This window comes from Megasphaera paucivorans (genome assembly GCF_900103535.1).
Classification (GTDB): domain Bacteria; phylum Bacillota; class Negativicutes; order Veillonellales; family Megasphaeraceae; genus Megasphaera_A; species Megasphaera_A paucivorans.
In genome coordinates, this window is the sequence record NZ_FNHQ01000001.1 from 173,015 (window position 1) to 230,172 (window position 57,158).

67 protein-coding genes and 1 tRNA gene (2 of these 68 running past the window's edge) are annotated in these 57,158 nt (G+C 37.5%); 13 read left to right on the top strand and 55 right to left on the bottom strand.

Annotation, left to right across the window (positions count from 1 at the left end):
- The 6 genes in view from BLR11_RS00815 to BLR11_RS00840 are tightly spaced (at most 11 nt apart) and all read right to left on the bottom strand, a layout consistent with a single transcriptional unit that may run on beyond the window.
- Window positions 1-3,885, bottom strand: partial view of an LPD5 domain-containing protein gene (locus tag BLR11_RS00815; protein ID WP_091647331.1) — the start only. Its footprint begins 8,274 nt before the window's first position; 3,885 of the gene's 12,159 nt are visible here — the first part of the coding sequence; the start codon lies at window positions 3,883-3,885; its stop codon lies off the left edge, out of view.
- Window positions 3,886-3,894: 9 nt separating this feature from the next.
- A complete protein-coding gene (locus BLR11_RS00820) occupies window positions 3,895-5,931 on the bottom strand; it encodes a hypothetical protein (protein ID WP_091647333.1) in 2,037 nt (678 codons plus the stop codon).
- Window positions 5,924-7,048: a Hint domain-containing protein gene (locus BLR11_RS00825; protein WP_091647335.1), complete on the bottom strand. Its 1,125-nt coding sequence runs from the start codon at window positions 7,046-7,048 to the stop codon at window positions 5,924-5,926. Before BLR11_RS00825 ends, BLR11_RS00820 begins: the two co-directional genes overlap by 8 nt.
- Before the next feature lie 11 nt (window positions 7,049-7,059).
- A complete protein-coding gene (locus BLR11_RS00830) occupies window positions 7,060-7,515 on the bottom strand; it encodes a hypothetical protein (protein WP_091647337.1) in 456 nt (151 codons plus the stop codon).
- Entirely contained in the window at window positions 7,512-8,978 is a 1,467-nt protein-coding gene (locus tag BLR11_RS00835; protein ID WP_176762813.1) for a hypothetical protein, read from the bottom strand. The genes BLR11_RS00830 and BLR11_RS00835 overlap by 4 nt, the downstream gene beginning before the upstream one ends.
- A complete protein-coding gene (locus BLR11_RS00840) occupies window positions 8,869-9,468 on the bottom strand; it encodes a hypothetical protein (protein WP_091647340.1) in 600 nt (199 codons plus the stop codon). Before BLR11_RS00840 ends, BLR11_RS00835 begins: the two co-directional genes overlap by 110 nt.
- A 98-nt stretch (window positions 9,469-9,566) precedes the next feature.
- On the opposite strand from BLR11_RS00840, the gene BLR11_RS00845 reads away from it, so the two are divergent.
- Together BLR11_RS00845 and BLR11_RS00850 are read left to right on the top strand one after the other, a co-directional pair.
- Entirely contained in the window at window positions 9,567-9,923 is a 357-nt protein-coding gene (locus BLR11_RS00845) for a type II toxin-antitoxin system RelE/ParE family toxin (RefSeq protein ID WP_091647341.1), read from the top strand.
- Window positions 9,923-10,207: a helix-turn-helix domain-containing protein gene (locus tag BLR11_RS00850; RefSeq protein ID WP_218118679.1), complete on the top strand. Its 285-nt coding sequence runs from the start codon at window positions 9,923-9,925 to the stop codon at window positions 10,205-10,207. The genes BLR11_RS00845 and BLR11_RS00850 overlap by 1 nt, the downstream gene beginning before the upstream one ends.
- Before the next feature lie 65 nt (window positions 10,208-10,272).
- Here BLR11_RS00850 and BLR11_RS00855 read toward each other — a convergent pair whose 3' ends face one another.
- From BLR11_RS00855 to BLR11_RS00950, 23 genes are all read right to left on the bottom strand, one after another.
- Window positions 10,273-10,614 (bottom strand): hypothetical protein, encoded by a 342-nt coding sequence (locus BLR11_RS00855; protein ID WP_091647344.1) that lies wholly within the window; start codon window positions 10,612-10,614, stop codon window positions 10,273-10,275.
- Window positions 10,615-10,650: 36 nt separating this feature from the next.
- Entirely contained in the window at window positions 10,651-11,241 is a 591-nt protein-coding gene (locus tag BLR11_RS00860) for a GH25 family lysozyme (protein ID WP_176762814.1), read from the bottom strand.
- Window positions 11,242-11,259: 18 nt separating this feature from the next.
- On the bottom strand, window positions 11,260-11,541 hold the full coding sequence (locus tag BLR11_RS00865; RefSeq protein WP_091647347.1) for a hypothetical protein: 282 nt from the start codon (window positions 11,539-11,541) through the stop codon (window positions 11,260-11,262).
- A complete protein-coding gene (locus BLR11_RS00870; RefSeq protein WP_091647349.1) occupies window positions 11,531-11,863 on the bottom strand; it encodes a hypothetical protein in 333 nt (110 codons plus the stop codon). Before BLR11_RS00870 ends, BLR11_RS00865 begins: the two co-directional genes overlap by 11 nt.
- Before the next feature lie 71 nt (window positions 11,864-11,934).
- Window positions 11,935-13,182, bottom strand: a complete 1,248-nt coding sequence (locus BLR11_RS00875; RefSeq protein WP_091647351.1) for a glycine-rich domain-containing protein — start codon at window positions 13,180-13,182, stop codon at window positions 11,935-11,937.
- A 4-nt stretch (window positions 13,183-13,186) separates the two neighbouring features.
- Window positions 13,187-14,875 carry a hypothetical protein gene (locus BLR11_RS00880; RefSeq protein WP_091647353.1) on the bottom strand — a complete coding sequence of 563 codons (1,689 nt, stop codon included), beginning with the start codon at window positions 14,873-14,875 and terminating at the stop codon, window positions 13,187-13,189.
- Window positions 14,876-14,877: 2 nt separating this feature from the next.
- Window positions 14,878-15,321: a hypothetical protein gene (locus BLR11_RS00885; RefSeq protein WP_091647355.1), complete on the bottom strand. Its 444-nt coding sequence runs from the start codon at window positions 15,319-15,321 to the stop codon at window positions 14,878-14,880.
- Between the two features lie 5 nt (window positions 15,322-15,326).
- Window positions 15,327-17,114, bottom strand: coding sequence for a hypothetical protein (locus BLR11_RS00890; RefSeq protein WP_143006378.1), 1,788 nt, complete (start codon window positions 17,112-17,114; stop codon window positions 15,327-15,329).
- Window positions 17,095-17,577, bottom strand: coding sequence for a hypothetical protein (locus BLR11_RS00895; RefSeq protein ID WP_091647358.1), 483 nt, complete (start codon window positions 17,575-17,577; stop codon window positions 17,095-17,097). The genes BLR11_RS00890 and BLR11_RS00895 overlap by 20 nt, the downstream gene beginning before the upstream one ends.
- A 12-nt stretch (window positions 17,578-17,589) precedes the next feature.
- Complete coding sequence (locus BLR11_RS00900) at window positions 17,590-18,219, bottom strand: hypothetical protein (protein WP_091647360.1); 630 nt, start codon at window positions 18,217-18,219, stop codon at window positions 17,590-17,592.
- Window positions 18,216-18,554: a hypothetical protein gene (locus BLR11_RS00905; RefSeq protein ID WP_091647361.1), complete on the bottom strand. Its 339-nt coding sequence runs from the start codon at window positions 18,552-18,554 to the stop codon at window positions 18,216-18,218. Before BLR11_RS00905 ends, BLR11_RS00900 begins: the two co-directional genes overlap by 4 nt.
- 69 nt (window positions 18,555-18,623) lie before the next feature.
- Entirely contained in the window at window positions 18,624-19,823 is a 1,200-nt protein-coding gene (locus BLR11_RS00910; RefSeq protein ID WP_091647363.1) for an SU10 major capsid protein, read from the bottom strand.
- Between the two features lie 27 nt (window positions 19,824-19,850).
- Window positions 19,851-21,128, bottom strand: coding sequence for a prolipoprotein diacylglyceryl transferase (locus BLR11_RS00915; protein ID WP_091647365.1), 1,278 nt, complete (start codon window positions 21,126-21,128; stop codon window positions 19,851-19,853).
- A gap of 27 nt (window positions 21,129-21,155) precedes the next feature.
- Window positions 21,156-21,308 carry a hypothetical protein gene (locus BLR11_RS14040; RefSeq protein ID WP_176762815.1) on the bottom strand — a complete coding sequence of 51 codons (153 nt, stop codon included), beginning with the start codon at window positions 21,306-21,308 and terminating at the stop codon, window positions 21,156-21,158.
- A gap of 19 nt (window positions 21,309-21,327) precedes the next feature.
- Window positions 21,328-23,667 (bottom strand): portal protein, encoded by a 2,340-nt coding sequence (locus BLR11_RS00920; protein ID WP_143006379.1) that lies wholly within the window; start codon window positions 23,665-23,667, stop codon window positions 21,328-21,330.
- Between the two features lie 35 nt (window positions 23,668-23,702).
- Window positions 23,703-23,790 (bottom strand) — tRNA-Ser (locus BLR11_RS00925).
- Between the two features lie 143 nt (window positions 23,791-23,933).
- Window positions 23,934-24,383, bottom strand: a complete 450-nt coding sequence (locus tag BLR11_RS00930) for a DUF2829 domain-containing protein (RefSeq protein ID WP_091647369.1) — start codon at window positions 24,381-24,383, stop codon at window positions 23,934-23,936.
- Window positions 24,384-24,809: a hypothetical protein gene (locus BLR11_RS00935; RefSeq protein WP_091647371.1), complete on the bottom strand. Its 426-nt coding sequence runs from the start codon at window positions 24,807-24,809 to the stop codon at window positions 24,384-24,386. It lies immediately after the preceding gene.
- A gap of 3 nt (window positions 24,810-24,812) precedes the next feature.
- The gene (locus BLR11_RS14045) at window positions 24,813-24,983 is read right to left on the bottom strand and encodes a hypothetical protein (protein WP_176762816.1); all 171 of its coding nucleotides are present in this window, start codon (window positions 24,981-24,983) and stop codon (window positions 24,813-24,815) included.
- 13 nt (window positions 24,984-24,996) lie between these two features.
- Window positions 24,997-25,146 carry a hypothetical protein gene (locus tag BLR11_RS14050; RefSeq protein WP_176762817.1) on the bottom strand — a complete coding sequence of 50 codons (150 nt, stop codon included), beginning with the start codon at window positions 25,144-25,146 and terminating at the stop codon, window positions 24,997-24,999.
- 24 nt (window positions 25,147-25,170) lie between these two features.
- Window positions 25,171-26,682, bottom strand: a complete 1,512-nt coding sequence (locus BLR11_RS00940; RefSeq protein WP_091647373.1) for a terminase large subunit — start codon at window positions 26,680-26,682, stop codon at window positions 25,171-25,173.
- A 107-nt stretch (window positions 26,683-26,789) separates the two neighbouring features.
- Complete coding sequence (locus tag BLR11_RS00945) at window positions 26,790-27,287, bottom strand: hypothetical protein (protein WP_091647374.1); 498 nt, start codon at window positions 27,285-27,287, stop codon at window positions 26,790-26,792.
- Window positions 27,288-27,346: 59 nt separating this feature from the next.
- Window positions 27,347-28,411: an FRG domain-containing protein gene (locus tag BLR11_RS00950; protein ID WP_091647375.1), complete on the bottom strand. Its 1,065-nt coding sequence runs from the start codon at window positions 28,409-28,411 to the stop codon at window positions 27,347-27,349.
- Window positions 28,412-28,854: 443 nt separating this feature from the next.
- Between BLR11_RS00950 and BLR11_RS00955 the strand changes: the two genes are divergently transcribed.
- The 4 genes from BLR11_RS00955 to BLR11_RS00970 all read left to right on the top strand — a co-directional run bounded on the left by BLR11_RS00955 (window position 28,855) and on the right by BLR11_RS00970 (window position 34,075).
- The gene (locus BLR11_RS00955) at window positions 28,855-29,994 is read left to right on the top strand and encodes an acyl-CoA dehydrogenase (RefSeq protein ID WP_091647377.1); all 1,140 of its coding nucleotides are present in this window, start codon (window positions 28,855-28,857) and stop codon (window positions 29,992-29,994) included.
- A gap of 125 nt (window positions 29,995-30,119) precedes the next feature.
- Window positions 30,120-31,304 (top strand): CaiB/BaiF CoA transferase family protein, encoded by a 1,185-nt coding sequence (locus BLR11_RS00960; RefSeq protein WP_091647378.1) that lies wholly within the window; start codon window positions 30,120-30,122, stop codon window positions 31,302-31,304.
- A gap of 10 nt (window positions 31,305-31,314) precedes the next feature.
- On the top strand, window positions 31,315-32,493 hold the full coding sequence (locus BLR11_RS00965; protein WP_176762818.1) for a CaiB/BaiF CoA transferase family protein: 1,179 nt from the start codon (window positions 31,315-31,317) through the stop codon (window positions 32,491-32,493).
- 13 nt (window positions 32,494-32,506) lie between these two features.
- Window positions 32,507-34,075, top strand: a complete 1,569-nt coding sequence (locus BLR11_RS00970) for a BCCT family transporter (protein ID WP_091647382.1) — start codon at window positions 32,507-32,509, stop codon at window positions 34,073-34,075.
- A 65-nt stretch (window positions 34,076-34,140) separates the two neighbouring features.
- Here BLR11_RS00970 and BLR11_RS00975 read toward each other — a convergent pair whose 3' ends face one another.
- From BLR11_RS00975 to BLR11_RS01055, 18 genes are all read right to left on the bottom strand, one after another.
- On the bottom strand, window positions 34,141-35,496 hold the full coding sequence (locus BLR11_RS00975) for a sigma-54 interaction domain-containing protein (RefSeq protein WP_091647384.1): 1,356 nt from the start codon (window positions 35,494-35,496) through the stop codon (window positions 34,141-34,143).
- A 481-nt stretch (window positions 35,497-35,977) separates the two neighbouring features.
- A complete protein-coding gene (locus tag BLR11_RS00980; protein ID WP_091647386.1) occupies window positions 35,978-36,436 on the bottom strand; it encodes a hypothetical protein in 459 nt (152 codons plus the stop codon).
- Between the two features lie 198 nt (window positions 36,437-36,634).
- Window positions 36,635-37,516 carry an AAA family ATPase gene (locus BLR11_RS00985; RefSeq protein ID WP_091647388.1) on the bottom strand — a complete coding sequence of 294 codons (882 nt, stop codon included), beginning with the start codon at window positions 37,514-37,516 and terminating at the stop codon, window positions 36,635-36,637.
- Window positions 37,517-37,531: 15 nt separating this feature from the next.
- A complete protein-coding gene (locus BLR11_RS00990) occupies window positions 37,532-37,939 on the bottom strand; it encodes a hypothetical protein (RefSeq protein WP_091647390.1) in 408 nt (135 codons plus the stop codon).
- A gap of 33 nt (window positions 37,940-37,972) precedes the next feature.
- Window positions 37,973-38,401 (bottom strand): RusA family crossover junction endodeoxyribonuclease, encoded by a 429-nt coding sequence (locus BLR11_RS00995; RefSeq protein WP_245675046.1) that lies wholly within the window; start codon window positions 38,399-38,401, stop codon window positions 37,973-37,975.
- A 247-nt stretch (window positions 38,402-38,648) separates the two neighbouring features.
- Window positions 38,649-38,891 carry a hypothetical protein gene (locus BLR11_RS01000; RefSeq protein WP_091647391.1) on the bottom strand — a complete coding sequence of 81 codons (243 nt, stop codon included), beginning with the start codon at window positions 38,889-38,891 and terminating at the stop codon, window positions 38,649-38,651.
- Between the two features lie 214 nt (window positions 38,892-39,105).
- Window positions 39,106-39,504, bottom strand: coding sequence for a single-stranded DNA-binding protein (locus BLR11_RS01005; RefSeq protein ID WP_091647393.1), 399 nt, complete (start codon window positions 39,502-39,504; stop codon window positions 39,106-39,108).
- 44 nt (window positions 39,505-39,548) lie between these two features.
- Window positions 39,549-39,863 carry a hypothetical protein gene (locus BLR11_RS01010; RefSeq protein WP_091647395.1) on the bottom strand — a complete coding sequence of 105 codons (315 nt, stop codon included), beginning with the start codon at window positions 39,861-39,863 and terminating at the stop codon, window positions 39,549-39,551.
- Window positions 39,856-40,410, bottom strand: coding sequence for a replicative helicase loader/inhibitor (locus BLR11_RS01015; RefSeq protein ID WP_091647396.1), 555 nt, complete (start codon window positions 40,408-40,410; stop codon window positions 39,856-39,858). Before BLR11_RS01015 ends, BLR11_RS01010 begins: the two co-directional genes overlap by 8 nt.
- Window positions 40,400-41,263 carry a conserved phage C-terminal domain-containing protein gene (locus BLR11_RS01020; RefSeq protein WP_091647398.1) on the bottom strand — a complete coding sequence of 288 codons (864 nt, stop codon included), beginning with the start codon at window positions 41,261-41,263 and terminating at the stop codon, window positions 40,400-40,402. Before BLR11_RS01020 ends, BLR11_RS01015 begins: the two co-directional genes overlap by 11 nt.
- Window positions 41,264-41,266: 3 nt before the next feature.
- Window positions 41,267-41,542: a hypothetical protein gene (locus BLR11_RS13900; protein WP_143006381.1), complete on the bottom strand. Its 276-nt coding sequence runs from the start codon at window positions 41,540-41,542 to the stop codon at window positions 41,267-41,269.
- The gene (locus BLR11_RS01025; RefSeq protein ID WP_091647400.1) at window positions 41,499-42,077 is read right to left on the bottom strand and encodes a hypothetical protein; all 579 of its coding nucleotides are present in this window, start codon (window positions 42,075-42,077) and stop codon (window positions 41,499-41,501) included. The genes BLR11_RS13900 and BLR11_RS01025 overlap by 44 nt, the downstream gene beginning before the upstream one ends.
- Window positions 42,077-42,940, bottom strand: a complete 864-nt coding sequence (locus BLR11_RS01030) for a hypothetical protein (RefSeq protein ID WP_091647401.1) — start codon at window positions 42,938-42,940, stop codon at window positions 42,077-42,079. The genes BLR11_RS01025 and BLR11_RS01030 overlap by 1 nt, the downstream gene beginning before the upstream one ends.
- Before the next feature lie 12 nt (window positions 42,941-42,952).
- Window positions 42,953-43,957 (bottom strand): DUF1351 domain-containing protein, encoded by a 1,005-nt coding sequence (locus tag BLR11_RS01035; RefSeq protein WP_176762819.1) that lies wholly within the window; start codon window positions 43,955-43,957, stop codon window positions 42,953-42,955.
- Window positions 43,958-43,972: 15 nt separating this feature from the next.
- Entirely contained in the window at window positions 43,973-44,254 is a 282-nt protein-coding gene (locus BLR11_RS01040) for a hypothetical protein (protein ID WP_091647404.1), read from the bottom strand.
- A gap of 89 nt (window positions 44,255-44,343) precedes the next feature.
- The gene (locus tag BLR11_RS01045; RefSeq protein ID WP_091647406.1) at window positions 44,344-44,580 is read right to left on the bottom strand and encodes a hypothetical protein; all 237 of its coding nucleotides are present in this window, start codon (window positions 44,578-44,580) and stop codon (window positions 44,344-44,346) included.
- Window positions 44,534-44,779: a helix-turn-helix transcriptional regulator gene (locus BLR11_RS01050; protein ID WP_091647407.1), complete on the bottom strand. Its 246-nt coding sequence runs from the start codon at window positions 44,777-44,779 to the stop codon at window positions 44,534-44,536. The genes BLR11_RS01045 and BLR11_RS01050 overlap by 47 nt, the downstream gene beginning before the upstream one ends.
- A 68-nt stretch (window positions 44,780-44,847) precedes the next feature.
- On the bottom strand, window positions 44,848-45,063 hold the full coding sequence (locus tag BLR11_RS01055) for a helix-turn-helix transcriptional regulator (protein WP_091647409.1): 216 nt from the start codon (window positions 45,061-45,063) through the stop codon (window positions 44,848-44,850).
- A 145-nt stretch (window positions 45,064-45,208) separates the two neighbouring features.
- On the opposite strand from BLR11_RS01055, the gene BLR11_RS01060 reads away from it, so the two are divergent.
- The 6 genes from BLR11_RS01060 to BLR11_RS01085 all read left to right on the top strand — a co-directional run bounded on the left by BLR11_RS01060 (window position 45,209) and on the right by BLR11_RS01085 (window position 49,815).
- A complete protein-coding gene (locus BLR11_RS01060) occupies window positions 45,209-45,601 on the top strand; it encodes a helix-turn-helix transcriptional regulator (RefSeq protein WP_091647410.1) in 393 nt (130 codons plus the stop codon).
- A 10-nt stretch (window positions 45,602-45,611) separates the two neighbouring features.
- The gene (locus BLR11_RS01065) at window positions 45,612-46,055 is read left to right on the top strand and encodes an ImmA/IrrE family metallo-endopeptidase (RefSeq protein ID WP_091647412.1); all 444 of its coding nucleotides are present in this window, start codon (window positions 45,612-45,614) and stop codon (window positions 46,053-46,055) included.
- A 118-nt stretch (window positions 46,056-46,173) separates the two neighbouring features.
- Entirely contained in the window at window positions 46,174-46,803 is a 630-nt protein-coding gene (locus BLR11_RS01070; RefSeq protein WP_091647414.1) for a hypothetical protein, read from the top strand.
- A gap of 27 nt (window positions 46,804-46,830) precedes the next feature.
- Window positions 46,831-47,448, top strand: coding sequence for a polysaccharide deacetylase family protein (locus BLR11_RS01075; RefSeq protein WP_091647417.1), 618 nt, complete (start codon window positions 46,831-46,833; stop codon window positions 47,446-47,448).
- Between the two features lie 42 nt (window positions 47,449-47,490).
- On the top strand, window positions 47,491-48,447 hold the full coding sequence (locus BLR11_RS01080) for a hypothetical protein (RefSeq protein WP_091647418.1): 957 nt from the start codon (window positions 47,491-47,493) through the stop codon (window positions 48,445-48,447).
- Window positions 48,448-48,579: 132 nt separating this feature from the next.
- On the top strand, window positions 48,580-49,815 hold the full coding sequence (locus tag BLR11_RS01085; protein ID WP_091647420.1) for a tyrosine-type recombinase/integrase: 1,236 nt from the start codon (window positions 48,580-48,582) through the stop codon (window positions 49,813-49,815).
- A 290-nt stretch (window positions 49,816-50,105) separates the two neighbouring features.
- Here the strand turns inward: BLR11_RS01085 and BLR11_RS01090 are convergent, their stop codons facing one another.
- The 8 genes from BLR11_RS01090 to BLR11_RS01125 all read right to left on the bottom strand — a co-directional run bounded on the left by BLR11_RS01090 (window position 50,106) and on the right by BLR11_RS01125 (window position 56,798).
- On the bottom strand, window positions 50,106-50,789 hold the full coding sequence (locus tag BLR11_RS01090) for a DNA-methyltransferase (RefSeq protein ID WP_218118680.1): 684 nt from the start codon (window positions 50,787-50,789) through the stop codon (window positions 50,106-50,108).
- Window positions 50,790-50,953: 164 nt separating this feature from the next.
- The gene (locus BLR11_RS01095; RefSeq protein WP_091647423.1) at window positions 50,954-53,971 is read right to left on the bottom strand and encodes an STAND family AAA ATPase; all 3,018 of its coding nucleotides are present in this window, start codon (window positions 53,969-53,971) and stop codon (window positions 50,954-50,956) included.
- Window positions 53,972-54,295: 324 nt separating this feature from the next.
- A complete protein-coding gene (locus BLR11_RS01100; protein ID WP_091647425.1) occupies window positions 54,296-54,781 on the bottom strand; it encodes a hypothetical protein in 486 nt (161 codons plus the stop codon).
- Window positions 54,782-54,815: 34 nt separating this feature from the next.
- Entirely contained in the window at window positions 54,816-55,064 is a 249-nt protein-coding gene (locus BLR11_RS01105; RefSeq protein ID WP_091647427.1) for a DUF6275 family protein, read from the bottom strand.
- A 13-nt stretch (window positions 55,065-55,077) separates the two neighbouring features.
- Window positions 55,078-55,425: a hypothetical protein gene (locus BLR11_RS01110; RefSeq protein WP_091647428.1), complete on the bottom strand. Its 348-nt coding sequence runs from the start codon at window positions 55,423-55,425 to the stop codon at window positions 55,078-55,080.
- A 31-nt stretch (window positions 55,426-55,456) separates the two neighbouring features.
- Window positions 55,457-56,047, bottom strand: a complete 591-nt coding sequence (locus BLR11_RS01115) for a GH25 family lysozyme (protein ID WP_176762820.1) — start codon at window positions 56,045-56,047, stop codon at window positions 55,457-55,459.
- Between the two features lie 18 nt (window positions 56,048-56,065).
- A complete protein-coding gene (locus BLR11_RS01120) occupies window positions 56,066-56,347 on the bottom strand; it encodes a hypothetical protein (protein WP_091647347.1) in 282 nt (93 codons plus the stop codon).
- A gap of 247 nt (window positions 56,348-56,594) precedes the next feature.
- Window positions 56,595-56,798 (bottom strand): helix-turn-helix transcriptional regulator, encoded by a 204-nt coding sequence (locus tag BLR11_RS01125; RefSeq protein ID WP_091647432.1) that lies wholly within the window; start codon window positions 56,796-56,798, stop codon window positions 56,595-56,597.
- A 139-nt stretch (window positions 56,799-56,937) separates the two neighbouring features.
- On the opposite strand from BLR11_RS01125, the gene BLR11_RS01130 reads away from it, so the two are divergent.
- A protein-coding gene (locus tag BLR11_RS01130; protein WP_091647434.1) for a helix-turn-helix domain-containing protein crosses the window boundary here: on the top strand, window positions 56,938-57,158 show its 5' portion. It continues 202 nt past the right edge of the window; only the first 221 of its 423 coding nucleotides appear in the window; its start codon is at window positions 56,938-56,940; its stop codon lies beyond the right edge, outside the window.

The window sequence follows — 57,158 nt, forward strand, 5'->3', positions numbered from 1 at the left end:
AACGAGTATTGGATTATCAATAGCTTGCACTTGTCCTGATGTAAAGCCAAATTTATTAGCGTTATCTTTTAAATATTGTTTATATCCAGCCGCACTTATTTTATGCTGTCTATCTTGTCCCTCATATGCCCGTTGAATAGCAATAGTCCGGCCATTACCATTTAAAACAATACCATTTTTATTAACAACCGGGGCCCCTTGATTAACAAATTGACTGTCCGACAGCAATTCAGGTTTAATAGTCCGTGCCATCTTTTCAACTTGATTGCGCATTTCACCACGCTGCCGATCTCTCGGTTGCAGTTCAATTGGATATTTAGGATTAATAGAATAATCCGTCAGATTGCTAGTTATCAGGTCACCTGACGGTACCAGTTTATATGTTGCATTAAATCCTTTATCTAATGTATTTGCATGAACACTTGTGACATTGCCTGTTGGTACATGCTGCATTAATTGTTCCTTTTTGTTTAGATAATTATCTTGTACAAAAGGTTCATTTGTCGATTCTTCCAATGGCTTTGGCGTTATTGATTTTTGCAGCAGAGAAGACGGTGTATCTTCCTGCTGCTGTTTTAATGCATTCTGTATTTGACTATCCGGCACATGACTTTTCTTTAATTTATCTTGCAAAGTCTGTACTGCTAAAGGCTTGCTTTCAAGTACCGCTTGACGTAATTTATTATTGACAGGCACTTGATTATTATCAGCTAAATCTAACGGCGTGGGAACATTTTGAATAGGAATCGTATTCATATCAGCATTCTTTAAGTCAATCTGTGGATTATTCTGCAAAATATTCCTAATTGCTTCCAAATCTCCGTTTATACCCGCCATCTTAATACTGTCACGCAGTGCCTCATCCGAGTTATCAGGCAACGAATTTAGGACTAAATCTGCCGTCCGTTGTGCCGTCATAGCATCAATTTGAGGACCATACATATTTTTCAGCGTATCAATGTTTTCCTGTGTATCGATGAATGGGCTATTATTTTGATCTCCTTTGAACATTGCATCCAAAGTACTTTTTTCATCCGGATTACTATTTTCCTGACGCTGAATATCAGCTTCTTCTTTTGCCATTTCATTACTGATCTGATCTATTGTATCATCATTAACAATATCATTCATTGCTTTTTGATCTGCTTGTTCATCCTGTCGAGATGCTTTATCAAATTGATTAATGATATTATCCTGTGTAGAATCAGAATTTATTGAATCGGTTGATGTTCCAGAAGTATCAGACGTTTTAATAATTTTAGTGGGTTCCAGACCACCCATTTTATTATAATCATCGCCATGAATAATCTTACCTTGACTTGTAGAATTACCAATATAACCACCGTCACCATCGTATAAAACAACATGGTCATCATCGCCATATACAATAACGTCGCCTTTTTGTAAATTATCTTCGCTGAATGGAACAACTCTATCACCAGCATCTTTTACAAGGGTATCTACATTATCTACCCCTTTCTTTGATTCTTCTGCTAAAAATGGATCATAAAAAGAACCTATTTTGCCAACAGCTTCAACACACCCATTTGCACCATTTTCCATTGATTGCCCAATCCACGCTTCTGTACCGGCAGATAAGCCATCATTTGACTCTGTATCAAATTCACCAGTGCCGCCTAAATTATCATATGCATTTTGTACTTTACTCAGATATTCGTCATCGCCACCACCATTGTAATCTTGTACACCTTTCCACAAATCACCATCGTCATTAGCTATTTTGTCTTTCAAAACTGCCATGCCTGCTTCTGCATTCTGTTTCGGATCAGTCTGATAGTCTGGATATAAATCTGCAATTTTTGCCCGGCCACCATTGCCATCATTAATATCTGTATCTGGTTCAATCTGAAACATGCCCCCACCATCAGACATTTTTATAGCATTGACATCTCCACCGCCTGTTTCAACTGCTGCAACTGCAAGTGCTACTTTTGGATCAATGCCTGCATTATTTGCAGCATGTTCAATAATTCCGACATTACTATTATCAGAACTTACAGGAATATCGTCAGAATTATTTTCTTTATCGGATACAGATTCCATGGGTATATCTTCTTCATTTTCAGATGTTTCTTCTGGCATTGATGACATCATATCATAGGCAGTATTGACACGTTTCGAGTCCCCACTGCGCAGAGCATCAAACATTGTATTATAATTATCTTCACCTATTGACTCTGGATCTATATTATCCAGATAATCTGAAAGTTCATTTTCTTTAGATAATGTATCAACATCAACAGATGAATCAGGCCTCGTTGCTTGGTCATTATTCATTTGTCCATTATCAGTATTTGCCATGGAAGACATTGGCTCTGTTGCTGATTGACTGTTTTCTGTTTCATTGGTATTTGGATTTACCGTTGTTTGTGTATCCTGCATTGTCTGATTCCCGGATACAGTATCCGTTTTAGGCACCATTCTACTTAAAACACCGCCAGGAATACCCATGGCTGCGCCACCATAGGCACCTCCGAAGAAAGAAGCTACTTGATCAGGTGTCCATGTATCCGGATTCCATAGATCGCCCGACGGTTGCCCCATTGCATTATTCTGAATTCCTTGCTGTTCTACTTGCTGTAAACCACCAATTGCCGCGTTTGCAGCAAGTCCCGGTACAGCACGAGGTACAGCAAGTGCTGCACGTTGTGCGATACTTTCACTTGCTGTAGGTGTAAGATTCCCAAATGTTGCACCTTTCATACCCGCATATTCAACAGGAATAGTTGCCATATCTACACCTAATGCTTTCACAAATACAGGAAAAGCTTTAAGACGCGCATTAGTTTGTGATTCACCATTTTTTACCATATCATTAATAGTACTTCCGTAACGGGACGCTGCATCAAGGAATGAAGCCGGAGAAGTCTTAATAAAATTAGTAATAATTTCTTGCCCTACTTTACTGGTTGCTGCCCGTTGTAATCCAATTCGGGATAATCCTCTAGTAATTGCACCTGTCCCCGTTCCAACGACAGCTTCAGGAAATAGAGCAGCTGTACCGGCAATAGCGGCTGCCGAACCAAGCCCTGCACCTATATCAAAAGCGAGTCCCATTGGATTAGTGAAATATTCCATAGATGTATAACTTTTAAATTCTGGTCGTTGCATAGATGCATTTACTCTATCCATTCCTTCTAAAGGCGCGCTCCATCCAAAATCATTGGCTGCGCCCGCAAGCATGTTGCCAACTCCCGATACAGCACCTTTTAAAACCCCCGTTGCATAAGGATGGTCACTATAAAATTGCTGAGATTGTGCAGTTCTTTCTTCTTCCGGCATTGCGGTACCTTGTTCACCATTCATTTCTGGTAAATTAGGCATAGATGGGTCTATATCACTATCAAGAGGACGTTGATAGCCATTTCCTATCGGTTCCGGTGTAAGATATTGTTTTGCCGCTTGTGCAATACTATTTAAGGTTTCATTTATTCCAGATTGTTGTGATTGAGCTGCTCGTTTCTCTTCTGGCATTGCAGTTCCAAATTCACCGCCTTGTTCGGGTAAATTTGGCATAGAAGGATCTGCATCACTGTCCAGGGGACGCTGATAACCGTTCCCTATTTGTACTGGAGTAAGATATTCCTGTACTGTTTGTTTTACATTCCCCAAACCATTACTAATCGCACTTTCGGCAGCATTCGCTGGCTGTGGATTATCGAATCCACTTACATCTACATCTGATGTATCCGGTAATTGCCAATTATCTAATGTGCTTTTAATTTTACCAATTATATTATCAAATATCCCCGGTTGATTTTGTGATTCTTCCGATGTATTTTCTTGTCCATCATCAGTAGATTGTATTTGTTTAATATTATCCGGATCTCCAACAACAGATTCTAATTCGCTATAAAAAGACATGTTGACCTCCTAAAAATAATCATCCCAGTTAACATCATTTATAATTGATTGAGCCGTATGCGGTTCCAAATTGTTACTAATTAAATTTTGCATTGCATCTTTACTATAAGGATTACCTAATGCCTTATTTCTATCCAATCTATCTGTTATCCATTCCATTGCATCATTATAATTATTGTTGCTAGTAAGAGGAACTAGTCCATAATTGTCAATAACATCTTTGGCCGGTGCATAAGCAGCAGCTAAATCCTTTTTTTCCTCATCAGGTGTATCTGGATTATCATATGCTTTTACGATGGACATTGCATTACTAATTGTTTGTCCATTACCACCATTACTACCTTTGTTATTAGCTCTTATAATTCCAAGCTTTTCTTGGGTTTCTAGCTTTAATTTTGTTAATGCATATTGGAAATTCTGTGCAGTCTGCATTTCAGACAGCTTATTTTGATGCGCATTATTCTGAAGTGCCTCACGAACTTTTCCGTTATTATAAATATCTTCCGTAGTATATCCATGCTGCATTTTCATATTTGATTGTTTATACTGCTGTGCTGTTTCTGCACGCTGACGAGCATCGTTAGTATTGTAATAATTCAATGCTGTTGGCCCTGTCTTAACATATTGTGCACCTAATGTCGGATTATACTGCATTAATTGTGAAGCCAAAACATTTGCAGTTGGATAATCTCCTTTTGCAACAGCAGCTTGATATGCCGGTACTATCTTATTGGACATATATTGATCATATTGCTGTTCTTTAAGATCAGCATCAGGTTTTAATCGGTTAATTACTTCATCAATCTGGTTTTGCGGCATTCCCATTGAATGCATTTTCGCAGTAGCATCACTTACCCACTTAGCAGAACTGAATGGTTGAGGCGTATATTGTATATCAGAAATCGGCTGTCCTGCCTGAAAGTGAGAGTTTACAGCAGTATTATTTGCATTATTTTGTTGTATAGCATTTGCTGCCGTATTTTTATCCATTATAGGAATATCGCCTTTTTCCGCTTGTTGTTCTGCCGTAAGCGGATCACCTTTAGTATTCGGATACACCTGCTGTCCTGTTTGTGGATTTAATTGTACTTCCGATGTTGCAGGCGTTGAACTTGTATTGGTTTGATTAGTTGACTGCATCGCATTTAATATTGTTTGTGCTTTTTGTGCCTGCTGTGGCGATAATTGTTGTTGAGATCCTAACGGTTGTATAACTCCATTTTGATTTGAAGCTATCGGTTGCTGTTCCGTTATCGGACCACCTTGACTTGTAATTGGTCCACTATTTTTATATGCAGAACCGCTATCAGTTGCTATCGGTTGTGATTCAGTTGGTGCATGATTTATAGCTGAAAGATCAGAAATTTGTTGTTGTAAATCTGTGTTTTTTGATAAATCAGATGTTACTCCACCACTAATAAAATTACTTAAATCAGGCATCTGTCCATCTGTCGTTATTGTAGAAGGTGCTGGTATTGAAGTATCTGATGATGTTCCATCTACCCCTTCATTAGACAATACAGGCTGTGTCTTTGCATCATTTCCTGATAGAGTCGCAAGTTTGCTCATATCAATAAGGCCACTACCATTTACATCTCCCTGATTTGTATTAACAAAATCTGCAAAACTAGTTGGATGCGCATAATTGATAGCATTGTTTTTGGAATACAATGCTGGAATAAATGCCGGTGCCTGATAGGTTATTTGCCGTGTATTAGGATCATATGTCAATTTATTCTTATCATTCGCTAATGCGCTTTGAAAGTCAGCTGCTTGCTGTCCGTTATCACCCGCACCACTTTCCAATTGTGGAGCTGAAAATGCCTGTGTATCATTTGATATTCCATTTCCATGCATATCATCTAAACCACTTGTTGCTGCCACTCCTTTATCAACGCCCCGTTGATTATACTGATTGTTCCATGCTTCTCCCAATAATTGACCTAATGCAAACATAGGGTCTTTATAAGCATACATAGCAAAACTAGGAACATTAAAACTACTAGGAGAAATTGCAGGATATTGTAATTTATAGTTATTAGGCATTGTTGTTACCTCCCCAAATAGCGTTTGAACCACCCTGTGCAATAAATCCATCCGCACAATAGTTGTTGGCACCTGTCAAAGCCATATCATAAACCTTCCGTTCCCCGCTATAAATAATACTGATTACCTTTCCTACCCCTTTTAATGCAAGACCAATACTTATTTTCCCTAATTCAACGAAATTACCATCTGCCGCTAAGAATGGCTGCGTAGATGTTGCGCTTACATAATGCTTACTTTTTCCGTCATCCGTAATGACATTGTATACATCATTATATGTAGCAGGCATAAGTCCTGTGATTGTTTCCGTGCTTTCCGTCCCATCTGTATGAGGGCAGATTACCTTATCCCCAACCTTCAAACTGTCCATTCGTACATTCCCGTTTGGTGTCTTGATTTTGGTATCTCCCGGAAAACAAAATAAACCAGAATTATTTGCAAGTCCGGCAAGAATACCGCCAAATAAACCACTACCGCCACTGGTATTTGCTGAAGAGGTCGTTGTTCCTTTACCTGATAAAGCAGATAAGGCACCCGTTGTAGCTCCATTTAATCCCAAAGAAGCATTCCACAAATTTAAAGCCGGTTCTTGGGCTGCTTCCTGCGCTGATGCTGCTGTTGTAATCGGCTGTTGTGCATTGCTTACTTGTTGGCTGTAAAGGTTTGATAAGGTATTGATGTTATTGTTATATTCCTGTGCCATGGTATTTGCTGCACTATCACTTATCCCTTTTAATCCGGTATCAGTAACACTACTATTTAATACTCCTTTATTACCAAGACTGGATAATAAACTTCCCATACTATTTTGAACACCGGATTTTATGCTGTTTTCCATAGCTGTTTGATACGATGAAGGCAATTGTCCATTAGCTAAGTTATTTACTCCTGTTTGTGCTGAATTAATTTGTCCCAATGCATTATTCAGAAGGCTGTTATAATCTACTTTACTATCACCTAAAGAGTTATATAAAACATTTGCAGCTTTCGTATTTAATGCTAATGCATTCGGTTCAACAGCATTTGTATACTCCAATTCTTTGCCAGTCAATGCATCTTCATTAGCAGTAGGTTTATATGACTGTACTGTTGTAGAACTCGAACCTTTGCTACTCATATTATCAACTCCTATCCATTAACTGTTTTCCATTTTTTATATTGTTTGTGCATTGCTTGCGTCACATAGTAATAAATTTCTCCATGTACGCCAACATATTTAGCAGTAATAACGATTTCTCGATTTTCTTGATCAGAACAGATATATCTTTTAAATCCATTAACGGTAAATTTTTGTTCAATAGTCCACCCAAAATAACGAATGTATGGCAGTATATGACGAATACATAGTGTCATAAGAAAATCATATCCATATTGATGTGCTAAGCATTCCATAGTATCTCGCCAAAAATGTGCATCATTACATGTGTCTCGAATAAATATAAGCTTTTCATTTGGCAGCATTGTAAATTGACAAAATCCTCTATTAGGTAAATACCACAGTGTAAAATCTTTCAAACATTCAAATTTATTGCCTGTTCCCTTTTCATATTCTTGTATCCAGTCTTTCAAGCTTTTTTGTATCATAAATCCGCCACCTCTAATGCAACATAATCCACGGTGAAGCGATCACCTGATTTAATGTTTAATTCTAAGTTATCTGCACTATGACAACATTTAACGTTATTTCTATCATTGCTTGGCACCTTTATATCCAGCGAGCCATCTATCAATTCTACTTCACCTGCATAATCAGCTGAAAACTTAGTATCAATAGATGTCAATAATACTTTATTCGCTCCAATAATAGATTTTAATTTAATTTCATAATCTATCTTTTTACCATCGTCATCTGTATATTCGTCACTCCACTTATAAATGTTATTGTTAGAAGCGACCAGTATATCATTGGAAGTTTCACAAATACTGGCTATGGGAATATTAAATTTTAATATTGTTGCAGCTCCTACTAAATAGTTATATGCAACAAAATACGTCCAATCTGAGGTTGAACGTATTAGCAGCATACTATGTCGTTTTAAATGAAAAACTCGTGGTTCAAACATATTAGAGGTAATGAGTTTATTGAATTTATCTCCTATGTCATTTGTTGCAATGTTTCCATATTCTTCTACCGCTGCCATTGTTTTTAATCCACGAATAGAGAGGAATATAACAGAATTACCAATATTCACAGCGCAGTTTGTACCAACAGTGTCAGTATCGCAGGATATTTCCGTTACTTCCCAGTTAGAGGGATCGGCATCCCCAGATAGTTGATATATCTTTCCATTTGATTTAAGAAAAATAATGTCAGTAGCAAGTGGAACAATACCAATAATAGTCCCACTATCACCATACCCAACATCTAACCATTGTTCTTTATTTGACATGTTAGTATCCTCTGTCCATGACGTACCATCGCCAACCTCGGAAATATAAAATCCGTCGGTTCCATCCATGGACACCGCAAGTCTGGAGAATCGTTGGAATACAAGATTACATATAGGGCTTGATGTTACCGTACCTAATTGTCCCTTTTCTGAATAATCATAATATTGTAAATGACCACCAGAAGCTATCCATATTTTATCTTGAAACTTTGCACACGTAGGATTGTCTGATCCATTTAAATCTCCGATAAAAGTAGGTGTCTGCCCCACCACATAGGAATATGCTTTAAAGGTATTCGTAAATAATAACAATACATTTGTATCAACGTCATACCATATATCACGAATACTATCATCCATTGCATATAATTTTCCAATACCATCACGTCCTGTAAGACGATTACTATCTCGGCTATATACAAAATTAATGCATTGCTGCATATCAGCATCTCCTATTTGCTCAGGCGCTTGTGATACATTAATACCACCCGTTAAACCTACAAACGTTGTTTTTGTTACGGTATGCTTATTAAATCGTTTCATCACACTACCATTCTTTCCATGTATAATTGACCGCGTAATCGGGTTTTCCATGGCCAGCATATGCCATGCTTTCCCATTTTCCGGCTTGATATCCTGCTCCAACCGATAAACCATTATCGTGATACAGAACTCCGCCCTTGAGTTTATGGTTGTTTCTGAGATTTATCTTATACACATCCACCTGCTGCTGTTCCGTATTAGCCGTTACCACTGTCCGGTCCGTTTTTTCAACTGCTGCTGTCGGCAAATTTTTCGTGTTTTTTCCTGTATCCATTGTTGTTTTTATATCATCTGCCGTATCGTTAGCTGCTTTTTTTAAGGTAGGTGCAGTTACATAATAAATAGTTTCTGGCGGAATTTCACCATCATGAATATATTCAATTTGTTTTACCAATTGATTTGCCGTACCATCATCTACATCTAGGGTATTTTTTAATTTACCCGGATTGGTCGTATCTGGGTATTTCATCACTTTAGGCGCTTCCTGTACCGTTTTTTCATGATGCAGGTAAAAGTATAAGCCAATACCCAGTAAAACAGCTACAACGACAGCACAGACAACACAAACAATTATTTTTTTATGTTTCTTAATAAAATTCAACATCACAAACTCCTTCTCAAATTATCTTTGACAATATGGGATATATCCTATATAATAATTATGAAATATCTACCATATAAAATATGCAAGGTAGTGAATCAATGCAAACTTTTGAAGTAATTTTTTATGACAAAAAAAACGGGACAGAACCAGCAAAAGATTTTATCTTAACTCTTAACAATAAAATGCGAGCTAAGGTATTACGCACAATTAAACTTTTAGCTGATAATGGTCCCGAACTACGAGAACCTTTATCTAAATCACTCGGATATGGTATTTTTGAGCTACGTATCAAGTTTGCCTCTGATACCTCTCGTATATTGTATTTTTTCTACGTAGATCAATTGATTATTCTTACAAATGGGTTTATCAAAAAAACACAAAAGACACCCTCTTCAGAAATTAATAAAGCAAAACGTTATCGTACTGATTACCTCGACAGAAAGGAGTCTGAATAATGACTAAATTCGATGATTTTTTATCTCAACAACTTCAAAATCCTGAACTAAAAGCTGAATATGATGCATTAGATCCAGAGTTTACCATTATTCAGTACCTAATTAATGCCAGAAAAAGTACTGGTTTTACTCAAAAACGCCTTGCTGAAAAAACAGGTATAGCGCAAAGCGATATTAGTAAGTTGGAACGAGGACATGCCAATCCTTCTTTACGAACCCTAAAGCGGCTCGCTGCCGGTATGGGTATGAAAATGAAAATTGAATTTGTAGCAGATGAAAAATAAATATAATTTTTTTGTATTATACAAAATAGGCCGGAAGGAAATACTCCCTCCGGTCTTTTTCATATCTAATATCGCTGATAAATAATCACAGCCAAAGCTACAATTTCAATTATATTTAATATTTCATTGCCATATTTTTCCCGGAATGTCTTTTCTGCGGTTTCCACATTAGTCACAACGTTTTTTGCTTCTTGCTGCAATTGGGCTTCCGATGCCGCAATTTTGGCCTTCAAAGATTTAATTTCGTCCGCATACAACTCTTTATCATCCTGTTCCAAGTTAGTCAAATGTTGTTTCATATTAACAATATCCTGTTTTACTTTTTCTTCCGGTGTAGTCTGTACTACCGGTTGAATTTCTGGTGCTGCTAAATTCTGTTCTGTTTCTTGTTTAACTTCTTCTGCCATAATTATTTTCCTCCTATGTTATATATAATATGTAAATTACGACGGATCGTCGTTCCATTGATCCGTATCCACGTTGGTACCGTCAATATTCCCACTTTCACTATCCTGCCATGCCGCCATGTGCTTGTTCGGATATTGGGACGGGAAATCACATTGCGATACTCCATATTCTGCAATCCAATAGGGAACGTAGTCCGCTAATAAGTTTGGATTAATTGCATTGGTTGCATCACCAAATTTACCATCACTGGCATACACACCACACTTCAACCCTGCGTTATTGACGGCACAAATAAACGCACTGCATAATGCCGTAGTATCTACGCCATCAGCAAAACATTCGTCTGCTTCAATATCGTACCAAACACCTAACGGAGGTACTCTGCCATTCAAATAACTGACTAAGTCATTAGCTTCCTGTGCCGCTTCATCAGGTACCGTAGCATGGGTAAACAGATATACGCCCCAAGGTAAGTCTTCGTTTTCTACATCCTGCAAGAATGTTTCAAAGTCAGCGTCTTCCTGCTTTCCTTCTTCAATTTTGATGACAACGCCATCTACACCGTTATTTCGTAAATCGTCAAAATTAAGACCTTCCTGCCAATCAGATATGTCAATTACGTTCATGTAAATCATCTCTTAATTTCACTTATTATTACCTCCATTTTGTTGTTTTATATCCGGAAACACTCCCCTAGGACTATTAAGTGCCGAATTAATTAAATGGGTAAACAAACCGACAAGTCCCGCTCCCATAGCGGTAAGCCCTTGCCAACAACTATCAATAGGAAATTTCATACCGTATAACCCTTCTAACCAATATCCGACTGTCCATGAAAACAACACATCAACCGCGCCAAAAACACCGATTACCATGCAAATATCAGCTATATTTTGGTGTATCCATCGTGCAAATTTAAGAAACATGTAATCCCTCCCTCGGCGGCAACTCAGAAAGACGCATCATTTCTTTATATTTTTCTTCCATGACACCATTTTGTCCTAAGCTTTCATACTGGTTATACAAGTTTTCAAAATTACGTTTTTCATAATCAGGGGCCCAATTCTTCTCAAGTACGTAATGCTGATATTTTCCCAATAAATCATCCCGGAGAACTGCCTGTGTTCCGAGTTTAATTGCAACAACTGCTTTATACAACTTATACAAAATGCCTATAATACCGGATAGCATTATAGGCACGATTGTTATTAATACGACATATAATATTTTTAAATATATGGTTTCCATATCTCACCTCCGATATTTACTCATACCCGCCTATAATCCTCACCAACACTCCATCCATGCCGCGCACATCCTTAATACATAAGTAATACCATTCCCGGTCCACCATTGCCACCTGTTTTAACAGATGGTGTATTATTATCATATTTTCCAGCGGCACCCCCGCCACCAGATCCTAATCCGCCATTCCCCGGAGGCGTTGAATTATTTCCAGCAGAACCACCAAACAAACCACCACCTCGTCCACCGACTGATCCTGTAGTTTGGGATTGTCCACTATTTAGAATTATCTGAGAATTACCACTATACCCATATATCAAAGCTCCCGTTCCATCAGCCATACCCCCAGATGCATATAGAATAGAACCGAAAGACGAAGCCCCTCCGTTACTTCCTAAGTTAATTCCGGGTGCACCATTTTTAGTTGCAGCTCCCCCATTGCCGCCTGCCCCTACCGTAATAGCATAATCAGTGCCTGGCGTAACAGGGATTGAAAAATCTCTGATAATATTTCCACCACCGCCACCATTAGGACATACTGTAGTATTATTTAAATAAGCTCCCCCTGCACCGCCCCCACCAGCTCCTATAACAGTAACTAAAATCATTGTTATACCTGCCGGACACGTCCATGTATAGGTCCCCGGTGTGGTATATACAACTTTAGTCAATCCACTTTCCGCTGTGCTCCAAGTTCCATCCCCCCTAAAGAATTTCTTTTGATCACCTGCCGCAGCTACAGGCACTAACCCCTTATTACTAGCAGTCGTGTCCGTTGCCCCGGAAAATACAGCCATGCCATCAATTGCCTTTGTTAATCCATCTTTTGTAGCATATGTATCTGTAATAACATTACCGGCTGCATCATATTTTGCTTTTTCCACGAGAATTTTATCTGCATCTAATGAAGCAATTCCATTGTCAGCCCCCTTAGATGTAGTCGGTACATAACTCAATTGAGGGATTTGTGCAGTCGGAATCTTCCCCGTATTATCAAGCGTGGCCAATCCATTAGATACTCCCTTTACATTACTTATTGCCGTCTTCACTCTGGCAGGTGACATGATTTTGTCGTCTACCGTTCCGGCCTTTGCCTCATCATCCGTTGCAAAGGAAGGTGAATCTAACAGCCAATCTGTACCATCCCATTTATACGTATTTTTTAAATCTGTACGATAACATTTCATCCCAACAAATAGATTTGCTGTAGGGAATACCTCACCACTGAAATTACTGGCCACACTTTCAAGACTAGTCTGCATCTGTGGTATGACCGTCTTTACATCTTTTGTCACATCTAACGAATAAAAATTTTGCGCCATTCAATCACCATCCTTTCGATACCCATGAAATGATGCCTGTCACTCTATTGCTCGTACTATCAAGCAGTTCTACTTCAAAATATCTGCCTTTTTCATCGATTTTATCGGTACTCATAATAGACGGCATGGCAAATGCACTGCCACCACGCAGCGTAACCTGCACTTCCGGAGCGTTATAGTAGTGCTTATTGTAATAGACCTTTGTTGCCGATGTGGTATCCGTTATTTCTACAATGCCGCTGTCATTAGTATCATCAACATCGACATGAAGAGCCACGTCATATAACATCGGCTGTGAATGAGTTGCATTGCTTATTACTTGCAGCCGCATCAACGCTTTTTCATACTCATAATCACCCACATTGAAATCCGTAAATTCTTCAAATGTATACGGGATATTGATGTCTTTCTTGAACTGTTCCAATGTCAGTTCATTACCTGATATCCGGATTGCTTCCAGAATAGCATTGCAAGCCCTAACATAAGCATCCGCTAGTAGGAAATATTCAGGCATGGTTTTTCCTTGATATTTAGAAAGAGCTTCTCCAATCGTTACCAATTCTTTTACAATACGGCTGAATTTCATATCACGGTTAAAAGACTCCGCGGTCAAAACAGTCTCACAAATTCGATGGAAAAGAGCAATCGATTTATGATTATTCAAACCAATCCGGTCATTCTTCCTAAGTTCCATCTGACGACTAATAGCATCCATGGTCTGCATGACTTCCATAAATGTGCGGTATATGCTGCACACCCGGCCCATGGTATCCGATAAATTAAATATTTCCTTTTTAGATGGAGCCATGCGCTTAGATAGGCCATCCAATAGTTTCATCTGAACAACAATAACATGACGTAAATTTTGCATTACAGTATCTCGTATCGTAACGTTTTCCAATATTCTAATGATAAAAGATATGTTGTCCCAGTACGTTTCTGTTATACAAAATTTCTCTTTTTTTACAGCACTGATATACCGCCTGTAGGCTTCTGCAAAAAACATTGTTTCTTTATACATATTTCTGTAAGTTGTTTGATGTACATCTGATATGGTTGTAGATTCAGTCTTGATAGATTGGATATATTTTTTCAATATATCCGACATAGATATAGAAAATATTTCTCTAACCATTTGTTGTAAATCAGTAAGGGATGTATCTTGTACTCTAACAGAATCATCCCATAAAAAATTTAGCATTTTCCATATGCTATCTACCATATTCAGATGTTCTGACAAAAAATGAATGTACTTCCAACTACACACATCTTCCATAGAAAGATAGTCAAATTTAACCGGATAAAAAACTTTCCGGATTGCATCTGAAACTGCAATTACATCTTTCAAAAAATGCTTAAAATCATAAGACCTACACTCGTTTACGCCAATGTTCTCCACTATATGGATAATAAAAAAAATATTATCCCAATACGTTTCAGCTATCCGGATAACATCTTTTTGTACTATACTAAGTTTTCTGACATACCCTTCGGCAAAATGCATCACTTCATAAGAATTTTTTCCATGATTGGTTATATATGTATCGGATATTCCCATGACATCTGCATTTCTCATGGCATAATCAGCGTATCCAAAATCTTGCAACGGCTTACTGCATTGTGAATCCGTCAGCAGGAACGCACAATCTTGAACGGCATAGTAATGCAGATCGCTCGTAATATCCGTACTCATGATTATGACAAAGTAAACTGGAAAGTCGTTGTCATGGTGTCATCGGCAGCTTTATTGATAACATCAAATGTGACGCGATCCAAGAATGTACCCCCGGAAGATGCATTACAGATACCCGCTTCCGTGATTGCGCCTGTTGCTTCTCCTGCTGCAAACGTTGTCGTAAGGGTAAAGATATGCGTTCCTGCTGTATGTGCATAGGCAGCCGCTTTACGCTTCAGTTCTGTTACAAGTGCCGTTTGTCCTGCCTCTACTGCTGTTGTACCAGTCCCTACTGCGGTATATGCCATAATAGCAGGCCGAGAAGTACCTGCCAATGCATCACAAATAAAATCAAATCCGGCGGTTAAAATCAAATTGTCCCTGCGCCTTGCAATAACATCACCATTGGCTTTATGCAGCATTACATTGATACTGCCTTTTATTTTTAATTTATCTTTTTCCATTTTATTTACTCCTTCGGATAACAATATAATTGAGTAAAACTGCCACAGGGAGAAACTTCATATGAATCCTGTCCCATGACATCGTAACTCAGACCATATACAAAAAATGACCGCCTATCTATCGTCTGTGAAATCCCGATAAATAACCAGTCCCTATCTAATGTCTTAATACTTACCGTGAGCATGTCCGGATGAACATCATCACGCAAATAGAATGCATCTTGTTTTTTATCATACCCCACATAAAGAGTATGACTGCCGCGAAGTACCAAGATGATACAGTCGTGCAGCAACACTTTTTTCTTTATCCAAAATTCAAGGCTAAACCGTTCTGGAATCGACACATCATACGATAACTGGGTTGTATCCGTTATGAATATTCCTTTGTTATACCGGCACTCATCTATTGATATGTTGATATTCTCATTCAGTGAGCCTCCGTTTGCTGCTGCCGTGCCATCTACAATTGCATTAAATAGATCGTCTGAATCAGCTCCTATATATCGTGCTATTTGTTTCTTTACCTGTACGCCGTCTATATCACCGATAATGCCACAGACAAGAATATGTTCCGCTTCGTAGCTTTCAACAGAAAAGTCCATATCACAAATACGTATCATTTGCGTTGTAACAGCATTAATTTTATTATCAATCCAGTTCCGCGCTTTTATTTTTTGTGGTAAAGATACATTCATAATATATTCACCGTTAAAAGCTGATTCTTCAAGTCGCAGACCATTCATATCACTATCAAGATACATGTTTATTTTGTTACCGCTATACCCTTGTGCCTGCTGATCAAAATTAAATATGATATTCTTATTAATTTCTGCATCAGCAGACAGTAAGTACCATGCACAATCAGATGAATAATTATTATGATCATCAACGGCTTTGATCATGAAATACCAATTCCCTGAGTTTGGATATATATAATTCTGTTTGTTTAATTTAGTTGAAAATATTTCAATCCCTTGTTCCCAATCATGCGTAGTTCCTACTTTTACAACGTACTTCACATTATAAAGAGACAAAGCATCCCAGCTAAATGTCAAATCGGCACCATTTTTTTCTACATAAAAGCCTGTCACAGTTGGAACATAACAGGATAACGCACCTCGTTCACCTTCTCCAAATTGATCATAATAAGCAATTTCAAGCGTCCTAATAGTATCCTGATTATGATAAAGTACTACATTATCCAATGCTTGATATTTAACACCATCAATATAAAGGTTGGCACCAATACAATCCGAAGGTATCTCTAAAAACGTTATAAGCGTGCCTTCATTGTTCTTGGTAAGAGAAATATTGGTCGGCGCATTCGGACGCGACTTGGTATAATGAAGACTAATTCCATTTGAAGTTTTTCCTTCTGTACTAACAGCGAATAGATAAACAACACTGGAATATGATGGTGGTAAAATAGTCGTTTCATTATCTTTCGTCTGAATGAGCAGACCATATGCATTCCCTACATTAGAATCCATCCGTACTTCATAGCATTTAAGCTTACTTTCATCGCTTATTCTATCCCATAATAATAATCCTCCTAAACGGTCAAACGTCAAAGTGAGATTTTTAGGCATATCATATTCGCCTTTATTATTCGCATCTACATCATCAGCCGTAAATCCATTAGCAAGATTAAGCTGATCATTTACAGTCTTTAAATAACTCCGCAACAGCGACAAAACATATCGTCCATCGCCCTTAATAGATGTTGGCAAATTTGGGAATGTGACAATTTTTTTGATATCGTCTGCCATCATATCACCCGCTTGTAGTCCCACTTATACCACTTGCAATAGCCTGTTGCAAAGCCTGCATAATACTTGTATCTTGAGTTATATCCATTTCGTTATCGTTACCAGCCAATAACGTAGCTGCCATTACAACAACATCATTGATCCCGCTATGAGTAAACGGAAGATCAATGGTTGTATCATCAATTAAATCAGGTGTAGCAAAATAACGAAAGGGAACGGTTTCGTAATCATCATCAATAATTTTTACTGTCCCATCGGTCATACGAAGTGGGTATGTTCCAACACAGCACATATAATTTTTAGGAAGTGAATCCCCATCACGCACAGTGGTTTCCTTTATAAATGCTGGCCATCTGGCAGCAATGAGTAATGAACTTACCTGTTGGACAGCCGTATTTAAAAAATCAATGTATTGAGCGTCTGTATATTCATTTGAGATATCATGAATAGATGACTTTATTCGAGCTATTGCATCTGTTACTTTCATAATAAATCACCTCTAACAATAAAACGGCATCTGTCTATGCGCATTCGTATATTTACGCCTAGGAACAATATTTGACAAAACATCCTCTACAGCCTGTGCCATAGTATCTCCATTCGGATTATTTGCAAGTATAGTGCAACTGATTTTACATAACGCATCTTTAAATATATCAGGAATATTAACATTATCAGTTTCTGTTTTTACGCCTGCAATAGCCGCATTATATACCATATCAAGGTCTTTCACGCCTGCATACAACTTGCCACCCACTATTTTATACTGATGTGGAAGTGGATCTCTAATGGATTGACACGGTTCAAGCTGTACCCGATTCCATGTCCGTTCAATTGCAACAATGTCAATAAAATCATCAGGAAGGTTTATACCGGTCATCCTCATGTCTATATGCGGTACAGATGTGTTATTTGCAACATTATCTGCATCAATTTGAGCGTTAATCGTATCTTCTCTGATATGAACAGCCTTTTCCAAAAAATCACTGTTTGCTAGTGCATAATACTGGTTTACATATCGAATACATTCATTCAGTGCTTGAATAATATCATAGTCACTGAATTGTACAGCATTATTATCTTTTGTCTTATAACGGATAAGTTTCATTAACTCCTTAACCGATATCATAATAAAAATGCCCCCGTTCCCCGCCAATAAATACGTTTGTGATTGACTTTGAATGCTTGATGAAGATCAAAGAACTTTTTCAAATTTCGTAAGTATGTCCGCATATCTCCCTCTTTTTGCGCCCGCCGTGCGGTAATAAGCCATGGATCAAAATTCCAAAAAGCAGGGGGAATACAGCCCATAAACATACAACGTCCGTTTTTGTCACCAAAATAACCATTTGTTGTTTCATTGTATTCCCGTACCTTATTTACCTCATCAGAACAGTCAATTTTATTTCGCAATACCACTGTGCCGTTTTTTTCGGTATGAAGGGATTGTTTTGTTACTTTCATTGCATCACCTTCTTTAAAAAAATAGAGACATAGAAAACAATGTTCCTATGCCTCTTAATGATTAAAAACTTACCGTGGAATATTGATAATAGAGCAGGACGCTTTTGGCTGCGTACCTTGAAGTCCCATTTTTGTTTCAACAACGAACTTATCATAGGTACCAGTTTTAGGTAATCCCTGTACTTCATGGGTTTTGGTAAAGAATCGGTTGTCCCAGTACTGCATGTCAAGAATATCAATACGGTTATCCGGATAGAGCGGATGGATATTAGCATTGATAGTACCAAATGCTCCTGTATAAGTCGTCGCCACCATACTAATGCTTTTATCTTTACTACGTTGCGTAGTAGTCTGTGCCAAAACAAGTTTATTCCAAGCCTGATATTTACGGCCAGAAATAAACATTTCGGTAGGATTACCTCCACGACGGAACGCCATTTCCATTGCGTTATTAATATCATCCAGTGTAAAATCTGTTTTACCGTCAAGGGCAATAACATTATTTTTTACAACAAACGGTTTTGTACCACTATCAGTAGGAATGACCTGCTGCGTTGTATCTTTTTCAATAGCACCCTGCATAGTATTATAAATCGTAAATTTGGTGGTTGGATTCGTATCATCGGTACGGATGTAGTATACTAATCCGGATTTCAATCCTCCCGGTATTTTATCTGCCGTAAAGTACACAACATCACCCGTTTGTAAATGTAGGGTATCAGCAACAGTAAATATTCCCGTAGTAGTATCAATCGTAACCGCTTCATTTGAAAGCTGCATAAAAAATGGAACACCACCGGACCGCGCCGGAGTAGTAGCATCTCCTGCCACTTTTTTATTGCTGGTAACAAGCATATATTCAATATCTTTGGATTGTCCAAGGATAGCATCAAACTTGGCATCATCAAGATCAGAGCCATGTTCATTGTTATATGCCTTTGCCATCAGGTTTTGATCATCGGTTACATAACCGGAGTTCTGGAAACGCTGGATATTGTTGCTCATACCTTGAATGCTGCCGACTTTGCCAAAGGCATAATCTTCCATTTCAAGATGAGCATTGTCCTGAGGTGGACGAAGGCCTTTTGTCATCCAAGTAAAATCAAGTTCAGTTGCCGGTTTTGTTGTACCGAATTTCGGCAGGAACAGGGTTTGTTCCGGATCAATATTATACAGTATCGGTGTTAAATCTTCTGAATGTCCGATTGCTTCGTAGGATACTGACTGCGAAGAGGAAGGACCAAGGTTTCTTTGTACATCTGTTGGCATTTTTATTTTCTCCTTTGTTTAAAAAAATTATTTTCGTTCTTTAGACCAAAATTTATGCAGCATGGCACGCCGATCACGGATTCCGACAGTACGTAATTTATTAAAGTCAAACGCTTTCGGCGTTGATGTTGTACCGGTTCCCGGTTTCTCAACCTTTGGAACAGGTGTTTTTTTAGGCGTAGTAGATAAATCATTTTTCTTTGCATACCAAGCAACACGACTGTCTTCATAGTACTTTTGCAATACTTTACATTGTTGCGGGTTGATCGTACCGGCATTCATCGCATTTACGGCATCCGCAATTATATGAGCATCTTGATATGGCATTGCTTTGTAGTATGTACTCATAAACTGATTAATAGCAGCAAAGTTTTTTTCTTTTGACATGGCATCTGTAACAAAAGTCGCAATATCGTTATAAACGCTTTTCTGCGACTGCTGCGCCTGTTGTTTTTGATACTGCTGCATTTGCACACCGTTAATAAGCTGCTGCCTATTCCATTCAAGAGCTGTTTGATATTGACTGATTTTTTCCTTTTCATTTGCATCATCAGAATATTCAGCAATTTCAAGATCCTTTGCAGTAAGCCCCAACTGTTTTAATGCAGCATCTTTAGCCATAGTATCAATCTTGGCATATAATTGTTTTTGCTGCTCCACCGCCTGTTTCTGCTGTTGCTGTTTCAATTGTGCCTGCTGCGTCTGCATCATTTGCTGCTGTTGCGTTTGTTGTGATTTATACTGATTGTACTGATAGAGATATTGAGGTGGAATACGCCCTTCATTAACATTTCCCATCTGGATTGCCATATTTAACTGTTCAAGAGTATATGGCTGGGTATTAATGAGTGGTTCCGTATTGGTCGACTTAACCTCTGTATCCTTTGTATCAGACGGTTTCTCCTCTGATGTATCGTCCGGTTTATCGGCTACAGTAGCTTCATTGGATTCCTTTTGGGTTTCCGTTGCTGTTTCTTCCTCTATTGATGATGTTTCTTTATCACCTTCGCCGGTAACCTCCGCCGGTTTTGCTGCCGATTGTTCTTCTTGTGCTGCATCATCAGTAGAATGCGTTGGTTCCGCAGCACTCGTAATAATTCGACGATGCCCTGAACGATCAATATAAAGCTTTACCTGTTGAGCTGGTTTTTCCTCAGACACTGGTGTAGATGTTTGTTTTGGTGACGCAGCTGGTTCATTACTAGGCGTTCCTGATGCCGGGGTTCCTGCGGGGGCGCCCGTGGTAGTGGATGGAGTTGCTTCTCCACCTTCTGCAAATCGTTGTAAATTAAAATCAAATTTCACCTGTTTTTCTCCTTCCCATAATAAAATCTAGTCCGCATCATTTTTCTTGCTTTTGGCAAGTTTTATAATGCTCATCATATAATTATAAAAAGCAATTGCTGTCCTATATTGTGCCTGCAATTGCTCTGGATACTGTACTTTAGGAAACAGATTAAGAGCTTCCCGTTCTTGAATTTTCATAAAATCATCAAGAAAGTTTTTAAGATTGTCCGCTTGTTGTCCCTGTTGGAGAAGTCCCGCCAGATATTGTTTGCGGCTGTTGCTGTCCTTGTATGCTTGGCCCTGCCCCACTGTTTTGTCCCGTAGGTGTTCCAAGCGGGTTTTGAATTGTTCCAACACGTTTAAGCAACTCCTTTTCTGCGATATCCATTGGTGTAACATTCGTCGCTGCATTGGCATTCATAATCTGCATTTGTGTATTAGGCGGTAAATCGTCTAAATTTGCCCTGACTGATGGTGTCTGTGCAACTGCAAGTTTGCCTTCATTCTTCATCTGTTCAACGGCAAGCTGTGCTTCTAATTGCGCTTGGTATTTAATTGCCGCCAGTTGAACAGCCTGTTGTTGTACTTGTTGCTGCTGCTGTTTAGCTTCATCACTTGAAGGATCAAGCAGAATACCTGATGTATTTTTCAATCCCATTTCTTCCAATAGTGCCGACCCTGCCTCATAATATGAGTTTGGTGTAGCAACGCCTTGTGCGCCAAGTGTCGGAAATACATTTGCAAGAAGAGCCATATACGACTGTATCCTTGCTTCCTTTGTTCCTGCGCCATCGCCAACATTAATTACTAAGTCAACATCCATATCCATATCACTGTTGCTAATAGATAAGTTCTGCCCTTTATAAGGAAAAGTCTGTACCGGTTCGCCATACTTTTGATTAAGCAGAATAAGGAAACGCACCATCGGAATAATCCAACTTTCAGCTATCAGCCGTGCCATAAGTTTAATACGTTTATCACTTTGTCCAAGAATAGCAGTAAGCCCCGTAGCTGTTTTATTCAAACTATTAGCATCAAGACCTTGATTATACTTTGTACTGCCTGAACGATTTTCTACTTCCGTTTCAGCGTATTCAATCATTGACATTGCCATTTCGGATATCTGGTATTGCGGTACACTATATATAACGGTTGATGGATCATCCTTTGTTGGTACATATTCTTCACCGGCAAACAAAGCATCTGCATCAATTTTGGAATAGTTGATAAAACTCTGCCTGTCATTATTCTTAGCAACGTTAATAATAATTTGCCGTATGAGTGCCGTTTTAAGATCCTGTAACGGTTCAAGTTGTTCTGCAAATCCTTCTTCCGGAAAAATACGACGGTTATCCCGTGTGGCTGAAATGGTAAAGAAAGGGGCAATGCCAAACTCATTTGTCTGAATAGACAATGGCGTATCTCCTACACAATGTACAATCAAATATTCATAAATACCATCATCGTTATAATCTACTTTAAGATAGCATTCATATAATTCCACATCTTTACTAGCATTATCACTGTCTGTGGCCTGCATCTTTGGTTGTGTTAATACTGGATTATTGTATATATCGGCAGCTGTATAAGTTGTATCTCCCGTTTTTTCTAATGCTTCATCAACATTTTTAAAGTCGCCGTCCGCTTCTTTCCGTTTGAGATAATCACCTTTGACAATCTTACGATGAGCAACAAACTTGCACTGCTGAATACTGGATTCTTCCGGCGTAAATCTTAATTCTGTCGGCGGAACATACTCAACAACCGGATAATTGGAGATAAGCTTTACATGATCAAATTCGACTTTATACAGATCATCTGCATCTTTGATCGAAGATATATCGGTAATCTCAATGTCACCGCTTAAAGTCGCTTCCGTCAGCATGATTGCAGTCTGCACGTCGGCAATATTAAACATCATTTTATAATGGTCACGCTTTTCTTCTCGCTTCCACCAACATTTTGATACTCCAAGATTTAAACCTAAACCATCAGTCACAACATCATTGATTAATGATGTATAGTTGTTTTTACGTGTGAGCTGATACTCTATCAACCGCTGCAATGTTGTTGCTGTATCATCATTTTCAATGGTATTGCCCGCAATCGTAACAGGACTTTCACTACCCGTAAAAACTTCTACTAATGATGGCTTAATCCAGTCAATTACATTAGCAATATCATAGGAGACAAATTTACTGCGCTCTGATAACTGCGGGAATTTTTCCTTATACAGTTTTTGATCAGCCTTAACTAACCGTTGACGATCAATTAATTTCGGTTCTACAACAGATTCATAGTATTCCTTTGATACCGCTATCCCATCTTTTACAGAGGTCATAATCTTGTCAATTTCATCTTGTGAAAGCGTATCAAGTGACACTGGTTCATCTGTTGGTTCCGCTTGCTGCATCAACCAGTCAGATAATGACGGCTGCTGTCCTTGTCCAAATAAGCTTTGCGGCATTTGTGGCGGTGTATCTGATTGCATTTGCATAGGAATCAATCCTTGTGCTTGGTCACCGGCCTGCGCTATCGAATTATTAATATCTTCCATACTTTCACCACCTTTCATTAAGATTTCGTAGTACATGGCGGAAAGGATGGGATTTGAACCCATGGAGCAATTCGCTCTCTTGCTTTCAAAACAAGTACCTTAAACCAACTCGGTCACCTTTCCACAAAAAAGGACAGTGTGTATGCCACTGCCCCTATATCGGCACGTTAAATACCGTCTACTGTATCAACGTACATACCATGCGTTAATATCTCGACAGGCTAAACCGTTACCAAATGTTTATATGAATAAGGTATTGCTATAATTTATTTTGCAAATTGCCAATCATCTGCTAACATGTCTGCTTGACTTGCAAGCCAGCCTAATTGGATACCAGATGTTCCTACAAATGCTATAGCCTTATTACCCATTTGATCATGATTTACATTCTGCATTTTATTATCTGGATTCATATAACTTACGTGAGTAGCAAGTTCAATATACTGTCCTTTACCATTCCAACCTTTACGACAAACTTTCTTTCCAAGTTTTACCGCTTCAATAGCAAATCCAAAAGTCATACCATTTGTTTTTTTATATGCATTTTCAAACGCATCTCTTGGCGACCATGATTGATAACCACCTTCATATTCAACTAAATATCCATTGGCATTGTTATCTTCACCACTTGCAACGGGATGTCCAAGATGTTTTTCTGCATTTCCTTTTGTCATGTGTTCACCATGAACGATTTTCGTTCCAATATACTGTTCCATTTATTTATCCTCCTTAAAATTAATAAACCATTCTCTCTGTAAATTATATTTTGCCATAATTAGACTCTTTGCCATTTGTTCCAGTAACATGTGTTCCGTCTGCATTAGGGATACTTCTTCATAAGAAGGATTTGATGCATCAACTAAATTATATTTAAGGTGTAATAATTCATGCACTAAAATAAGTTCCTGACAGAATTTAGATATGCGGCTTTTAGCATCATCATCTGGAATGCAAATACTAATAACAGATGCCTTATTGGTTATTTGAAATGTGTTATGACCTGCATCATCATCCGTCATTTGAATACGTGGCAACAGATTTAATTTGATAATCCAATCATCTAAAAACAATCTATTCTGCCATTCATGTAAACAGTCATAGGCTTGCTTAATTGATGTGAATTCTATAATAGGCTCTGTCATTTTTTATTTTCCCCTGACTTTATTCAATGCCGGATTTTTTCGTCTGGCGCCTGCCGATGCCCTGCGGGTACCAGAGGCAAGTTCTGCGGATGCCGTTTTCAATGATACTCCTTGACGTTGTGCAATGAGCACAGCATTGTTCTTAAATCCTTTTACTTTTTTACGTTTCGCCATAATTCATTACTCCTTATTTACTGGGTTCGGTATTCTGTTGAGTACCTTCATTGGCTGTAGCTGTGGATTTCCCTGATTCGTTACTATCCATACTTTCTTTTAAAGCAGCTACATCTTTTACTAAACCATCAATAATTTTTTCATCTTCTTCGCGTGTACGCATAATCATCACCTCCTTACATAATATTTACATACAACCGGCTTTACGTACCCGGCCACGGCTTTTAGCTTTCCATTCATCAAAACAATTGGTATTCTTTTGGCCATACATCTTCGCACATAGATATCCGATACAGTCCATTAAATGACTGTAGTCATTCTTTTCCGGTTCATCTAAGATACGATTTGCAACAACCTTACGATGATAACCGCCTTGGAATCCTTCAATAATCCTTGTACACGATGGATCAATCAACATCATTGGCTGTCCATCTGATGTAAGTGTCGTTAGGTAATACCTCACCGCTTCACTCCGTGCTGTTTGTGTAATAGCCCCCGGCGATACATAGATACCAAATTCATTCTGCAATAATTCATTGGCCGTCTTTTCATCTGCCTGTGAGCGTTGGTTTCCTGCCGGATCACCGGTATCATTTGCGGCATAGCCTGAATAAAATGTCCCCATTTCTGCCCGTACTGCTTTAGCATGATTTCTCATTCCACAATCAAATGACTGCAATTCATCCAGTATTAACAACTGACCTTTTGCCGTCTGCTGCGCTATTAATGTCGCCGGTGTAAGTCCATAGTCCCATGTCCGTTCTAATGGCCGTCCTTCCAACGGTTTCAATGGTTCTTTAGCTACATGACGTTCATAGGAAAATTCTGGGTAATACTTCGGATTAATGGACACATTCCAATTGATTTCATATTCACGTTCCCAGCCTTCAGTTGTTGCACCGGCTTTTTCATTAGCGATCCATACAGGATCACGCTTTATCGGATCAGCCGTATAATGGATACGTGCAATATAAGCACCATTTCTACGATATTCATGAACACCTGTTAAATCATCATGTGATTCCAGTTCCTTATCATCTGACTGTTCATTAATTTTCCCTGTAACTAACCGTTTAAAAAAGCCCGGATTAGCCGAGCTGTCCACGATAATTTTCCCTCCGCCTTGGATAACAGGCCGGAAACTGTTCCATGTGCTTTCTGCCTTTTCCCAGAATGCCATTTCAGTAGCATACAAAATAGAGGCTGTATACTGCCGTAACTGGTCTGGTCCTTCAGCGATGGCCATAAATGTAGTACCATTGTCGAATTGGATGTATCCATAGCCGAGCTTATCTTTCGTTGCCCGGATAATCTGTGGCCATGAATGATGCATCGGTAAATGATGGTACATAAATAATAATCGGTCATCACTCATAAGATATGTGCTGTCTTCAAACTTCTTAGATTGAATGAATATAGCAAGATTCGGATTAAACATTGCTGCATATAATAAATTAGCCAGGCATCTCCAAGTCATCATCATCCGGCGACTCTTCGGGAATATACTTATTTTTTCTCCTGTAATAATCTTATCAACACGTTTGAGATAATCCTTCTCCGGAAAGTGTTTTACTTTTCCTTCATCTGCTTCATCTCGTGTCAAACAACATTCTTGGATAAAAGCCGTCTTGTTATGCTTCCATTCTCGCCATTCAAGCAGTTGCAGCAGTTCATTTTTTTCCTTTTTAGTTAGTGCCATCAAAACCACCACTTTGTATAAACACAAAACGGAACTGACAACTTTATGTTATCAATCCCGTTATACTAGGTATATTAATGTATAAACATACAACAATCACAAAAATATCAATGCTTTTGCTTTGATTCTAATTCCGCAATACGCTTATCAGCATCCTCATCACTCATATTGCATACATTGATTGGGCCGCCATCTTTACCGGTAATCTCGGTTTCCTGCTTATCACGCCATTCATCCCGCTTACGATTTTTAAGCCAGAATATCTGTGCCGTTGGATTAGGCTGCACAACTTTATGTACAACCTTTGTTACCACTAATTTGCCGTCTTTATCTGGTTCTTTCGTTGTTTCGTCATATTCCCAACCACAGGCAGCTTTATGTAATGCATTTTCTACTTGCCGATCAGCTACATCTTTGGATTCTTTTAGGACCTGCGCTATCTGCGGAAATCTGACCTTCCATTCATAAAATGTCCGATCACCAATCTGCATATTCTCGGCTATCTGTTCATCCGTCAGTCCATCACGTGCCCAGCCTTGGATACGCAACAGCCCTTCATTCGTCAGCCATTTTTCATATTTTCCTTTACGTCCTGCTTTTGCCATACTATCACCTAATTTACGTACTAAAAAAGCACCCATTGCTGAGTGCTGTAAATTAACTATTATAACAATCCTAATACCTTCCAATTTTTACTTTGATCTGCACAACCTTTATACCCCGGAAATAAATGTGCTGTTAGATAATCTTGTTCTCGTAAAAAACGTAAAGTTGAATTAATATCTTCACTAGGGAATATGAATTTATATAAAACGGCTTCATTATCCATCTTTTTAACAATTCCTTTCCAGTCGTCATCATTAAAACTGTTTTTACAATAATCTGAAATAAGTTTTTCTAATGCTGCATTATTTGTATCTCGTAGTTCATTCTCATAACTTTCTTTTCCTTCATCGGTACATAAGTTTAACCGCCATGTTGTTAAAATACCTTTTTGTGCACATATATTAGGATTTTGACTATACTGAGGAACTACAAATTCTAATGGGATAGTATCTTGTTGTGTTTTAATCTTTTTATACCTAAGAGTCCCAATTTCAGCTGTATTCAACGCCCAAATAACATACGATCTATTCGTTCTTTTTTTTAAATTTTTAAGAGTTGCAAAATACGCAGCAACTCTTACATCAAAAGTCCAATCCAACATTCGTGTTGGCAAACCATAATGTTGTGCTAACGCAACAAAATTCAAATACATATCAGAAACCCATTGACCCTTTTCCATTACATTTTCAAAAACATTTTTCTTAATATTTTCTAAATCAGTATTTGTCATAGTTTCTAAAATTTCTTTATTGCTATATATTTGAGTAAATTGATATTTGCTAAGATTAATATCTCCAGGTATAGGTAATCCCTGAAAATTACATTGTTTATAAAATTCTTCTAAAAATTTAAATTCATTAAAAAAACAACTCTCAAACGCTGTCTGATAATTGCCTGAAACCAAAGAATAATAAGGGGAACTCCGAAACCATCTGTGAAATGAAGGAATTAATTCATAAGAAGCATCGTGCATTCCTCTAAAAATAAAATCTTTATAATTAAACTCAAGACATTTGCCTGTCCTATTCTTTTTGTTGGTTATAGGTTCAATAAAATTTTCTTCATAAAATTCTAAAAAGCTGTCATATTCAACCGTTTTTACGCTTTGCCATTCTTCTTCCATAGGATATCACCTCAATTACGATAATATCATAAAGTTCGAAGAATTAACACCTCAATTAAATCAAAAGCCGCCACTGTATCAAGTGACGGCTATCCAGAAAGGAGACATTGAATCATAGACCTATGCAAACTCATTACTTGTAGTAGTGTTTTACATAATTCTACTGTATATAGTATAACAGTTTTTGAAGCTTCTTATTCCGCGAATAAAAATAAACTATTTATCTCAAATATATTTTATAATTACTAAAAATCATATTTATCATGTATCTTATTCACTTTTGAATATATTCAAAAGTGAATAGATTATTCTTAAACGAATAGCACACAAACAAAAATGCCTTATTACAGGCATTTTTTCTATAAAAATATTTGGCATAAATATTGCATATATATTATCGCATGAAATAATTTAATCACCATTACATCATTAGGAGGTATATTATGGAATTTGTTTATGACGAAATGAATCAAGATATTGTGAAATTGGCGAAGGACTTTGCCGAAAAACGGCTGTTGCCGACAGTACATGAACGGGATGAACAAGAAGTTTTTGACCGCTCCTTGGTAAACGAATTAGGAGAATTGGGAATGTTGGGAATACCCTTTCCTGAAGAATATGGCGGTGTCGGTGCTGATTATCTGAGCATGGCAATGGCTTGCGAAGAACTCTGCAAGGTCGATGCTTCCATCGGCCTCAGCTTAGAAGTACATACGACATTATGCTCTTGGCCAATTTACAAATTTGGCACGGAAGAACAACGACAAAAATATTTAGTACCATTGGCAAGCGGTACCAAATTAGGTGCTTTTGGCCTTACTGAACCGAATGCTGGTACGGATGCTCTCAACGGTAGTACAACCGCGATTAAGGATGGTGATCATTACATCCTTAACGGATCCAAAATTTTTAACACCAATGGTGGCGAAGCAGAAATCACCGTGGTTTTTGCTGTAACAGATAAATCCAAGGGTTCCAAGGGTTTAAGTGCTTTTATTGTAGAAAAAGGAACACCTGGTTTTACTTACGGTAAACAAGAAGTAAAGATGGGTATTCATGGTTCCGTACAACGTGAACTTATTTTTCAGGACATGCAGATTCCCGCAGAAAACCTACTCGGAAAGGAAGGCGAAGGTTTCAAAATTGCTATGATGACCCTCGACGGTGGTCGTGTTGGGGTCGCTTCTCAGGCACTTGGTATTGCCGAAGGCGCTTTGGATCATGCTATCAAATACTCGAAGGAACGTATCCAGTTCGGCAAACCCATTGCTAAATTCCAAGCTATCAGTTTTATGCTGGCAGATATGAAGGCTAAAGTAGAAGCAGCCCGTTGGCTAGTCTACAAGGCAGCGTATGATATGTCGACTGGTGCCAACTATACCATGTCAGCAGCTATTGCCAAAAAGGTTGCTTCAGATGTAGCGATGCAAGTTACGACAGATGCAGTACAAATTTTTGGTGGTTATGGCTTTACCCGTGAATACCCAGTAGAACGCTATATGCGTGACGCGAAAATTACTCAGATTTATGAAGGTACCACACAGGTACAGCAAATGGTTATTGCCGGTGCCTTGTTGAAATAATCCTCCAAAGTAAGAAATGTATTTGTCTATAAACTGTGCAGGCAAATACATTTCTTATAAAAAAACTTTGTGAAAAATATAACAATGATGTTTTGATTACCTATCATTATCGAGGAGGTTATGGAATGAAACTTTTAGACGGTATTAAAATACTTGATTTATCAACAGGTCTCGCCCCTGCTTTGGCAACAAAATACTTAGCTGCCTTTGGTGCTGAAGTCATAAAGGTGGAAAAACCCGGTGCCGGTGATATGACACGGAAATGGGAACCACTGAAAGACGGACGGAGTCTATATTTCAATTATCTAAATGGCGGTAAGAAGTCTGTAGCGTTGGATATTGCTTCCGGAGTAGGAAATGCAATTATTCTGGAATTGGTCAAAAAAATTGATGTTTTTGTAGAAAGCTTCCAACCCGGTTACATGGAAACTATCGGACTGAGTTATGAAATTTTGCAGGATATCAATCCAGATTTAATTTACGTGCAATATTCTACGTTTGGTGACAACGGCCCCGACAAGAACCGCCCGGGCTCTAGTCTTGTGGCCCAGGCCAAGAGCGTAGCCATGGACATGACCGGTGTCATTGGACAGGAACCCATCAAATTGGAACCTTCTGTTGGAGAACACTATGCTTCCGGCAACCTAGCTGCCGGAATTATGCTGGCTTTAATCAACAGGGAACGCCATGGCGGCGGACAAAAGTTAGATGTTTCTCTCGTCGATTCACTGTTCAACTGTATTGAAGCAGCACCGGCAGCTTATTCGACAGTCGGAGAAATCCATACGCGTAAGGGTAATTTTGACCCGTCCTGTGCTCCTTATGATACGTTCAAGACAAAAGACGGTTTCATCGCTATCGGCATTGCCACCGATGCCCAATGGTTCAAATTTTGTGATGCCCTGGAACTGAAACATTTGAAAGAAGATTCGCGTTTCCAGACCAACGAAGGTCGTGTCGATGATTATCTCAACAAGTTGCGTCCCCTTGTAGAAAAGGAAACCATGATTTACACGAAAAGTGAAATCGAAGAAAAATGCCGCGTCGAAGGCATTCCCTGCAGCGCCGTTTTTGATATCAGTGAAATCATGTCTCACCCAAATACGAAAGCTAATCATTTCATGTGTGAATTGGAAAGCAAACAGTTCGGACAGATGTGTGTACCCAACCTGCCTTTTGAATTAGGTAGAAGCACAGCAGAAATTTCCTGTGATGGCCCGGAACTTGGGGCAAACACAGAAGAAGTATTGGACGGCCTCGGCTATACAGCAGATGCCATTAAAGAATTTGTTGAAAATCAACATTGTTAGGAGGATACCTATGAAATTATTAGAAGGAGTAAAAGTCATCGACTTTACACATGCCTATGCAGGTCCATACTGTTCACTCGAATTAGGAGACTTCGGTGCTGAAGTTATTAAAATAGAACGACCCGATACAGGCGATCAAGCTCGTCTTTGGGGACCATTCAAAAATTGCTATAGTGCTTACTATTCTTCCTTTAACAGAGGAAAACGAAGCTTGACATTGAATCTTACTTCAAAAGAAGGCAAGAATATCGTATTCGACTTGGTCAGAAATGCAGACATTGTCATTTCTAATTTTAAGAGCGGTACCTTAGAAAAATACGGTCTCGGCTATGATGAACTCAAACAAGTTAATCCTGAAGTCATCTTTGCAGCTATCAACGGCTTTGGCCGCTTTGGTAAATATGCTAAATTTGCAGCTTATGACAATGTTATTCAGGCCATGGCCGGCATTATGGACATGACCGGCTTCCCCGACAAGACACCGACAAAAATCGGACCAGCTATCGGCGATAGCTACAGTGGTTTAATGTTGTTGGTCGGTGTTCTATTGGCGTATTATAACAAACTCAAGACCGGCAAGGGCCAGCGTGTCGACGTTTCTATGCTGGGCTCGCTTGTTTCTATGGCAGAATATCCGGTTCTGGAATATGCTAATTTCGCAAAAAAGATTTCCCGTATCGGTAATGTGAACCCCTACTACGCGCCGGGCGATATCTATAAATGTGCTGATGGTTACATCGCCATTTCTGTAAAGAAGGAAGTCATGTGGATGCCCTTCTGCGAAGCTTTGAATCTTACCATCGCCAATGATAACCGGTTTGTTACGAATGATCGGCGCCTGGCTAATGTAGCAGAGCTGAAGAAAATCATTGAAACGGCCATTGAAGACAAAACACGTCGTGAAATTGTGGACCTACTGACTCCGGCAGGCATTGCCGCAGCAGGTGTCATCAATATTGCCGAATCCTTTGAAGACTCCCAACTAAAAGCTCGTGATATGGTCATCAGCTTGAAAGATCCTGGACTCGGACCGATCAAACTGGTTGGCAATCCTATCAAGCTTTCCAAAAATCCACCGGTAACAAATATTCCTTCACCGCTGTTAGGTGAACATACGGATGAAGTGTTGCGAGAATTAGGCTATACTGATGCGGAGTTAGTCGATTTCCACAGTAAAAATATTGTATAAGGAGATGAAATTAATGAAAAACACAAAGGGTAATATAGACTATGCATTAATGCTTCCGGCAATTCTTGTTACGTTGCTGATCTCCCTGCCACTCGTACTCTTTAAAGAAGAAGGTGCGGACATCGTCAATGCACTTTTTAAGGGTGTTACGGGAAACTTTAAGTTTATCTTCCTGCTTTATGGTTTTTTCTGTGTCACGTTTCTGCTCTGGCTCGGTCTGAGCAAATGGGGTAGTATCAAATTTGGAGGACCTGATGACAAACCGGAATTCTCTACATATAAATGGGGCATCATGATGTTCTGCGCCGGCATCGGTATTGCTATCGCTCGCTGGGCCTTTATTGAACCTGCCTATTATATAAGTGCCCCCCCCCTCGGAATCTTGCCGAACAGCACGGATGCCGCCGAATGGGCCGGTATGCTTGGTCAGTTCCATTGGGGCATTACCCCGTGGGCTATTTATGCCTTACCGGCCTTTCCCATTGCTTATGCACTCCATGTCAAGAAGTTGCGAACGTTGCGTTTCAGCACGGCCTGCAAGGGAGTACTTGGTTCCAAAGCTGACGGTATTATTGGTAAAATTATTGACATCCTAGTTATTTTCGGCATGATTGGTGGTGTTGGAACATCGTTAGGTCTGGCTGTACCACTCGTATCTGCTTTGGTCGCCCATTTCATGGGCTTGGAACAGAGCCTGTATCTGCAGCTAGTAGTCCTTGTTGCTTTTGTGGCTCTCGTTTGTGTCACGGTCTTCTTTGGACTGAAGAAAGGTATTTCCAAGCTTTACGACATTAAGACATATTTGGCTTATTTTCTGTTAGCCTTTGTCTTCATCGCCGGGCCGACTATCTTTATTCTCAACACCTGGGTCAACAGCATCGGCCTCATGGCCACGAACTTTATTCGCATGAGTCTTTTTACCGATCCCATTGCTCATACGGGATTTACCGAAAGCTGGACCGTTTTTTATTGGGCTTGGTGGATTGCTTACTCACCGATGATGGGACTCTTCGTAGCCCAGATTTCCAAGGGACGTACAATCAGGGAATTAGTTTTCGGTGAACTCTTTTTCGGTAGCCTGGGTTGCTGGGTATTCTTCGCTGTCTGGGGTGGTTATTCCATCAATCTCCAGATTACGGATGTCTTAAACATCTCTCAGATTGTTAAAACCATGACACCAGATGGCACTATCGTTGCTATCTTGGGCACCTTGCCAATGGCAGAAACGTTAATCATTCCGGTATTTGCTGTCATGTGCTTGGTTTTTCTGAGTGGCACGATCAGTTCCTCTGCGTATACACTATCTTCTCAGGTATCCAAGGATATCGGTAGTAGTGAAGAACCAAATAACAAAGTCAGCACTCTTTGGGCTATCTTGCTCGGCGTTTACGCCGCTGGCTTGCTCACTACCGGCGGATTACAGTCCGTACAGCTGTCCTCAATTATCTTGGCATTACCGTTGATTGCAGTTATGGTAATGATGGTACTGTCCTTTATGAAATGGCTTCACGAAGACTATGGTGAAATCTTGGATACAAAGAAAGTAGCTGCAAAGAGCGAAGACATCAAACCTGTGGAATAAAAACGAAACATGTCATGAACGCATGAAAAAAGAAGCCTTATCTGTACAAATAGGCTTCTTTTTTGTTATTCAGTATCCTTGATATATTTCTTGATGAGACGGTAAGCCTTTGGTTGACTGATTTTCAGGGCCTTGGCTACATGAGTACTGGTTTGGTATTTGTTGTAAGCATCATGGATGATTCGGCTTTCGTAATCGGCTAGTAAATCGTCAAGCGATGTATCTTCTTTAACTATTTGCTCCGTAGAAAAAAATTTAAAAAGATTCTTTGGCAAGTCTTGGGGTAGTAACTCATGGCTATCTGTAGACAGGACTACCATTTTTTGGATGATATGATCCAGCTCGCGTATATTACCCGGCCAAGAATAATTCATCAGCACGCTGAGTGTTTCCTCCGTAATAAGTTGATTGCGTTTAAATTTCTTATTGTATTTATTCAGGAAAAAATAGGACAACGCCTTAATGTCATCGGGTCTTTCCCGGAGTGGTGGCAGGACGATTTCAAAAGCATTCAGGCGGTAATAAAGATCCTGACGGAAATTCTTTGTCGCAACTAGTTTTTGAAGATTGCAATTGGTAGCAGCAATAATTTTGACATTGACGGTGACCGGCTTATGTCCACCCACGGGGATAAATTCCTGATCCTGCAGGACTTGTAGGAACTTGCTTTGCAATTCCATGGGAATCTCCGATACTTCATCCATGAACAGGGTACCACCATCGGCGATTTCCAACAGACCCTTTTTTCCTTGTTTGTCAGCTCCAGTAAAAGAACCAGACTTGTAACCGAACAGCTCCGACTCTATGAGGTTCGGATTGATACAGGCACAATTTAGGCTGACAAACGGTTTATCCTTGCGGAGACTGATGTTATGCATATATTTGGCTAACAAGCTCTTACCAGTACCGGTTTCACCCATGATCAGGCAGGGCATATCGTAAGCCGCCAATTGTCCGACCATGGACATGATTTTTTCCATGACTTTACTACTGTAAATATAGTCACCCTTTGAAGTTTTAGGATAAGTAACATCAATGGATTTCTTTTCGCTATCATTTAACTCGTTGATAGTATACAAGTCATTGACGTTCATGACTACATATTGGATATTTTTATCTTTATCCATGATGGGAACAGAAATAGTAATAATGTCGGCGCCAAGATTCGTGATCTGTCGGCGGGTTATAGTTTTTTTCTCTCTGTACACTATAGGCAGTGTGGAATTACCCCAAAAAGTGTTATCTAACACGGAAAAATTCTGGCCGATAAAATGTTCCGGCGGCAGTCCGTAGTGACGGAGACTAGCTTTGTTGAGATAAACTAATTTGTAGTTGTTATCAAAAATCATGATTTCGTCATGGAGATTATCAATGAGATTTTTGAAAGTTTTCAAATCCCAATCTGTAGTATTTTTTGTCATGCTCAAACAACCCTTCCGCAACAATTTCTGTATGTTTTTATTATATCATATGGGCCACGGTCTCGCAGTATCTTTTTGACGGCTCGATCAGGTACTAGTGCAAATGTTATTACATTTTAGATTAAGCTATAAAATTATTTCCATTTATATAAGTAAAACGGGTGTATCAAGATTTTTGTGTAAATAAATTTTAACAGCGCGTATCATACTGCTGCATCAATTCGCTTATATATTATTTTTTTATTCATACAAAATTCCCTATACCATTTTAATTATTATTCGATAATTGTTTATATATAAGTTATTTCTCAAAAGAATATTGGTCAACTGCTTAATTTACACTTAATAATAAACAACAAAGCGACCACCAAAAATTGATTTTAAGGTAGTCATTTTGTATTTTTCAATATTTTATATCCATAATCATACGAATTAACCTTATCCTACCAATAAGAGTTTATTGATATTGTAGCACAACAACTCACACCACATGAATCAGTCCCAAATCAATTGCAATCTCGATCGCATGGTTATCCGCCTTTTCTAGAATTTTGTAATACATTGTCCGTCCCATATTCAGCTTATTACATATTCGTCGCCAATGGCTGCCTTCATACCTCATTTTTACGGCTTTGCGACTAACATCATCCAAGCCATCATACGTAGCGTCAATTACTTTAATCCACTTTCCGGGATTATCAATCACAATTCCATTCCGAAGTGTTACAGATTTTAATTCCGTCGCTAATTTAATACCTTGCACTGCAGTAGGATCAGAAACAAAAGCCTGACTACCTGAACCATCTGTATGCCCCGCTGTACTGAGTGATTCTTCTCGCGCTTCCCGGACAGCCCGTTTAAGTACCTGTTCATGATAGAATATAAATTGTATTGTTTGTTTCTTGGGATCTTTTCGCGTCCGCTGTCCTTTTTTTATCAAGGGATATCACTCCTTTAGCACACATGTTTACATTTTTCTTGTAATGGGAACCATTGCCCCTTCTTGCCACAAAATGAGCAGCTATGCTTCCTGCATGCCGTATTATGACAATCAGTACAATTACAATCCTTACACTGTTTAGATGATCCTGTTATGGTTTTAGCACTCTTTTTTATAGTATTTTTCATTAGCTGCCTCCTACAATAACCCGCTTAAAATACACTGTTTATGTAATCTAACAGCCTCATGTTCTAAATCGCTGTAAGACGTACATTGTTCTATCTTTTCCTTATCAAAGGGTAACTGTATCGCTTTTCGCTTCATATACTTTTCAACATACATTTCTTTTTGCTCTATTGTCGGATCTGGGAATGAAAGCACTACATCAAACCTACGATGTACTGCACTATCCAATAAATCATCACGATTGGTAGCTGCTACAAATACAACGTCTTCAGGCAATCGGTCTAAGCTCATTAACAGACTATTAACAATATTGTTGTAAGCTCGCCCGCTTGAGGCTGTATCATCTGTCCTTGATGTACCCAACGTATCAAATTCATCCAGAAATAAAAGCCCCTGCGAAGGAATATTCTGGATTAAATTTATCACGTTCTTTTCAGACTCCCCTAAATGCGAATCGATTAACTCATTTGTGATGGCAATATACGGTGTAATCCCTAAATATCCGGCTAAGGCAATGGCAAAACTGGTCTTACCGTTGCCCGGCGGTCCAACTAACAACACCCTGTTACTATTTGTTAATCCCTGTTCCCGGAGTTCTTTGCGATAGGACCATTCTTTACGGATGTTTTCCAAAAACTCAATGATCGTATCGTTCAGTAATAGATTATCCATGGAAACTTCTTTATAGGTCTCACAAACAAACGGTTTTAATGCCTGCGGAAGTTCAATTAATTTGCCGGTATTATTTTTATAAGAATCATATATGCGTTGTAACCGATACGCACCATTTGTATTTCCTAACTCACTGATCATTCGGTTAAATCCAATATCTATTTTTTGTTTATCTCCATCCACCAATGAGCAGATTAAATCAAATACCTGATCCTGTTTCATTTATTTACCTCTTTTTTATAACGGATGAATGCATTTGGAATTTCTAATAATCCCCTTATTATTTTCAATAGAACACAGCTCTTCCTCTTTTATCTTGCATCGTAAACAAAATGAACTAAGACGGATATGTTCCCATTTCCAACATCGGATCATCTGCCGTGGTCTGAATGTACCGGCTTGCTTTCTACGCCATATCTTATTCCATCCACGTTTGTGCCATTCAGCAGCCGCTCTGGATCTAGCAATATTTAATGCACTTACACGTTCCAAACAATCATCATACTGTAAATCAGTACATGTCCGTTTATTACATTTTCTAGCAGCGAATTCACATTTACGGCCAAACTTCTTAAAAAAATGCTTCTTGCAAATACTCCATTTATCTTTTCTAATGATATATTCATCTATGGTTTCTTTTTTCATTGTTTCCCCTCCCACTAAATCAATAGGATACTCTTATGCCCGACGCATATTTTTAAGCACGTATGGATCAAGCGTATAGGCAATGCCATCCGTTGGCACAATTTCTATCCCAATATCTACATGAGGATTCTGCTTGTCTATCCCTGCTATCCGGCTGTCACCAAAACCAACAACCAGTCTGTCATTTGCAAGGATCGCCGCTTTTTCCAATATGTCACACGTTGCCTGTAGCAATCCTATCAAGTCCGGCCATGACTTTCGATTTGGCATATAATACAACGCTGTCATAATGACAGGGCAGTCAATTGTATTTTCTTTATGCCTGACTTTTAATTGCCATAAAGCCGATTCTTCATATGCTGCATACTGCTTACTTTGCATCAAACTATTTTTTGTCCGCCTCATACTGTTCTTTTTAGTTATCGGACGACCTGTAATTGTAAATGTATACGGTTGATTCACTTTCTAATTACTCCTTTAACTGTTATTTATATATACAAAAATTTACTAACTATCTACTTTTCTTTTAAATATTTTGTACTATAATGGAGCCAAGCAGAGTTCCATTCATGCAAAAACTTCCAAATTATGACAAATCAAAAGTTCCACACCTGCTAATCTTCCAATGAAACTCTGCTGTAAGACAAGATATGTGAAGACAAACCACGTATCTTGTCTTTTATTTATGTTGATGATGTATTCATCCGTTCTATTTAACCCCATTATTTTCACCATCCATTGGCATAGTCCATGTTCTTTTCCCCTCTGCAATAGCCTGATATATAGCATCCCGTACTTTTTCTGGATCTTTGTATTTTCCAAGCATATCAAACAGGTAATCATGTTCTAATGAATCATATCCGCAATAAGAAAATATCTCATTATTATGAATTTCAACCGCTATGCTCTTATCCAGATTTACAATGTTTCCATCTTGTGTTAAAATCCACATTTCCCTTCACCTTCCTAGCAATATCATCATCGTTAAATAAATTTACTGCCCCGTCCTTTGTGGTAGACCATCCGCCGGTACGTCCGCAGTGGTGACATACCAGACGATATATCGTAATGCCGTTGCTACTATTTACTTCTAAACAGGCACTATACCCACATTTACAACTCGTTTTCTTTGTAGTTTTCATAATTATTTATGAGTACCACCTTTACTAAAATGGGATTTCTTCTTCATTTACATCAGACCCGTAGTGATCAAAACTACTGTCATTTTTTTGTATTTTTTCATCATTCGTTATATTTCGGCTGACATAATCTGCAATAATTTCAGTTACGTAGCGTTTTGTACCATCTTTCGCCTCATAGGATCGGGTACTGATTCTACCTTTTACTAATACGTTGTCACCCTTAGTCAACATATTCCCCACCGATTCAGCAAGCTTGCCCCAACATACCACATTCAGCCAATCCGTTATTTCTGTCCCTTCCCCATTGGATTTCACGTAGTTTGATGCAGCAGCCACACTAAAGCTTGCCACGGCTTTGCCGTTTGCCGTAAACCGCAGTTCAGGATCTCGTCCCAGATTTCCGCTTATAATTGCTGTATTCATACATAGTCCTCCTTAAAAATCTCCTATCATCGAAAATTCGCAATTCATTCATGGTGAACGCTTTCGCCTTCGATTTCCGCCACAATACAGCCAGTAAACTGATCTATGTCCAATACTGCCTTCTGCGTTACAAGCGTACCTGTCATTCCCTGCCAGTTCACGTACTGTACTTGATTATTGTCATAGGCAAAGGCGATTTCAGTATAGTTATCACGCAGCATCTTTTCTGTCAGTTCCGGGAAACATCGTTTTGCATATTCCACTACTTCCGGACGCATTTGCATTTCTTTCCGGAATGTACCCGTCTTAATGCTGTTAAAAATATTTTTTATACGGTCTGGCAATTCTCTGTTAGTCATCCTCATGACCTCCCATACATTCACCAATTCGCTGTAATTTAGATTCTTTTGTTGCCGATATCGGAATTTCATATACTCCCAGTTTTCTATCAAGAGCATTTTCGCTATGCCGGGTACACGCAATTTTATAGGTATCTCGAAATTGAGCCCTGTATGTACTGCTTTGCCGTGTTTCCATCATGCAGAGATTCCGCCACCCCATGCTTTTCACTGTTTCCGCTATTTCAGGAGTAGAGAATTTCGGAGCTTGATAAACAAAGCAAATTCTGACTTGCTCCATCACTTCTTCCCAAGCTTCGTTCATATCTTTTTGTCTGGTCCCGTTAACCTTGGTGATCATCTTTTCAGCCGTTTCCCGTATTTCTGCTACCGTGGGAAGAAATTTCGATGTACATATCAGTTTCTTAATTGCCTTATCCAGAACAACGGGATGAATATCTCGTAACATATCTGCATAAAACTTCATTTGTGATTTTGAAAGGCTGTCCCGATAAGCAAGCTGTAATCCTGATAAAGCCTTCACTACCTGCTGATCCCTAGTTTCCATTTTGTTCTCCCATCTCGTCATACAGTTCATTGACAACATCGATAGCAGCTTGTTTGCTGTCTTCTTTTCCTGTACTTACTTGATTCAAATATCCTTCAAATTTATTACTAAAGAGTGTTTCTGGACGGAGATACTTACTCATTTTGCAGTCTCCGGCCCAGTCAGCAACTTTCTTATCAATGACAAACTTAAAATCGCTGACAGCAAACCCTTCTTTCATTCTGGATCGTATTAATTTCACTGTCAGAGGGGTATTCGGTTTATACCGTGTTCCGACCTTATCATTCAAATAATCGATAATCTCAGTTATTTCACCGTGATGGTTTTCTATACCGCAAACTTCTTCAACCTGTTCAATTACCTTTGATTTTGATGAATCCGGTGTATCACACTCGCCCTTTATATATATATTATTTTTATTATTAGTTATATTAGTATTTTGTATATTAGTATTTTGTTGTGTGCGATTTTCCAACGTAGGTTTTTCCACGATTGGATTTTCCAACGTAGGTTTTTCGGACATAGGTGCCTGCGTCTGATTTTCCAATATAGGCTGTTCCGGTTCTTCTCTGATAATATATTCGGTTCCATCCAGACGGCCCTTGTCATCTCTAGCCCGTTCCATAACAAGATATCCACATTCTTTCAGTTCGTTTAGAGCTGTTCGAATGCTGTTTTTCCCGTCTTTAGAACAATACGCCAACCCTTCTATGGAATAATCCCAATCAGGCGGTAAACTAAGCATAAAAGCCAATAATCCTTTCGCTTTAAAAGATAAGCGTTTATCCTGCAATAGTTTATTGGATAATATTGTAAAATTTTTTACTTTTTCAACTCTTATTTTTGTCGACATATATTACCTCCGGCCGTGCCAGCGTTCTCCATACAATTTAGTTAGATAGTCACGACAAATTTTTCTTATTTTAGCGACCGCCCCAAAATGCCGCTGTTGATGACAGGCATAGCAAAGCGTTACACCTTCTTCGATACAATCATTTTTAAGACCGCTGCGTTCATGATGGAATTTAATGCCATTCGGGACATATACTCCGCAGACAATGCACTGATGATGATCTCTATCGTGGATATCATTGTTCAGTTTTCTTAGCTTTTTCCCGCTGAGTCTCATCATGCTCGCCCCATTCCTGCAATAAGCCATCAACATATTCCCGTGGTTCGGTTGCTACGCCTAACCGCTGCGCTTCATCAAGCAAGCAATTAATTAACCTTGTCATTTCTTCTACGGTATAGGTACTGCTTCCGTGATACATGGCAACAATGGTATATCCCTTTGTGTTTTTGCAGGGGCCTAAAACTTCACTTACCCACCCCAAGCCTTTGCTTCCCCATCTCCGGCACCATTCATCTACAACATCATCCCGCACCGGTACCGGAACAAAATGGCCGCAATCTTTAATACAGGCACGATATACATCTTCTTTGCTGTGATAGCTGCCGTCCTGCGATAACTTTTCAGCGATCCGCTGCGTTAACACCCAACAATACGCATTCGCCTGTAAGGATCTTTTCCGATAGGGTTTCTTGATTTCAATGCTGTATTTTTTCTTTCCGTCAAACTTGTTTATCTCTTCAGATTTAGGTGCCGTAATAACAAGGGCCGTTCCTAATGCCCCTGTTATCGTCTGCACTGTTGCTGTAAATTTCATTACCTATTCACTGCCTCTTTATCCTCGGCTTCCGCCATAGCCGTATCGAGAATAAAATCAATATTTTCATACATTTCTTTTGCCTGTTCAAAGGTTAATTTATTAATGCTGTTAACTCCGTATTCTTCTTGTATAATCGATGGCAGCCTGTTTGCCATTTCTTTTACATTCGCGGCCTTCACAATTTCAATCAGGTAATGATTCCGCATTTTTATATCATTGGCAGCATTCGAGGTTACATCATTCGTCTGTTTTTCAGCCTGAGCCCCGCTGCTTTGCGTTTTATTTTCTTTTCCTATACTTTTATCATCGTTTTGCTTCGGTACCGTTACAGCCGACTTCACGGGTGATTGTAATGAATACCTGCTTTTCCCTTTGCTGTCTACAATGCTAAGTTCCGTAAATTTCCGGAGTGTTTCATCATACTGAATGCTTTTTACGTAGAATTTCGCATAGGAGGTCGTCTTTCCATTACTCCGTGGCACTATTTCCGTCTTATCCAGTAAGATAAAGATAGGCGGAACATCATATAATTCTCTGCCGATTCCCCAACAGGTACCCGCACGCTTAAATGCATCGCTTGCCTGTCCTTTTTCTGCTTCTGTCTGTGAAGGAACGCCGACATCCTGTTTAGATATCCACGCTTTTTTGCTCTCGTCCCACACTGCTATAGTACAGAACAGATTGTTATTTACCACTTGGTGCTCCCGCTGCCAATTCATCGGCCCGAATACTTCATCTAAAACCCGCATATCTACACGGGCGTTCTTATACAGTAAAACCAACGCTTTATTATTCTTGGTAATCATTTGTATCCGACATTCAATGTCATTTGCCGTTAAAAGCGGTATTTTTTTATCCATATTTCCCACCTCTTACTCTTCAAGCGTTACGTCATACACCCGGTCAAACCCATCAATCATTTGACAAATGAGTTGATCCTCTCTTTCTGAAACGTGGACTCCGTATATTTTAATGACCATGGTTTTACATACAGGCAGCGCGTCTTCATTTTCAATTGGGGAATTGTCCTTTTGTATGACTTCCTGCGGTTCTTTTTGATTGATGGTTTCCTGTTCTGCCTCTAATGCCCGATGCCATTCTTGTTCCTGCGCTAATTTTTCTTGTTCGGCACGTTCAATGGCTTGCTGTTCTATCTCATGCAATGTCTGCGCCTTGCCATATATCAACTGCTTTAACTCGGTTATTGTCCGTTCGCTTAAAGATGATTCAGGAATAACATCACTCAATTTCATGGAAGTACTTAATCTGTATTTTTCATTTGCCATGCTGACCCATTCATTGGCCATTTCAAGCCGTTCTTCCAATAATTTTTTTCTGTCGTCATCGGCTTTTTGTAATTCCATTAATCTGCTGATTTCCCGATCAATGCCAATCGTTGTTTCGCTGTACTTGGAAGTCTTGTTATACCAACGGGTATCACTAACAAACTGTTCTAAATAGGTTTGACGCAAACCAGCAGCCGCTGCCTTATTTGTTATTTCGTCTGCGATTTGCTCGGACAAAACCGCTTGTCTGTGTTCTTCATACCTATTAAGCTGCTCACGCAACGGCACTTCCACTTCAGAAACAACCTGAAGTAACTCTTTTACCTGTAATTCCAAGGTATTGACCGGCTCTTTTAATTTGTGTTTTGCTTTAGTTTGAAATTTAGTAATCGCAGTACGCAGGGAAACTACTTCCCGCAGCGCTTTCGACATATCCTCTTCATTTTCATCGGTAACCACTAATCCATGATATTTTTCTGTTACGGCTACCAAATAATTTTTGACCTGCTCGTGATTCCAATCAAAGACTAAATCCGCTTTCATTAGTTTAGGTTCTATTGGCACGAGTGTTGGCAATGCGTTTACGGCCATACTGATCATCCTCTCCTATTCTGCTGATACACTTTGTCGAGCAATTTCTAATTCGTCCATTTCAGCACGGATATCATCTACAATCACTTCAAGTTTTGTTAACGATTCATTTAGTCTGGATTTCGAGTAATCATTTTCGGCATTATTTCTCATATCTTTTGCAACACCATCTAGCTGTCCGCTGATATAGGATAGTTCCGGATACGAATCTCTTATCCGCTGTATGGCACTATTGGGTAATCTGTCTGGATCTATTCTTTTATTAAAATCGTTTCTGTACATGGTGCAATTCATCATTTTGAATCCCCCTTTAACTATTTATTGTTTCGTGGTAAACTATTCACAGATTTAATTTTTCTTAGTCGCCTCTGCCAAGGCGGCTTTTTTTATGTCAGATCATAAATAATTCTACAAAGCAATAAAATTGTTACTGCCGATACAACTAACACCGCATAATACTTTGCCTTTAACTTATTTAATTGCATTTTTAACTGCAAACTTAGCTGTGATTCCAAGGCTTGCTGCACGTCAATATAATAGATAGCTTTAGGTGGTTCCCTAGGGTTGTTATATCCCTTAAAGTGCCACGGTATTACGATGTCCTCTTTCGGTTTTACTGCCATTTTGTTTAACCTCCTTTTCTTTGGCCATACTGTCAATCCATGCCCGAATCTGCCAACCGGCAAAACGAAGCTGACTATGAGGCGTTGCTTGAAAACATGGAATTCTTCCGTTTTTAGCCATGGCATATACGGTTGTCGTTGCTATACGCAGTTCCTTTGCCACACCTCTAGCTGAATAAATCTGTCCTTCTACAATCATGAAAAACACACCTCACTTTCTATATTTTTTCTGTTATCAAATATGTCTACTCCTTTTTACACGATGTTTTATATACTTGTATTTCCGTCATTTTCTTTTAAAAAATTAAGATCGATATTTAAAAGATTACCTAATCGAGAAAGAAGTTTTAAGCTGGGAGTATATCTACCACGTTCAACATCTGCATAATAAGCTCGTGATACTTCAGCTTCATCGGCAATTTGCTGTTGAGTCTTGCCAATATTTTCACGTGCTTTTTTTAACATTTTTCCAATCTCCTTCATTATTAATCTCCTTCCTACTTGTATTTTCGTTCTTAATGATTATTGTATTGTATTTCCGTCTTTTTGTCAATGGTATTTCCGTCAAAAATGTACTATAATTTATATATAGACGGAAAAACCGTACAAATAAAAGGAGGCATTATTAATGGCTACTATTGGAGAAAACATAAAAGAGGCTCGTAAAAAAGCTGGACTTACTCAAGTAGAATTAGCAAAACTAACAAACCTCTCACGTTCCTATATCGGAGATATAGAAAAAAATCGTTATAACCCCAGTGTTTCTACATTGAAAGCAATTGCTAATGCAACAAATGCACCCTTAGATACAATTATTATCTCCGAAAAAGTAAATCCAGAAAAATCAGAAAAGGTGCCTGCGGATTTAAAAAAATACTTAGAGCAATCAGAAGTAATATTTGACGGAGATACATACAACCTAACTCCAGAAGAAAAGGATATGGTTATGCAGTCGTTAAAAGTCGCCTTTTATGCTGCCAAACGTGCCAACAAACGCAAAATAGACGACAAAACTAAGTAGGTGTCGTCTATTGCGAAAAAATATTAAATTACGTGTTAAAAATCTTGTACGGAAAATGGGGACCTCTAATCCCATGCAAATTGCTAAAATATTACGAATTCCTATTGTATATACTTCTCTTCCTGATGATATTCTTGGATACCTTACCCACCCACTCCGCCGAAAAACATTTGTTCTGAATAATAAACTAGATGAACGAGAAATTCCTATTGTTGTTGCTCATGAATTAGGACATGCACTCATGCATGGTACTATTGGATATACTTTCCACACGGACACAGTAAATTACTGTCGTGCCCGTAGCGAATATGAGGCAAATATATTTGCACTTTATTTATTGTCATATAGTTATGATATAGATCCACGATTGCTTCAAGCAGCTCCTCGTTATAAAGATATTATGACCCATCGAGAAGCACATTTTTTATTATGCAGGTGTATTGAAAGATACTAATTAGAAGAAACAGTATAATAACATTGTTTCCTTTAGGGAATATATATTAAACTGTTATAAAATAATTAGTGCAAATGCATTTTATGTTATTTGGCGAAATTGATAAAGAGGCATGTCTATGAAAAAAACATTTTATGTAATGATTTTTGTTTTATTATTATTTGTAACTGTATCTAGTAATGTATACGCCGATGATTGGTATAATATTGGGTATTCAATTGGACAATCTATAGGAAATTCTCCAGCTCAAGATGACAAATCATTTTATAAAGATGATAAATATGATTTTACTCATATAAAAAAAATTTGTGTCGTCTCCACAGTACCCCCCCAATGCTATGCCTATATATCAGATCCATATATAACCCAAAAATATACAAATTATATTAGCCATTCTTTTGCTGATATATGCAACATGTCCTCTGCGAATGAAGCCGGTGATGTTTTTACAGCATTATATTCCGATACCTTGAAACCAGGAAGCACTGAATTTAATTCTGCTTATATTACATATATACGTAAAAATTATGATGCAGTACTTTATGTGAATATTTACGCATATAATCAAAATGAAGGACTCGGAAATGTTTTTATGGATTTTCGGCTTATTGATACAAAAACTGGAAAAGATGTAATGTATTATAAAGACATGAGATTAAATGCACCCCGTTCAGATAAGGAAGGCATGATTCAAAGAATTACAAACACATTTAGAACTAAATTTAAAAAAGCAAAAAATAACTACTAAATATCATAATAAAGAGGAGATAATTTAATGAAAAAATTATTCATGACACTCACATTTATTTTATTAGCTATTCCTGTTTTTGCTTCTGTCGAATCTGGATATCAAGAAGATACTAACATGCAATTATCCTACCCTCTTGTGTATATAGACAATGCGGATGCACAAGAAAAAATCAATACTGATATTGCTAGCTATGTAGAAAAAACAAAAGCTGATTATTACAGTGGTTGGTATAAAGTAAAATTGTCCTACACTGTAAAATATGAAGATAATCATACTTTATCCATTATACTAACTAAATTAAGAGATGGCGGGGGTGCTCATCCACAAGAACATTATTATGGATTGGTATATGATAAAGACACCGGAGATCGAATTCCAATATCTAATTTTGTAAATATTGCCAGTATTGATCAGTGGAAAAGACTAGCCGGTAGTCAAATTTTTCCTGCATACAATTGGCAATGGAAGCAAATTTATCTAATGCACCAACCAACTAGAATAAGTAATGACTATTATTTAGTCGGGCAAGGTATTTTTTATATGATATATCAGCCATACGAAGTATCTTCTTATGCCAACGGAATGATATCTGTTGAATTTAACTCATCCAATATTGATTACTTGAATAGATTAAATAACTAATAACTAATGCCTACAAATTTACAATAAAGGAGCTCTTATCCAATGAGACTTAGTGAAATTCAAAAAATTATTGAAGAAAATAAAGATTTATTATCTATATCAATTGACCCCATTCCTCGTGATAGCAATTTATGTATGGTAAAAAACGTAACAAATGTATTAATAGCATTACATAAGCTAGAACGTATTCCCAGTTTAAAAGAACACATTAATATAATAACAAGTATTCCCGAAATTTCCACAATACATACATCTAACCAAACTGTAGTTGCAAATGCTAATTGCAATAAGTTCAATAATGAATTAGCAACATTGAAGATTGAATGTAATGCAATATTATCGCTTGCAAACAATATTTTGCCTACAATGGATAAAGATATGATTTGCATAAAATTACCAGAAGAATCAGATCTTAAGACTTTAAGTGATATAGCTGATAATTTTTCTAAACTTTTCACAGCAGTATTAACCGTTCCCGAAATTGAAGGAAACATTAAATTTGTAGGTGTTGAAGCGGGGTGTTCATGGTTATATATAAAAATGACAGGGAAGATAATAGCTATAATTAATATAATTATAAATAATATTTATAATGTATTTAATAAGTACATAACAACTAAAAAGGCTAATCTAGACCTTCAATCTCTAGAAAAAGATATCAAAATTAAGACATCAGCAAACATAGATATAGAACAGGTTCTTCATGCTCTATGTGAAAAAGCAATAAAAGAAATAAATAACAATGAATTGAAAAAGTTAGATGAAGGAGAACTAGGAAAATTTACTCGTACAATGGAAAATCTAGTAAAAATATTAGAAAAAGGAATGGAAATACATCCATCCCTTATGGCTCCTCCCGAAATACAAGAAGAAAAAAATAATCAAATTTTACTTCTCCAAAAACAAATTAAAGCTATAAAACTTCTTGAGTTTACACCAAAAACATCTGAAGAAGAGAGTTCCTTGGAAGACAATTCTGATAATTCAACTGATGTATGACAGAAAAACCTCACCATGCTATCAACATGATGAGGGGAAAACGCAATCGCACCACTCGCTAAAATGGGCTGATTACTTCCTAAGTATATCATATCAGCCCTTTATTTCACATACTCAAAGGAGCTGATTTTTATGATAACTCAAAAAAGTGGAAAATATTATGTTATCATCAATTACAAAAGTATTTCAGGTAAATGGAAAAAAAAATGGTATCAAGCCGGAACAGGAATTCGAGAAGCAGAACGCCTTGAACATAGATTAATCGTAGCTCGTGATAGTGGAGAATCAATTTTAGACAGAAATACTGCTCCCACGATACACGAATTTTTAGATCAATGGTTGGATACATCTATAAAACCACCATCACATGCACTAGGAACCTATGAAAATTATAAATATTGCTGCACCAAAATCAATAAATATATCGGAAATGTTCGAATTGATAATTTAAAAGCTTTTGCTTTAACAAAGATGTACAAGAAAATGATGAATGATGGCCTATCTGCATCATCTGTTCGTATTATTTATAGAGTGCTGAGAACTGCATTAAATAAAGCCGTTAAATGGGACATTATATTCAAAAATCCAGTACTTTCTTCCGATGCACCAAAAAACACCGAATCACCAGCTCAGGCTTATGATCAAAATCAGGCTATCTTATTATTGCGCCAATCTGAAAAAATGGGGATTTTATATAATCTAATTATTTCATTAGGAATGTTATGTGGGCTTCGAGGCTCAGAATCCTGTGGACTTCGTTGGCAAGATTATGATAAAAACGCAGAAAAACTTTTTATTCGACACAACCTTTGCCGACGAGACATGACCGGTTTTGATACTACTGCATACGAATATTGTGAAAAGGCAGGTAAAAGCTGGCATGTGCTCGATACAGTTAAAACAAAAGCCTCAGAGAACACCATTAAATTACCAGAATATGTATGTGAATTATTAGATAAACGAAAATTGCAATATGAGACATATCACCTAAAACTCGGACAGGCTTATCATGATGACAATTTCATTTTATCAAATGATATAGGTATCCCATATGACGTTCATTATATCTACTTTGTCGTACATAAAGTAATTAACACCTATAATAATGCTCACCCAGATGACCTCCTACCTGTCATTCGTGCTCATGATCTCCGCCATACCGCTGCTACATTATTACTTGAATCTAATATTGACATAAAATATGTTAGCCGACAATTACGCCATTCATCCACTACGATAACACAAAATTTATATCAACATGTTACTGACAGAATGGCATCCATTACCGCAGATGCCATGGAAAAAATTGCACGACCAGAAAAAAAAGATGCTAATCTTTCTACCGCAGTTTCTACCGCAAACCATTAAAACGCGCATTTGACAACCATCTCATATAATTAAAGAAATGCGTCAACCATGCACTATAAGAGACACACACGAACACAAAAAAACAGCCTCTGCTTTGCTCTTAATCAGGGTGTCCAGGGTTCGAGCCCCTGGTGGTCCACCATAAAAAGTATGATAACCATGCCGTTTGCGCGGCATGGTTGTTTTTGTATATACGGGAAAAAACAGCTCATCTACACCCTTATCTACACCTTTTGTAAATTTTTTGCATTATGCACAAAAAAGGTCCTATTTAAAATAGGGCCTTTTAGCTATATAGCATTCATTATTCTTTTCTCAGCAATATCATAATATACTTCAGTCTTCTCAAATCCAATATATTGCCGGTTATGTTTCTTGGCTGCCACGCACGTCGTACCGCTTCCCGCAAATGGATCTAAAATAACTGACCTTTCCGGAACAATTTGTACCAGTTCTTCCATGAGTGGTGTCGGCTTTCCGGTCAAATGGAACTTATCTTTTTGTTTTACTGGAAAATTAAAGCAGCCGGGATACGGTCCTGCATGTTGAGCTTTAGGACACTTTCCATTCGTGCCCCATACAATGTATTCACATTGATGTCGAAAATAGCCTTTGTGCGGGGCTCTCGCCCCAAGTCCTTTATTCCATGCTACAATACCACGCCATATCAAGCCGCCCATTTGCAGCGCATCTGAAGCCGTCGGCATTTGTCGCCAATCAGTAAACATAAGAAAATACCCACCCGGCTTAAGAATCCGCTGACAATCCGTAATCCATAATATACACCAATGCAGCCATGAACGTTGATCCATGGTATCACCAACAAAATCCGGACGATGGACAATTTTATTATCTGATTGTTCATATTTGCTGGACGGACTTTGTGCCCGTACATTTGCAGTTTGTCCACCACTACAGTATGGCGGATCTGTAATAACTGCATCCACGGAATTATCTTCAAGCTGCTGTAACAATTCGATGGAATCACCGCATATAATTTGATTTAAAAATTTCTCGTTCGTTTACAACCACCTCATAATAATAGATTCTGACTAGTCTAGTATTAGTATAACATGATAGTAATTACAATACAAACATTTGTTCTTATTTTAAAAAGTGTATTAGGATATTCTTTCTATTATATTTTTTCTTTCTGTAAAGAAGACATTAATAAGTTTGTTTTTGTGTGTTTTCCTAAAAAAAATTTGTCTATTATTTGTTGACGTTTAGTATATGACAATTGTGGATTACACATCAAATGTTTTCGTGCGATAAGTCCCACTATATAATAAGCTTTAACATCAAAATTTTTGATTACCTTTTCCGCCTCTTTTATAAATTTTTCAGTATCTCCTAAATTTTCAACTATCATTAATCTTTCTATATTTTTATTCAGTTCTTTATATTCTTTTGTTAACAAAAGTTCAATTGTTCTTTGACTTGTACAAAGTTCAGAAAAATGATCATATGTATTCAATATCATTGAGAGTCCAAATTGAGAAAACATTTCACGTATATCTTCTTCATTATATAAAACACCTTCTTTTTTCTCAATCTTTTTTTTCTTAATAATTTTTAATAATTTCTCACATATTATATCAATTTGTTCATCAATAGGTTCTAACATAGCAAATACAATTTTATGTGGATATGAATAAATCAATTCAACTAAATGTTTTTTTTGCTCAAGTAGGATGCTACTATTAAAAGCAGGTAAAGCTTTACATATCATTTCCGTATATTTAATAGCTCTAATAAGTCTGTAGGGATATTCATCAATATCTTTTTCATTATATTCAAATAATCCTTTTGCCTCAATAGTACAATCCTGATATTTTCTTTCTTCAGCAATCTCTTGGTTTTGTTTCATATTGTCATGATCTTTTGGCGTTGGAGTTGTTATTCGATCAAACTTACGCTGTTTTAAAAATGATATATTGCTTTCATTTAAATTAAATTCCTTCCATGGATAAAGAAGTTCGCCAGCATATTGAGCAATTAACATTACAATTTTTGTATTACCTGACAAATACGAAATAAATAAAATAATATCTGAATTAATACCAAAGCAAATATTTTTAAGCGCATATTGTATCAATAAATTACCTGTAGACTTATCGTCTTGTAAAACTCTTAAAAGATGCTTAGCTATAAAATATGCTAAATAATTTTTATTTACAAAATAAATTGAACAATCCTCCGTGTTTTTAAACAATTTTGCTTGTTCACCAATTTTTAATATCTGTGCTAAATATACATTCATGCCATAGAGTGCATTATATTTGTCAACAATATCTCGTACTTCCTCTTGCTTTAAAATGTCTTTGCGGTGTTCATACATATATCCTGCTATTTTTTCAAACACGATAAAATCCTGATTAATATCAGCATCTTTAGATACTCTCATAATAGAAGTATGTAATTCATATTCAAATATTTGACTAAAAATTGCCTCCCCTTTTGTATAGTCACAATAATGTTCTTTAGTAAAGTAATCTGTATATCTAATAATAAATCCAGGATTTAATGAAAACAAATTACTATTATTATAAACCAATCTATCAATTAGCTTATTTACCCCGTCTGCATCTTCACTAGTATATGTACTATTAAGTAAACATATTTTTTTCACAAGTTGACTACGTTTTTCTGCAAAAAAAGGTTTTATTCTTAATTCTTCAAAATAATCAGCTTTAACAATTTCGTTTTCAACTAATTCTACAATATTTTTTCGTTCTTCATTTGCACTAAAAATAATAAAATCAAAATTAACTTCAATTACTTTTTGCAATTGTTTTTTATTTTCTTCTTTTAATTGTTCCCATCCATCAACAATTAAAACTTTTTTATTTTTTTCTGTTTGTTGATATTTTTCAAATAAAATAGAGTTATCACCATATTGATCCTCAAATAATCGTCTAATAAAATTTTTTGAATTAATTTTAGTTGCAGAATCAATAAAAAGAAACAATGGCAACTTATCCTTGGTCATAACCAAATACAGATACTTAAGAAGAGTTGATTTTCCAGAATTAGATTCTCCTAAAATTAATATTTTCTTTTTCTGATCAATATATTCAAGTAACGCTTCACCCGTTTTTATTTCTTCATATTTACCAAATTCATTTTTATGTTCGCTAATTAACTTAGGAAAAACAAAATATTGCGTAAAATCTTTTGAATAGTAATAAATATCTTCCTTCATTGTCTTAACATAACTTTGCAATGGATTTAATTTTCTAGTTTTACTTAGAAGATTTTTATTTTCTATTACCAGTTCATGTATAAATATTTTTTCTCTATAATTCCAATTAAATATATAGCCACAAAAAGTATTATCATCTGTATTAATGATAATACTATTAAATGAATCAGAAAAATTTAATTCAGAAAAATTCATTGCTCCTGCACACGATATCCAAGTCTCAAAACTTTCCTTATTTGAAATAGCTTTTGTATCGGCATAATGGTCATGACCTAATAATAGTATTTCCGAATTACTCAGAATTGAATGTTCTAAATTGGATTTATATCTAGGATTAAACCATTCCCATCCATGATGCATTATTGTTATACATAAATTTGCCTCATCATCCTTATCTAAAACGTTCATTTTATCTTGAGGAAAATAATGTAATTCCTTATCATCAGGATTAAGTGTAGAAAACAAAGCCGTATTAATCAAATTAAATTGTATACAATAATCCTTATATCTACAAAAGCGTTTATCAATAATCTTATCATTAGGTTTTTTAAAATTCGCATGAGAATAAGTATAAAAATTATCAAGTAATTTTATTTCATTTTCAACAATTGATTCTATACAATTTTTATCATAATAACCCTGTATAATAATATTATCTCTTACTTCTTTCGTTAAAGTTAAATCGTGATTTCCAGGTACAATTAACATATCAATAAATTTTTGATTATTTTTTTTTTTTATTCCCGCAATTATTTTTCCTATCACATATCGAGATTTCTTATATTCAGTAATTTCACCTGAATATGCTAAATCTCCAGAAAAAGCAATAATATATTTATCGATATGACTCAATACATTTAGAGAATTTAAAAATTTTTCTATCTTTTCATTTATAATTTGATCTTTATCATTAACATGAAAATCACTAATATGAACAATCGCCAATTTCATATTCAAACTCCCCTTCACGCTAAATTTAACAAAATTTTATCAAACTAAAAACATACAATATAATTTAAAATTATTATACACTTCTTAATAAAAATAAAAAAGAGCTTCTATCTAAAAGTAAGTACTCAATATATTATCACTTATACACCGTATGTAATAATTTTCATTTTAAAACAAATGTTCCACATTATAACTCATCCAATAACCTATTGGCCATGTTACAAATTGAATTCGTATAATTCCACAAAAATAAACCCCGGAACTCTCCGGGGTTTATAAAACAGTAAATTTTTTTGATATATGAAATGCTATCTAGAATTTTTCTTATACTAATTTATCATGTATCACAACACCCACCAAGATACCGCATCCGGCAGCCCACATATCACGCTGCCGCTGCAAAACACTAATTTTATGTTCCAGTCCCTTGATTTGCTTGGTCAACGTTTGCGATAATACTTCGTTCTGCTGCAATGCCTGCTCGGCCTGATTCAACGAGATTGTTGCATTCGCCAATTGTGTCTTGATTAGATTGAACTGACTCTTGCAATCGGTCAGCTGACTGTTGAGCGTCATCAACGTCTGTTCCTGCCCTGTCGAGTTCTGACTGAGCAGATTTAATTTGGTCTGCAGCGTTGTCAACGTCATGTCCTGCTGATTTATCGTTTCTTTCAATTTGTTCCACTGTGTCAATTGCACTACGACCGTCTGCGGTTCCTGCACTGTTGTAGTGTCGGTACAATAACCAGCCACCGGAAGCGACAAGAACAACAAGCAACACAGCAATAATCCAAGTTTTTTTATCCACATTAGATTACCTCCTTAATATAATTATTGATCATTTTTATTGAACTGTAAAATTGTTACATTTTTTATATACATCGACGTATGTTTCGTTTTTATCCCCATTATGCGTGATTTCATAATACATAGTACCTTTCATAAGGTCTACTATTGCCAATGCCTTCCAATTCTGCAATGTTTTACAAAACCATACTATATGTACGTGGTCTGTGCCAACTGGTTTATCTCCTGGAACTTTACCATACTCATTGAAATAATCGGCTATAATTTGTTTTGCTTTTTCCTGCATACATATCACCTCCTTAGAAAAAGAACAGCCGATAAATAATAGCACCGATCCCTATAATCTCAATTCCGTTTACCATGATGTTCCCATACTTTTCACGGAAAGACGTTTCCGCCGTAACAATTTGGGTTTCCGTTTCCTTGGCTTCTGTCTCGATTTGAGCAGTCAAGGATTTTTCTTTTTCTTCCAGCGATGCAATTTCATCCTTGAACAGCGTTTCCCCGGCTGCAATCAATTCATCTTTTTTGGCCCGAACCGTAGCCAAATCCTGTTCTACTGTAGTGTTAGTTGCTGGCGTATCCTGTACAGTTGCTTCCGGTATTGCTGCATCTATTGTCTGTACTGCATTTACTTCTTCTAACATAATTATTACCTCCTAATTGTTAACCATAAAATTATTCAGGCATATCATTCCATTGATCCGTATCAACATTCACTCCGTCAATATTCCCATTTTCACTATCCTGCCATGCTGCCATGTGCTTGTTCGGATATTGAGATGGAAAATCACATTGCGATACTCCATATTCTGCAATCCAATAGGGAACGTAGTCCGCTAATAAGTTTGGATTGATTGCATTGGTTGCATCACCAAATTTACCATCACTGGCATACACACCACACTTCAACCCTGCGTTATTGACGGTACAAATAAACGCACTGCATAATGCCGTAGTATCTACGCCATCTGCAAAGCATTCGTCAGCTTCAATATCGTACCATATACCTAAAGGAGGCACACGGCCACATAAATAACTAAGCAAGTCGTTTGCTTCCTGCTCTGCTTTATCTGGTGTCGTAGCATGGGTAAACAGATATACGCCCCAAGGTAAGCTTTCGTTTTCTACATCCTGCAAGAATGTTTCAAAGTCAGCATCTTCCTGCTGCCCTTCTTCAATTTTGATGACAACGCCATCTACACCGTTATTTCGTAAATCGTCAAAATTAAGACCTTCCTGCCAATCAGATATGTCAATTACGTTCATGTAAATCATCTCCTAGTTTCATTTATTATTACCTCCATTTTGTTGTTTTATATCCGGAAACACTCCCCTAGGACTATTAAGTGCCGAATTAATTAAATGGGTAAACAAACCGACAAGTCCCGCTCCCATAGCGGTAAGCCCTTGCCAACAACTATCAATAGGAAATTTCATACCGTATAACCCTTCTAACCAATATCCGACTGTCCATGAAAACAACACATCAACCGCGCCAAAAACACCGATTACCATGCAAATATCAGCTATATTTTGGTGTATCCATCGTGCAAATTTAAGGAACATGTAATCCCTCCCTCGGCGGCAACTCAGAAAGACGCATCATTTCTTTATATTTTTCTTCCATGACACTATTTTGTCCTAAGCTTTCATACTGGTTATACAAGTTTTTAAAATTAAGATGGGTATTCATATTTAATGAGAAGCACAAGCGTAAGTTTGTCTACCTTACCATTTAGTTGTTTTAGCAACTGAATTGTTTGTTCATTTTCTTCCATCTTCTCTCACCTCCTCTTTACCCAAATATTACGCTTTAAGTGTAATATTTGGGTAAAAAAATAATTTCGGAATAAGGAAAGCCATATAACTTTTCTATTTTTTTGAGCATATGAACATCTGGATATGTTTTGCCAGGTTCATAGTTTTGTATTGTATATACACTGACACCAAGTGCTTTTGCGGCATCAATTTGTCGCATTTTTTTATTCGTTCTAGCGGTTTTTAAGGTAATTCCCATGTCGCCACCTCCTTTCTGTATACGATTATATTACACTTAAAATGTAATATAACCATTTTAAGTGTAATATTTTAATTTTTATATTGATTTTTTCTGTTTAAAGTGTAATATAATACATATAAAAAGGAGGTATTGTTTTATGAGCTATTTAGGCAATAAACAAGTTATGGCGGATAACATAAAATATTATATGAAATTACATGATAAAAGCAGAGCTGAGATATGTAAAGACTTGGGGTTTAAATATTCTACATTTTCCGAATGGCTAAATGCTAAAAAGTATCCTCGAATTGATAAAATAGAGATATTGGCTAATTATTTTAATATTAATAAATCCGCTCTCGTAGAAAAACACTCTCC

What these genes read in the sequence shown, in the direction of transcription:
- BLR11_RS00820 (WP_091647333.1), bottom strand. Translation starts at nt 5,931, where the DNA reads ATGCCTAATAACTATAAATTACAATATCCTGCAATTTCTCCTAGTAGT.
- BLR11_RS00825 (WP_091647335.1), bottom strand. Translation starts at nt 7,048, where the DNA reads ATGAGTAGCAAAGGTTCGAGTTCTACAACAGTACAGTCATATAAACCT.
- BLR11_RS00830 (WP_091647337.1), bottom strand. Translation starts at nt 7,515, where the DNA reads ATGATACAAAAAAGCTTGAAAGACTGGATACAAGAATATGAAAAGGGA.
- BLR11_RS00835 (WP_176762813.1), bottom strand. Translation starts at nt 8,978, where the DNA reads ATGGTTTATCGGTTGGAGCAGGATATCAAGCCGGAAAATGGGAAAGCA.
- BLR11_RS00840 (WP_091647340.1), bottom strand. Translation starts at nt 9,468, where the DNA reads ATGTTGAATTTTATTAAGAAACATAAAAAAATAATTGTTTGTGTTGTC.
- BLR11_RS00845 (WP_091647341.1), top strand. Translation starts at nt 9,567, where the DNA reads ATGCAAACTTTTGAAGTAATTTTTTATGACAAAAAAAACGGGACAGAA.
- BLR11_RS00850 (WP_218118679.1), top strand. Translation starts at nt 9,923, where the DNA reads ATGACTAAATTCGATGATTTTTTATCTCAACAACTTCAAAATCCTGAA.
- BLR11_RS00855 (WP_091647344.1), bottom strand. Translation starts at nt 10,614, where the DNA reads ATGGCAGAAGAAGTTAAACAAGAAACAGAACAGAATTTAGCAGCACCA.
- BLR11_RS00860 (WP_176762814.1), bottom strand. Translation starts at nt 11,241, where the DNA reads ATGAACGTAATTGACATATCTGATTGGCAGGAAGGTCTTAATTTTGAC.
- BLR11_RS00865 (WP_091647347.1), bottom strand. Translation starts at nt 11,541, where the DNA reads ATGTTTCTTAAATTTGCACGATGGATACACCAAAATATAGCTGATATT.
- BLR11_RS00870 (WP_091647349.1), bottom strand. Translation starts at nt 11,863, where the DNA reads ATGGAAACCATATATTTAAAAATATTATATGTCGTATTAATAACAATC.
- BLR11_RS00875 (WP_091647351.1), bottom strand. Translation starts at nt 13,182, where the DNA reads ATGGCGCAAAATTTTTATTCGTTAGATGTGACAAAAGATGTAAAGACG.
- BLR11_RS00880 (WP_091647353.1), bottom strand. Translation starts at nt 14,875, where the DNA reads ATGAGTACGGATATTACGAGCGATCTGCATTACTATGCCGTTCAAGAT.
- BLR11_RS00885 (WP_091647355.1), bottom strand. Translation starts at nt 15,321, where the DNA reads ATGGAAAAAGATAAATTAAAAATAAAAGGCAGTATCAATGTAATGCTG.
- BLR11_RS00895 (WP_091647358.1), bottom strand. Translation starts at nt 17,577, where the DNA reads ATGAAAGTAACAGATGCAATAGCTCGAATAAAGTCATCTATTCATGAT.
- BLR11_RS00900 (WP_091647360.1), bottom strand. Translation starts at nt 18,219, where the DNA reads ATGATATCGGTTAAGGAGTTAATGAAACTTATCCGTTATAAGACAAAA.
- BLR11_RS00905 (WP_091647361.1), bottom strand. Translation starts at nt 18,554, where the DNA reads ATGAAAGTAACAAAACAATCCCTTCATACCGAAAAAAACGGCACAGTG.
- BLR11_RS00910 (WP_091647363.1), bottom strand. Translation starts at nt 19,823, where the DNA reads ATGCCAACAGATGTACAAAGAAACCTTGGTCCTTCCTCTTCGCAGTCA.
- BLR11_RS14040 (WP_176762815.1), bottom strand. Translation starts at nt 21,308, where the DNA reads ATGAAAATTCAAGAACGGGAAGCTCTTAATCTGTTTCCTAAAGTACAG.
- BLR11_RS00920 (WP_143006379.1), bottom strand. Translation starts at nt 23,667, where the DNA reads ATGGAAGATATTAATAATTCGATAGCGCAGGCCGGTGACCAAGCACAA.
- BLR11_RS00930 (WP_091647369.1), bottom strand. Translation starts at nt 24,383, where the DNA reads ATGGAACAGTATATTGGAACGAAAATCGTTCATGGTGAACACATGACA.
- BLR11_RS00935 (WP_091647371.1), bottom strand. Translation starts at nt 24,809, where the DNA reads ATGACAGAGCCTATTATAGAATTCACATCAATTAAGCAAGCCTATGAC.
- BLR11_RS14045 (WP_176762816.1), bottom strand. Translation starts at nt 24,983, where the DNA reads ATGGCGAAACGTAAAAAAGTAAAAGGATTTAAGAACAATGCTGTGCTC.
- BLR11_RS14050 (WP_176762817.1), bottom strand. Translation starts at nt 25,146, where the DNA reads ATGCGTACACGCGAAGAAGATGAAAAAATTATTGATGGTTTAGTAAAA.
- BLR11_RS00940 (WP_091647373.1), bottom strand. Translation starts at nt 26,682, where the DNA reads ATGGCACTAACTAAAAAGGAAAAAAATGAACTGCTGCAACTGCTTGAA.
- BLR11_RS00945 (WP_091647374.1), bottom strand. Translation starts at nt 27,287, where the DNA reads ATGGCAAAAGCAGGACGTAAAGGAAAATATGAAAAATGGCTGACGAAT.
- BLR11_RS00950 (WP_091647375.1), bottom strand. Translation starts at nt 28,411, where the DNA reads ATGGAAGAAGAATGGCAAAGCGTAAAAACGGTTGAATATGACAGCTTT.
- BLR11_RS00955 (WP_091647377.1), top strand. Translation starts at nt 28,855, where the DNA reads ATGGAATTTGTTTATGACGAAATGAATCAAGATATTGTGAAATTGGCG.
- BLR11_RS00960 (WP_091647378.1), top strand. Translation starts at nt 30,120, where the DNA reads ATGAAACTTTTAGACGGTATTAAAATACTTGATTTATCAACAGGTCTC.
- BLR11_RS00965 (WP_176762818.1), top strand. Translation starts at nt 31,315, where the DNA reads ATGAAATTATTAGAAGGAGTAAAAGTCATCGACTTTACACATGCCTAT.
- BLR11_RS00970 (WP_091647382.1), top strand. Translation starts at nt 32,507, where the DNA reads ATGAAAAACACAAAGGGTAATATAGACTATGCATTAATGCTTCCGGCA.
- BLR11_RS00975 (WP_091647384.1), bottom strand. Translation starts at nt 35,496, where the DNA reads ATGACAAAAAATACTACAGATTGGGATTTGAAAACTTTCAAAAATCTC.
- BLR11_RS00985 (WP_091647388.1), bottom strand. Translation starts at nt 37,516, where the DNA reads ATGAAACAGGATCAGGTATTTGATTTAATCTGCTCATTGGTGGATGGA.
- BLR11_RS00990 (WP_091647390.1), bottom strand. Translation starts at nt 37,939, where the DNA reads ATGAAAAAAGAAACCATAGATGAATATATCATTAGAAAAGATAAATGG.
- BLR11_RS01000 (WP_091647391.1), bottom strand. Translation starts at nt 38,891, where the DNA reads ATGTGGATTTTAACACAAGATGGAAACATTGTAAATCTGGATAAGAGC.
- BLR11_RS01005 (WP_091647393.1), bottom strand. Translation starts at nt 39,504, where the DNA reads ATGAATACAGCAATTATAAGCGGAAATCTGGGACGAGATCCTGAACTG.
- BLR11_RS01010 (WP_091647395.1), bottom strand. Translation starts at nt 39,863, where the DNA reads ATGACTAACAGAGAATTGCCAGACCGTATAAAAAATATTTTTAACAGC.
- BLR11_RS01015 (WP_091647396.1), bottom strand. Translation starts at nt 40,410, where the DNA reads ATGGAAACTAGGGATCAGCAGGTAGTGAAGGCTTTATCAGGATTACAG.
- BLR11_RS01020 (WP_091647398.1), bottom strand. Translation starts at nt 41,263, where the DNA reads ATGTCGACAAAAATAAGAGTTGAAAAAGTAAAAAATTTTACAATATTA.
- BLR11_RS13900 (WP_143006381.1), bottom strand. Translation starts at nt 41,542, where the DNA reads ATGATGAGACTCAGCGGGAAAAAGCTAAGAAAACTGAACAATGATATC.
- BLR11_RS01025 (WP_091647400.1), bottom strand. Translation starts at nt 42,077, where the DNA reads ATGAAATTTACAGCAACAGTGCAGACGATAACAGGGGCATTAGGAACG.
- BLR11_RS01030 (WP_091647401.1), bottom strand. Translation starts at nt 42,940, where the DNA reads ATGGATAAAAAAATACCGCTTTTAACGGCAAATGACATTGAATGTCGG.
- BLR11_RS01035 (WP_176762819.1), bottom strand. Translation starts at nt 43,957, where the DNA reads ATGGCCGTAAACGCATTGCCAACACTCGTGCCAATAGAACCTAAACTA.
- BLR11_RS01040 (WP_091647404.1), bottom strand. Translation starts at nt 44,254, where the DNA reads ATGATGAATTGCACCATGTACAGAAACGATTTTAATAAAAGAATAGAT.
- BLR11_RS01045 (WP_091647406.1), bottom strand. Translation starts at nt 44,580, where the DNA reads ATGGCAGTAAAACCGAAAGAGGACATCGTAATACCGTGGCACTTTAAG.
- BLR11_RS01050 (WP_091647407.1), bottom strand. Translation starts at nt 44,779, where the DNA reads ATGATTGTAGAAGGACAGATTTATTCAGCTAGAGGTGTGGCAAAGGAA.
- BLR11_RS01055 (WP_091647409.1), bottom strand. Translation starts at nt 45,063, where the DNA reads ATGAAGGAGATTGGAAAAATGTTAAAAAAAGCACGTGAAAATATTGGC.
- BLR11_RS01060 (WP_091647410.1), top strand. Translation starts at nt 45,209, where the DNA reads ATGGCTACTATTGGAGAAAACATAAAAGAGGCTCGTAAAAAAGCTGGA.
- BLR11_RS01070 (WP_091647414.1), top strand. Translation starts at nt 46,174, where the DNA reads ATGAAAAAAACATTTTATGTAATGATTTTTGTTTTATTATTATTTGTA.
- BLR11_RS01075 (WP_091647417.1), top strand. Translation starts at nt 46,831, where the DNA reads ATGAAAAAATTATTCATGACACTCACATTTATTTTATTAGCTATTCCT.
- BLR11_RS01080 (WP_091647418.1), top strand. Translation starts at nt 47,491, where the DNA reads ATGAGACTTAGTGAAATTCAAAAAATTATTGAAGAAAATAAAGATTTA.
- BLR11_RS01085 (WP_091647420.1), top strand. Translation starts at nt 48,580, where the DNA reads ATGATAACTCAAAAAAGTGGAAAATATTATGTTATCATCAATTACAAA.
- BLR11_RS01095 (WP_091647423.1), bottom strand. Translation starts at nt 53,971, where the DNA reads ATGAAATTGGCGATTGTTCATATTAGTGATTTTCATGTTAATGATAAA.
- BLR11_RS01100 (WP_091647425.1), bottom strand. Translation starts at nt 54,781, where the DNA reads ATGTGGATAAAAAAACTTGGATTATTGCTGTGTTGCTTGTTGTTCTTG.
- BLR11_RS01105 (WP_091647427.1), bottom strand. Translation starts at nt 55,064, where the DNA reads ATGCAGGAAAAAGCAAAACAAATTATAGCCGATTATTTCAATGAGTAT.
- BLR11_RS01110 (WP_091647428.1), bottom strand. Translation starts at nt 55,425, where the DNA reads ATGTTAGAAGAAGTAAATGCAGTACAGACAATAGATGCAGCAATACCG.
- BLR11_RS01115 (WP_176762820.1), bottom strand. Translation starts at nt 56,047, where the DNA reads ATGAACGTAATTGACATATCTGATTGGCAGGAAGGTCTTAATTTTGAC.
- BLR11_RS01120 (WP_091647347.1), bottom strand. Translation starts at nt 56,347, where the DNA reads ATGTTCCTTAAATTTGCACGATGGATACACCAAAATATAGCTGATATT.
- BLR11_RS01125 (WP_091647432.1), bottom strand. Translation starts at nt 56,798, where the DNA reads ATGGGAATTACCTTAAAAACCGCTAGAACGAATAAAAAAATGCGACAA.